The sequence below is a fragment of the Oceanimonas baumannii genome (assembly GCF_002245495.1).
GTDB lineage: Bacteria > Pseudomonadota > Gammaproteobacteria > Enterobacterales > Aeromonadaceae > Oceanimonas > Oceanimonas baumannii.
The window spans coordinates 285488-341296 of sequence record NZ_NQJF01000001.1; the positions used below are offsets into that span (position 1 = coordinate 285488).

56 protein-coding genes and 6 tRNA genes (1 of these 62 running past the window's edge) are annotated in these 55809 nt (G+C 57.2%); 33 read left to right on the top strand and 29 right to left on the bottom strand.

Features of this window, described 5'->3' with window-relative positions; genetic code table 11:
- Together B6S09_RS01365 and B6S09_RS01370 are read left to right on the top strand one after the other, a co-directional pair.
- On the top strand, positions 1–441 hold the 3' portion of the coding sequence (locus tag B6S09_RS01365; protein WP_094276698.1) for a CBS domain-containing protein. The gene continues 72 nt to the left of window position 1, outside the view; only the last 441 of its 513 coding nucleotides appear in the window; its start codon lies beyond the left edge, outside the window; it ends in the stop codon at positions 439–441.
- A complete protein-coding gene (locus B6S09_RS01370) occupies positions 442–1029 on the top strand; it encodes an acyl carrier protein phosphodiesterase (protein WP_094276699.1) in 588 nt (195 codons plus the stop codon).
- Here B6S09_RS01370 and B6S09_RS01375 read toward each other — a convergent pair.
- From B6S09_RS01375 to B6S09_RS01395, 5 genes are all read right to left on the bottom strand, one after another.
- Positions 993–2813 (bottom strand): protein kinase domain-containing protein, encoded by a 1821-nt coding sequence (locus tag B6S09_RS01375; RefSeq protein ID WP_094276700.1) that lies wholly within the window; start codon positions 2811–2813, stop codon positions 993–995. The two genes, B6S09_RS01370 and B6S09_RS01375, sit on opposite strands and share 37 nt — an antisense overlap.
- Before the next feature lie 21 nt (positions 2814–2834).
- Positions 2835–4046 carry a 2-oxo acid dehydrogenase subunit E2 gene (locus B6S09_RS01380; RefSeq protein ID WP_094276701.1) on the bottom strand — a complete coding sequence of 404 codons (1212 nt, stop codon included), beginning with the start codon at positions 4044–4046 and terminating at the stop codon, positions 2835–2837.
- A gap of 9 nt (positions 4047–4055) precedes the next feature.
- Positions 4056–5033 carry an alpha-ketoacid dehydrogenase subunit beta gene (locus B6S09_RS01385; protein WP_094276702.1) on the bottom strand — a complete coding sequence of 326 codons (978 nt, stop codon included), beginning with the start codon at positions 5031–5033 and terminating at the stop codon, positions 4056–4058.
- Positions 5033–6217: a thiamine pyrophosphate-dependent dehydrogenase E1 component subunit alpha gene (locus tag B6S09_RS01390; RefSeq protein WP_094276703.1), complete on the bottom strand. Its 1185-nt coding sequence runs from the start codon at positions 6215–6217 to the stop codon at positions 5033–5035. The genes B6S09_RS01385 and B6S09_RS01390 overlap by 1 nt, the downstream gene beginning before the upstream one ends.
- A gap of 144 nt (positions 6218–6361) precedes the next feature.
- On the bottom strand, positions 6362–7960 hold the full coding sequence (locus B6S09_RS01395; protein WP_094276704.1) for an isocitrate lyase: 1599 nt from the start codon (positions 7958–7960) through the stop codon (positions 6362–6364).
- 851 nt (positions 7961–8811) lie between these two features.
- Between B6S09_RS01395 and ahpC the strand changes: the two genes are divergently transcribed.
- Both ahpC and ahpF read left to right on the top strand, forming a co-directional pair.
- Positions 8812–9378 carry an alkyl hydroperoxide reductase subunit C gene (gene ahpC, locus B6S09_RS01400; protein WP_094276705.1) on the top strand — a complete coding sequence of 189 codons (567 nt, stop codon included), beginning with the start codon at positions 8812–8814 and terminating at the stop codon, positions 9376–9378.
- Between the two features lie 87 nt (positions 9379–9465).
- Positions 9466–11007 carry an alkyl hydroperoxide reductase subunit F gene (gene ahpF / locus B6S09_RS01405; RefSeq protein WP_094276706.1) on the top strand — a complete coding sequence of 514 codons (1542 nt, stop codon included), beginning with the start codon at positions 9466–9468 and terminating at the stop codon, positions 11005–11007.
- A 42-nt stretch (positions 11008–11049) separates the two neighbouring features.
- Here the strand turns inward: ahpF and yejK are convergent, their stop codons facing one another.
- The gene (gene yejK, locus B6S09_RS01410; RefSeq protein ID WP_094276707.1) at positions 11050–12060 is read right to left on the bottom strand and encodes a nucleoid-associated protein YejK; all 1011 of its coding nucleotides are present in this window, start codon (positions 12058–12060) and stop codon (positions 11050–11052) included.
- A gap of 77 nt (positions 12061–12137) precedes the next feature.
- On the opposite strand from yejK, the gene B6S09_RS01415 reads away from it, so the two are divergent.
- Positions 12138–12365 carry a YejL family protein gene (locus B6S09_RS01415; RefSeq protein ID WP_094276708.1) on the top strand — a complete coding sequence of 76 codons (228 nt, stop codon included), beginning with the start codon at positions 12138–12140 and terminating at the stop codon, positions 12363–12365.
- 33 nt (positions 12366–12398) lie between these two features.
- Positions 12399–14249 carry a DUF3413 domain-containing protein gene (locus B6S09_RS01420; protein WP_094276709.1) on the top strand — a complete coding sequence of 617 codons (1851 nt, stop codon included), beginning with the start codon at positions 12399–12401 and terminating at the stop codon, positions 14247–14249.
- A 44-nt stretch (positions 14250–14293) separates the two neighbouring features.
- Here the strand turns inward: B6S09_RS01420 and B6S09_RS01425 are convergent, their stop codons facing one another.
- Positions 14294–14743 (bottom strand): NlpC/P60 family protein, encoded by a 450-nt coding sequence (locus tag B6S09_RS01425; RefSeq protein ID WP_211281083.1) that lies wholly within the window; start codon positions 14741–14743, stop codon positions 14294–14296.
- 153 nt (positions 14744–14896) lie between these two features.
- Here B6S09_RS01425 and B6S09_RS01430 point away from each other — a divergent pair, with 153 nt between their 5' ends.
- A complete protein-coding gene (locus B6S09_RS01430) occupies positions 14897–15607 on the top strand; it encodes a 4'-phosphopantetheinyl transferase family protein (RefSeq protein ID WP_094276711.1) in 711 nt (236 codons plus the stop codon).
- A gap of 12 nt (positions 15608–15619) precedes the next feature.
- Positions 15620–16456 carry a tetratricopeptide repeat protein gene (locus B6S09_RS01435; protein ID WP_094276712.1) on the top strand — a complete coding sequence of 279 codons (837 nt, stop codon included), beginning with the start codon at positions 15620–15622 and terminating at the stop codon, positions 16454–16456.
- A gap of 320 nt (positions 16457–16776) precedes the next feature.
- Here the strand turns inward: B6S09_RS01435 and B6S09_RS01440 are convergent, their stop codons facing one another.
- The 3 genes from B6S09_RS01440 to B6S09_RS01450 are packed head-to-tail and all read right to left on the bottom strand — an operon-like array spanning position 16777 to position 19453.
- Positions 16777–18114, bottom strand: coding sequence for a sodium-dependent transporter (locus B6S09_RS01440; RefSeq protein WP_094276713.1), 1338 nt, complete (start codon positions 18112–18114; stop codon positions 16777–16779).
- A gap of 32 nt (positions 18115–18146) precedes the next feature.
- Positions 18147–19217: an AI-2E family transporter gene (locus tag B6S09_RS01445; protein ID WP_094276714.1), complete on the bottom strand. Its 1071-nt coding sequence runs from the start codon at positions 19215–19217 to the stop codon at positions 18147–18149.
- A gap of 11 nt (positions 19218–19228) precedes the next feature.
- Positions 19229–19453 (bottom strand): sulfurtransferase TusA family protein, encoded by a 225-nt coding sequence (locus B6S09_RS01450; RefSeq protein WP_243832745.1) that lies wholly within the window; start codon positions 19451–19453, stop codon positions 19229–19231.
- A gap of 113 nt (positions 19454–19566) precedes the next feature.
- Between B6S09_RS01450 and bepA the strand changes: the two genes are divergently transcribed.
- On the top strand, positions 19567–21009 hold the full coding sequence (gene bepA / locus B6S09_RS01455; protein ID WP_094276716.1) for a beta-barrel assembly-enhancing protease: 1443 nt from the start codon (positions 19567–19569) through the stop codon (positions 21007–21009).
- 171 nt (positions 21010–21180) lie between these two features.
- Here the strand turns inward: bepA and B6S09_RS01460 are convergent, their stop codons facing one another.
- Positions 21181–21645 (bottom strand): TlpA family protein disulfide reductase, encoded by a 465-nt coding sequence (locus B6S09_RS01460; protein ID WP_094276717.1) that lies wholly within the window; start codon positions 21643–21645, stop codon positions 21181–21183.
- Between the two features lie 50 nt (positions 21646–21695).
- Here B6S09_RS01460 and arsC point away from each other — a divergent pair, with 50 nt between their 5' ends.
- Positions 21696–22046, top strand: coding sequence for an arsenate reductase (glutaredoxin) (arsC, locus tag B6S09_RS01465; RefSeq protein WP_094276718.1), 351 nt, complete (start codon positions 21696–21698; stop codon positions 22044–22046).
- Positions 22043–22420 carry a DUF2069 domain-containing protein gene (locus tag B6S09_RS01470; protein ID WP_094276719.1) on the top strand — a complete coding sequence of 126 codons (378 nt, stop codon included), beginning with the start codon at positions 22043–22045 and terminating at the stop codon, positions 22418–22420. The genes arsC and B6S09_RS01470 overlap by 4 nt, the downstream gene beginning before the upstream one ends.
- Before the next feature lie 188 nt (positions 22421–22608).
- On the opposite strand, the gene B6S09_RS01475 is transcribed toward B6S09_RS01470, so the two are convergent.
- From B6S09_RS01475 to upp, 5 genes are all read right to left on the bottom strand, one after another.
- Positions 22609–23070, bottom strand: coding sequence for an ecotin family protein (locus B6S09_RS01475; protein ID WP_094276720.1), 462 nt, complete (start codon positions 23068–23070; stop codon positions 22609–22611).
- Positions 23071–23594: 524 nt separating this feature from the next.
- The gene (hda, locus tag B6S09_RS01480; protein ID WP_094276721.1) at positions 23595–24317 is read right to left on the bottom strand and encodes a DnaA inactivator Hda; all 723 of its coding nucleotides are present in this window, start codon (positions 24315–24317) and stop codon (positions 23595–23597) included.
- Positions 24314–25270 carry a DUF2066 domain-containing protein gene (locus B6S09_RS01485; RefSeq protein ID WP_134113945.1) on the bottom strand — a complete coding sequence of 319 codons (957 nt, stop codon included), beginning with the start codon at positions 25268–25270 and terminating at the stop codon, positions 24314–24316. Before B6S09_RS01485 ends, hda begins: the two co-directional genes overlap by 4 nt.
- Before the next feature lie 62 nt (positions 25271–25332).
- Entirely contained in the window at positions 25333–26601 is a 1269-nt protein-coding gene (locus tag B6S09_RS01490) for a uracil-xanthine permease family protein (RefSeq protein WP_094276723.1), read from the bottom strand.
- A 60-nt stretch (positions 26602–26661) separates the two neighbouring features.
- A complete protein-coding gene (upp, locus tag B6S09_RS01495; RefSeq protein WP_094276724.1) occupies positions 26662–27288 on the bottom strand; it encodes a uracil phosphoribosyltransferase in 627 nt (208 codons plus the stop codon).
- 262 nt (positions 27289–27550) lie between these two features.
- On the opposite strand from upp, the gene purM reads away from it, so the two are divergent.
- Positions 27551–28588, top strand: coding sequence for a phosphoribosylformylglycinamidine cyclo-ligase (gene purM / locus B6S09_RS01500; protein WP_094276725.1), 1038 nt, complete (start codon positions 27551–27553; stop codon positions 28586–28588).
- Positions 28585–29223, top strand: a complete 639-nt coding sequence (gene purN / locus B6S09_RS01505; RefSeq protein WP_094276726.1) for a phosphoribosylglycinamide formyltransferase — start codon at positions 28585–28587, stop codon at positions 29221–29223. The genes purM and purN overlap by 4 nt, the downstream gene beginning before the upstream one ends.
- A 45-nt stretch (positions 29224–29268) precedes the next feature.
- Here purN and B6S09_RS18405 read toward each other — a convergent pair whose 3' ends face one another.
- Together B6S09_RS18405 and B6S09_RS01515 are read right to left on the bottom strand one after the other, a co-directional pair.
- A complete protein-coding gene (locus tag B6S09_RS18405; RefSeq protein WP_094276727.1) occupies positions 29269–29946 on the bottom strand; it encodes a hypothetical protein in 678 nt (225 codons plus the stop codon).
- Positions 29943–32336, bottom strand: coding sequence for a Lon protease family protein (locus B6S09_RS01515; RefSeq protein ID WP_094276728.1), 2394 nt, complete (start codon positions 32334–32336; stop codon positions 29943–29945). The genes B6S09_RS18405 and B6S09_RS01515 overlap by 4 nt, the downstream gene beginning before the upstream one ends.
- A gap of 53 nt (positions 32337–32389) precedes the next feature.
- On the opposite strand from B6S09_RS01515, the gene B6S09_RS01520 reads away from it, so the two are divergent.
- The 3 genes from B6S09_RS01520 to B6S09_RS18410 are packed head-to-tail and all read left to right on the top strand — an operon-like array spanning position 32390 to position 33071.
- A complete protein-coding gene (locus B6S09_RS01520) occupies positions 32390–32701 on the top strand; it encodes a hypothetical protein (RefSeq protein ID WP_094276729.1) in 312 nt (103 codons plus the stop codon).
- A gap of 6 nt (positions 32702–32707) precedes the next feature.
- Positions 32708–32926, top strand: a complete 219-nt coding sequence (locus tag B6S09_RS01525; protein ID WP_094276730.1) for a hypothetical protein — start codon at positions 32708–32710, stop codon at positions 32924–32926.
- A gap of 1 nt (position 32927) precedes the next feature.
- Positions 32928–33071, top strand: coding sequence for a hypothetical protein (locus B6S09_RS18410; RefSeq protein ID WP_166670247.1), 144 nt, complete (start codon positions 32928–32930; stop codon positions 33069–33071).
- 64 nt (positions 33072–33135) lie between these two features.
- On the opposite strand, the gene B6S09_RS01530 is transcribed toward B6S09_RS18410, so the two are convergent.
- The 3 genes from B6S09_RS01530 to B6S09_RS01540 all read right to left on the bottom strand — a co-directional run bounded on the left by B6S09_RS01530 (position 33136) and on the right by B6S09_RS01540 (position 35529).
- On the bottom strand, positions 33136–33927 hold the full coding sequence (locus B6S09_RS01530; protein WP_094276731.1) for a class II glutamine amidotransferase: 792 nt from the start codon (positions 33925–33927) through the stop codon (positions 33136–33138).
- Between the two features lie 5 nt (positions 33928–33932).
- The gene (gene lpcA, locus B6S09_RS01535) at positions 33933–34514 is read right to left on the bottom strand and encodes a D-sedoheptulose 7-phosphate isomerase (protein ID WP_094276732.1); all 582 of its coding nucleotides are present in this window, start codon (positions 34512–34514) and stop codon (positions 33933–33935) included.
- 103 nt (positions 34515–34617) lie between these two features.
- Positions 34618–35529 carry a LysR substrate-binding domain-containing protein gene (locus tag B6S09_RS01540; protein ID WP_094276837.1) on the bottom strand — a complete coding sequence of 304 codons (912 nt, stop codon included), beginning with the start codon at positions 35527–35529 and terminating at the stop codon, positions 34618–34620.
- A 114-nt stretch (positions 35530–35643) separates the two neighbouring features.
- On the opposite strand from B6S09_RS01540, the gene B6S09_RS01545 reads away from it, so the two are divergent.
- From B6S09_RS01545 to B6S09_RS01555, 3 genes are all read left to right on the top strand, one after another.
- Positions 35644–36261 carry a LysE family translocator gene (locus B6S09_RS01545; protein WP_094276733.1) on the top strand — a complete coding sequence of 206 codons (618 nt, stop codon included), beginning with the start codon at positions 35644–35646 and terminating at the stop codon, positions 36259–36261.
- A gap of 72 nt (positions 36262–36333) precedes the next feature.
- Positions 36334–37788 carry an AAA family ATPase gene (locus B6S09_RS01550; protein WP_094276734.1) on the top strand — a complete coding sequence of 485 codons (1455 nt, stop codon included), beginning with the start codon at positions 36334–36336 and terminating at the stop codon, positions 37786–37788.
- A 1-nt stretch (position 37789) separates the two neighbouring features.
- Complete coding sequence (locus B6S09_RS01555; RefSeq protein ID WP_094276735.1) at positions 37790–39214, top strand: vWA domain-containing protein; 1425 nt, start codon at positions 37790–37792, stop codon at positions 39212–39214.
- 11 nt (positions 39215–39225) lie between these two features.
- Here B6S09_RS01555 and B6S09_RS01560 read toward each other — a convergent pair whose 3' ends face one another.
- Positions 39226–39660, bottom strand: a complete 435-nt coding sequence (locus B6S09_RS01560; protein ID WP_094276736.1) for a GNAT family N-acetyltransferase — start codon at positions 39658–39660, stop codon at positions 39226–39228.
- A gap of 77 nt (positions 39661–39737) precedes the next feature.
- Here B6S09_RS01560 and B6S09_RS01565 point away from each other — a divergent pair, with 77 nt between their 5' ends.
- From B6S09_RS01565 to B6S09_RS01575, 3 genes are all read left to right on the top strand, one after another.
- Complete coding sequence (locus B6S09_RS01565) at positions 39738–40442, top strand: (2Fe-2S)-binding protein (protein WP_094276737.1); 705 nt, start codon at positions 39738–39740, stop codon at positions 40440–40442.
- Between the two features lie 61 nt (positions 40443–40503).
- The gene (locus B6S09_RS01570) at positions 40504–41844 is read left to right on the top strand and encodes an NfeD family protein (protein ID WP_094276738.1); all 1341 of its coding nucleotides are present in this window, start codon (positions 40504–40506) and stop codon (positions 41842–41844) included.
- The gene (locus B6S09_RS01575) at positions 41841–42641 is read left to right on the top strand and encodes a slipin family protein (RefSeq protein ID WP_094276739.1); all 801 of its coding nucleotides are present in this window, start codon (positions 41841–41843) and stop codon (positions 42639–42641) included. Before B6S09_RS01570 ends, B6S09_RS01575 begins: the two co-directional genes overlap by 4 nt.
- Positions 42642–42901: 260 nt before the next feature.
- Here the strand turns inward: B6S09_RS01575 and kdsA are convergent, their stop codons facing one another.
- Genes kdsA through hemA form a run of 5 tightly spaced genes read right to left on the bottom strand, consistent with a single transcriptional unit; the run spans position 42902 to position 47766 of the window.
- Positions 42902–43747: a 3-deoxy-8-phosphooctulonate synthase gene (gene kdsA / locus B6S09_RS01580; protein WP_094276740.1), complete on the bottom strand. Its 846-nt coding sequence runs from the start codon at positions 43745–43747 to the stop codon at positions 42902–42904.
- 9 nt (positions 43748–43756) lie between these two features.
- Complete coding sequence (locus tag B6S09_RS01585) at positions 43757–44563, bottom strand: SirB1 family protein (protein ID WP_094276741.1); 807 nt, start codon at positions 44561–44563, stop codon at positions 43757–43759.
- Complete coding sequence (gene prmC / locus B6S09_RS01590; RefSeq protein WP_094276742.1) at positions 44556–45398, bottom strand: peptide chain release factor N(5)-glutamine methyltransferase; 843 nt, start codon at positions 45396–45398, stop codon at positions 44556–44558. Before prmC ends, B6S09_RS01585 begins: the two co-directional genes overlap by 8 nt.
- Complete coding sequence (gene prfA, locus B6S09_RS01595) at positions 45398–46483, bottom strand: peptide chain release factor 1 (protein ID WP_094276743.1); 1086 nt, start codon at positions 46481–46483, stop codon at positions 45398–45400. Before prfA ends, prmC begins: the two co-directional genes overlap by 1 nt.
- A gap of 23 nt (positions 46484–46506) precedes the next feature.
- Positions 46507–47766 (bottom strand): glutamyl-tRNA reductase, encoded by a 1260-nt coding sequence (hemA, locus tag B6S09_RS01600; RefSeq protein ID WP_094276744.1) that lies wholly within the window; start codon positions 47764–47766, stop codon positions 46507–46509.
- 125 nt (positions 47767–47891) lie between these two features.
- Here hemA and lolB point away from each other — a divergent pair, with 125 nt between their 5' ends.
- From lolB to B6S09_RS01615, 3 genes are all read left to right on the top strand, one after another.
- The gene (gene lolB / locus B6S09_RS01605) at positions 47892–48470 is read left to right on the top strand and encodes a lipoprotein insertase outer membrane protein LolB (protein ID WP_166670246.1); all 579 of its coding nucleotides are present in this window, start codon (positions 47892–47894) and stop codon (positions 48468–48470) included.
- Complete coding sequence (ispE, locus tag B6S09_RS01610) at positions 48467–49297, top strand: 4-(cytidine 5'-diphospho)-2-C-methyl-D-erythritol kinase (protein WP_094276746.1); 831 nt, start codon at positions 48467–48469, stop codon at positions 49295–49297. The genes lolB and ispE overlap by 4 nt, the downstream gene beginning before the upstream one ends.
- A gap of 281 nt (positions 49298–49578) precedes the next feature.
- Positions 49579–50526, top strand: coding sequence for a ribose-phosphate pyrophosphokinase (locus B6S09_RS01615; protein ID WP_094276747.1), 948 nt, complete (start codon positions 49579–49581; stop codon positions 50524–50526).
- 133 nt (positions 50527–50659) lie between these two features.
- Here the strand turns inward: B6S09_RS01615 and B6S09_RS01620 are convergent, their stop codons facing one another.
- A complete protein-coding gene (locus tag B6S09_RS01620) occupies positions 50660–51403 on the bottom strand; it encodes a TSUP family transporter (RefSeq protein WP_094276748.1) in 744 nt (247 codons plus the stop codon).
- 199 nt (positions 51404–51602) lie between these two features.
- Here B6S09_RS01620 and pth point away from each other — a divergent pair, with 199 nt between their 5' ends.
- The 8 genes from pth (at position 51603) to B6S09_RS01660 (ending at position 54117) form a co-directional block, all read left to right on the top strand.
- Positions 51603–52199, top strand: a complete 597-nt coding sequence (gene pth, locus B6S09_RS01625) for an aminoacyl-tRNA hydrolase (RefSeq protein ID WP_094276749.1) — start codon at positions 51603–51605, stop codon at positions 52197–52199.
- A 15-nt stretch (positions 52200–52214) separates the two neighbouring features.
- On the top strand, positions 52215–53306 hold the full coding sequence (gene ychF, locus B6S09_RS01630; protein ID WP_094276750.1) for a redox-regulated ATPase YchF: 1092 nt from the start codon (positions 52215–52217) through the stop codon (positions 53304–53306).
- 224 nt (positions 53307–53530) lie between these two features.
- Positions 53531–53607: transfer RNA gene (locus B6S09_RS01635), tRNA-Met, on the top strand.
- A 4-nt stretch (positions 53608–53611) separates the two neighbouring features.
- A tRNA-Gln gene (locus tag B6S09_RS01640) sits at positions 53612–53686 on the top strand.
- A gap of 48 nt (positions 53687–53734) precedes the next feature.
- Positions 53735–53809 (top strand) — tRNA-Gln (locus B6S09_RS01645).
- A 55-nt stretch (positions 53810–53864) separates the two neighbouring features.
- A tRNA-Met gene (locus tag B6S09_RS01650) sits at positions 53865–53941 on the top strand.
- 6 nt (positions 53942–53947) lie between these two features.
- Positions 53948–54032: transfer RNA gene (locus B6S09_RS01655), tRNA-Leu, on the top strand.
- Positions 54033–54042: 10 nt separating this feature from the next.
- A tRNA-Gln gene (locus B6S09_RS01660) sits at positions 54043–54117 on the top strand.
- 448 nt (positions 54118–54565) lie between these two features.
- On the opposite strand, the gene B6S09_RS01665 is transcribed toward B6S09_RS01660, so the two are convergent.
- Positions 54566–55735: an FAD-dependent monooxygenase gene (locus tag B6S09_RS01665; protein ID WP_094276751.1), complete on the bottom strand. Its 1170-nt coding sequence runs from the start codon at positions 55733–55735 to the stop codon at positions 54566–54568.
- Positions 55736–55809 lie beyond the last annotated feature (74 nt).

Below are 55809 nucleotides of genomic sequence, written 5' to 3' on the forward strand. Positions count from 1 at the left end.
GCCCGCACCCTGATGCAACGCCACCATATTCGTCATCTTCCGGTAATAGAAAACGAGGCGCTGATTGGTCTGGTCAGCCAGCGGGATATTCTGGCGGCACAGGAGTCCAGCCTGGAGCAGGGGCGCAATGGTCAGTTTCTGGAACAGCACAGGCTGTCGGAAATCATGATCACCGGCGTGACCACCGTCAGCCCCCATGCCGGCATTCGTGAAGCTGCGCTGTATCTGCAAAAACATAAATACGGCTGTCTGCCGGTGGTGAACAAGGGAAAACTGGTGGGTATTGTGACCGACAGCGACTTTATTGCCGTTGCAATTCATCTGCTGGAAGTGCTCGACAACCAGCTGGATGAACGGGACGAGGCTCCCGATCTCAGCGAACTCGATGAGCTTCAGGCTGCAACCGGTGCCCCGGCATATCGTGACGATTCACCGAGCTGAATGAACTATCTGGCTCACCTGCACCTGGCCGATATCAGCAATACCAGCCCGGCCGGTGCCTTGCTGGGGGAGTATGCCCGGGGTACCGTCGACGCCTCCCTGCCGGCGGCGCTTCAGACCGGCATTATTCTGCACCGGCGCATAGACAGTTTTACCGATGCGCACCCCCTGCACGCCAGCCGGGTACAGGCCCTGCCACCGCCCTTTCGCCGCTTTGGTGGTATTATCACCGACATGATGTTTGATCATTTTCTGGCCCGGCACTGGTGCCGCTACCATACTCTGCCGCTCGATACCTTTGTACAGCAGATCCATGCCGGGTTGCAGCCTGATCGGTACTGGCCCGAGGCCATGGTCCGGCTGGTATCACGCATGAAACAAAACGGGCTGCTGCTGTATTACCGGGAGTTTGACGGCATCATCACCGCCTTGTCCCGCATCGACCGCCGTTTTAAACGGCCCACCCCCCTGCCCCATTGCCGCCCGGTGCTGGAACAGCATTACGCCGACTTTGAACAGGCCTTTCTCGGCTTTTACCCGCAACTCCAGCATTACGTATTACGCCAGGCTCTGGGATTGGCAGGATAAAAGCAGTCGGGCTGCACCGGCTGGTGACTGAAGTGACGGGTATTTTTAAAGGGCAACTTCATAAAACCACCCACCCCCTGATCTTTAATCAACGGAATATGCTCAACAATTTGCGCCAGCAGCGCCGCGAATTCGGCCTCGGCTGCGGTATCCAGCAACCGGTAGTAACTGTGCAGCTTGAGGTGATCCCCGGTCACTTCAAAAATAATGCAGCCACTGTGGTGAATATGGTTCAGCCGAGCGATCACCGCCATGATTTCGCCGGGCAACACCAGCTGCTCATCCGGATCCCGGCCATCCTCAAAATAGGAGTGCGGCTGGCGGTCTGCACCGGTATCGGGCCGATCAGCCAGACGATAGGGAATGCGCGTATTTTCCTGCGGCAAAAAAGGCGTATCCGGCCCGCTGCGACTTAAATGCAGGGTATTACGGGCATTAAACAGGCAGGCTTTGAAAATACCGGTTTTGGTAATGGCCCGGGCCAGGGCAACGACATTGTTGACCGCAAGCGCAAAGGCCGGCAACAGTGTGCTGTCGTACAGATTCAGGCTGGAGTCAATATCCAGGCCCTGCTCATGCCAGTGAATGGCCAGCCCGCCCATGACCGGATAGTGGCCCAGCCGGCTCACCGCCGCCACAAAGGCCTTTTCCGTTTCCCCCATTCCTTCCAGATATTGTTTGTAATAGCGCTCCAGCTGAGCATCGGCCACCTGCTGAATATCTTCCCGCTCGCTGTGCTCACGCAGAAACGACTTGCGTGAGGAATACACCACGGTTTCGATCCCTCGTCCGCTACCCTGCCACACGGGTAACAGCGGAGTATCATCAAACAGCGGCAACTCGGGCAAGACCAGCCGCTTCAGCCGGGGCATGGCCGTCAGCCAGTAATCACCGGCCCGACGACGGCCCCCGGCATCATCACCGAGCATGGCATCAAGCAGCAGGGCAAACTCTTTTGGCAGCCCCAGACTGGTCGCCGGCATGGCCTTGCGGCCGAAACGGCAGGCCTGACCCGAAGCCAGAGCGTAAAGGGTACCCGCTACTCCCTGCTCATCAAAACGGGGGCTGGACAGAGCACCGGCCAGTTGTTCGGGGCCGATAAAATACACATCTCCCATACGGGCATTGGATTGCTGCAGATCGCCCGACAGCAGCGCCAGACCCTGAGCACCGACCCAGTTACCCTCGGCATCCAGTTGGGCAAACACCGATGAGCCCCAGTCCACCAGGCTGATATTGCCGCTGGCTGCATCATAGACAATGTTGGACGGCTTGATATCACCGTGCACCACGGGGGCCGGCTCTCCGCTTTTCCGGTGGTGGCGCAGAGCGCGCAAAATGTCCGCCAGCTGGGCGGCAATGTCGATCACTTCCCGGGCCGACAGCCGTCCCCGGTGCAGGCTGTAATGATCCAGATCCTCTCCCTCGGCCCGGCTCATCAGCAAAATGCCCTGACGGCCACGTAACGCATAAGCGATATAGTCCGGGATCAACGGGTGTCGGACACAGGAGAGCATATAAGCTTCTTCCTCCAACCGCTCACGCACCGCGGCTGGCAAATCAATACGGGAAAATTTAAACGCGATCTGCTGCCCCTGCTCCCCGGTACCGGCAAAGGTAAAACCATAGACACCTTTGCCCGCCAGGCTGATATCGCGATAGCCGAGCTTTTCCAGTTCGGTAATGCACAGGGCAATCCAGTCTTTCAGCTTTTGCGCATCATTGGCACTCAGCAGATACACCGACTGTTCTTCGGGAATATAAAAATTGCCCAGCACATCCATGGCCGACAGACACCGCTTCCGCTAGTGCAACCGGGCCAGCATACGCCCGGGTTGCTCCAGATAGTCCTGCCAGCAACGGTTGAAACGGGCCAGGGTGGCACCGTCTATCACCCGGTGATCCGCCGACCAGCACACGGTCATCAGCTGTCTGGCCACCACCTGATCCTGTTCATCAAAACGGGGCAGCCGCTGCAGCCGGCCCATGGCAGCAATGGCCAGCTGAGGCGGAGTCACCACCGGCGTGGACACGGTCCCGCCCAGCATACCGATATTGGACAGACTGATGGTGGCGCCTTGCAGCTCCCCCTGTGTCAGCCGGCCAGCCCGGGCAGCCGCAGACAGACGCTGAAGCTCTCGTGACAGGGTCAGCAACGATTTGTCTTCGCAATGGTGCAGCACCGGCACCAGCAGGCCGGACGGTGTATCCACCGCCACCCCCACATGATGACCGTCTTCATATACCAGGGTCTGGCCGTTTTCCTCCAGCCTGGCCCCCAGCAGCGGATGGTCCGACAACGCCAGTGACAGCGCCTTGATAAAAAACGGAAGCAGGGTCAGCTTGACCCCTTGCTGCTCAAACTCACCGGCAAGCTGTTGCTTGAGCGCCATCAGTTCATCCAGGTAAAACTCTTCGCAAAAGGTAAAACGGGGAATGCCGAGGCTGGCGCTCATATGTCGTGCCATGGCAGCGCGCACCCCGGTGACGGGTTCACGCCAGGATGACGACCGGCGGGACGGTGAGCTCTGCGCCTGCAGCCAGGCCTGTACGTCTTCCTTGTATACCCTCCCCTTGTCACCGGAGCCGGGAACATCGGTTAAATCCACATTGTGCTCCCGGGCCAGCCGACGCACCGCAGGGCTGGCCACGGCCCGGTTCTCGCTGGAGGGAGCGCAGGCGGGTTCACTGATGACCGCTCCGACACCGATGTCTGATGCCGGCTCAGCATGCTCTTGGTCGGCATTCGTACAGTCGCCGGCATCGTCCTTCTCTGCTTCTGCCAATGCCATTTCAAACAGCGGCGCATGCACTTTAGCCATCTCCCCCTTTTTGACATATAGCCGGCTGATGGTGCCGGCGTGTACTGCCGGGATCTGCACCAGCGCCTTGTCGGTCATCACATCGCAGATGGCCTGATCTTCCTCCACCCGCTCACCTTCGGTCACCAGCCATTCCACCAGCTCGCATTCCACTATGCCTTCGCCGATATCCGGCAGAAAAAAGTCCTTCTTCATACCGCACTCCTAAAAGTTGATGGTGGCGTTAATGGCATTAAAAATCTTATGTTGATCCGGCATATAGTGCTTTTCCAGCGCCAGCGGAAAGGGCGTGTCCGGGCCGCATACCCGGGCGATGGGGCTTTCCAGGTATAAAAAACAACGTTCCTGCACGGTGGCGGTAATCTCCGCCCCCACGCCGCCGGTAAGCGGGGCCTCGTGGCTTATCAGCAGCCGGCCGGTTTTCAGCACCGAGGCCACCACCGTGTCTTCATCCCAGGGTAACAGGGTCTGCAAATCGATCACTTCACAGGAAATGCCTGCTTGCTCAGCCAGATCTGCCGCCATGCTCAGATAGTCCATCTGGGCTCCCCAGGCCAGCAAGGTAATATCCGAGCCTTCCCGGACCACCTCCGCCTTGTCCAGAGGCAGCTGATAAAGCCCTTCGTCTACCTCAGCCACCGCTGCCCGGTACAGCCGCTTGGGTTCAAAAAAGATCACCGGATCCGGACAGTCTATAGCCGCCAGCAGCAGCCCCTTGGCCTGTACCGGCCCCCGTGGCACTACCACCCGCAGACCGGGGGTATGAACAAAATAGGCTTCCGGAGACTGACTATGATAATGACCGCCGGCAATGCCGCCGCCATAAGGAGCCCGCACCACCAGACCTCCCACATTGAATTCATTGCCGGAGCGATAACGGAACTTGGCGGTTTCATTCACCAGTTGATCAAAGGCGGGAAAGATATAATCGGCAAACTGAATTTCAGCCACCGGCTTCAGCCCCTTGGCGGCCAGACCGTTAGCAAAGCCCACTATGCCTTGCTCGGTGAGAGGGGTGTTAAAACAGCGCTCGCCACCAAACCGATCCTGCAGGCCACTGGTAGCCCGGAACACGCCACCAAAATGACCGACATCCTCACCAAAACACAATACGCTGCTGTCCCGCTCCATGGCCAGCAACAGTGCATTATTCACCGCCTGCAACAGGTTCATCTGCTTCATCACCGCGCACCTCCCTGCTTGTCTGCTTCAGGCCCGGCGTGCGTACCCGGCTGCTGTTTCAGTTGTTCAAGCTGACGCTTCAACCGGGCCGGCGGACGGTAATAAACGTCTTCAATCAGGCTCTCCAGCGGCGGTTTTGGTTTTTTTTCAGCCTGCTTCATGGTCTCCAGTATGTCACGGCGCAATGCATCTGAACGGCGGCGATCCTCATTTTCACTCAGCCAGCCCTGATGCTGCAGCCATAACCGGTAACGGCCAACAGGATCCCGTTTGCGCCAGCGTTCCTCTTCTGCCTTCGAGCGGTAGCCGCTGGGGTCGTCCGACGAAGAATGAGCTCCCAGCCGGTAAGACATGGCTTCAATCAACACCGGCTGGGATTCTTCCAGCATCAGTTGCCGGGCCTGACGCGTGGCCTCATAAACCGCCAGCGCATCGGCACCGTCTACCCTCAAGGTGCGAATACCGTACCCTACGGCGCGGCTGGCAATACCATCCCCCACAAACTGCTCACTGGCCGGGGTGGAAATGGCATAGCCATTATTACGGCAAAAAAAGATCACCGGCGTTTTCAGCACCGCCGCCATATTGAGGCCGGCGTGAAAATCGCCTTCCGAAGCCGCCCCTTCCCCGAAATAGCACAAGGTAATGGCCTGCTCACCTGCCAGTCGCTGAGCATAGGCCACCCCCGTGGCCTGGGGGATTTGCGTGGCCAACGGTGAAGAGATGGTCATGAAGTTCAGCGCACGGCTACCGTAGTGCACCGGCATCTGCCGCCCTCTGCCCAGATCGTCTTCAGTGGCAAACAACTGATCCATTACCTGATCGAGGGGAAAACCCCGGTGCAGTAAGGCCCCTTGCTCACGATACTGCGCCAGGATCATATCCTGCGGATCCAGCGCGGCGGCACTGGCCACGGCCTGGGCTTCTTCGCCCAGACTTTGCAGGTAAAAGCTGATACGCCCCTGACGCTGGGCCGCCAGCATGCGCTCATCCAGCAGCCGGGTAGCAAGCATACTGTGATACATGGCCAGGGCCTGTTCTTTATCAATGTCAGGGGCACTGGCGTCCGCATAAAGGTGGCCATCGTCTTTCAGCAAGCGGAAAGTAGGAATGGTCAGTCCGTGGCCGTCCACGAACCGTACCCGGTGCACCAGAGTAATGGTGGCGTTATTAGGATTGGTCATGCCGTCCTCTCAGTCCAGACTGGAGCCTCGAGGCTAATTCTAGTAGAGCGGGCCGAATTGAGCCCTAACGAAAAAAGGCAGCCCGCAAGGGCTGCCAAAAACGAGATGGACTTTGAACTCTTGTTGTTATTCGGTTCACCCGGCTCAGATATTTTCGAACTGACCCATGGTGTTGTCCTTACCACCCGCCTTGAGGGCGGCGTCACCGGCGAAGAACTCTTTATGGTCATCACCGATGTTGGAGCCGGCCATGTCCTGGTGCTTAACGGTGGCGATGCCCTGGCGGATTTCCTGACGCTGAACCCCGGCCACGTAAGCCAGCATGCCTTCGTCACCGAAGTAGCCTTTGGCCAGGTTGTCGGTAGACAGCGCCGCAGTGTGATAGGTCGGCAGCGTGATCAGGTGGTGGAAGATACCGGCTTCCCGGGCAGCGTCGGCCTGGAAGGTACGCACCTTCTCGTCGGCCAGCTGAGCCAGCTCGGTGCTGTCGTAGTCGGCGCTCATCAGACGGTCGCGGTCGTAACCAGATACATCCTTGCCTTCGGCAGCCATAGCATCAAACACCTGCTGACGGAAGTTCAGGGTCCAGTTAAAGGACGGGCTGTTGTTGTACACCAGTTTGGCATCGGGCACTACGGCACGGATGCGGTCAACCATGCCCTTGATCTGGCCGATATGAGGCTTCTCGGTTTCAATCCACAGCAGGTCGGCACCGTTTTGCAGGCTGGCGATACAGTCCATTACAACACGGTCTTCACCGGAGCCGTCCTTGAACTGGAACAGGCCGGAAGCCAGACGCTTGGGACGAACCAGTTTGCCGTTCTGCTTAATCACCACGTCGCCGTTGGCAATATCATCAGCACTTTCGATAACGTCGCCATCGATGAAGCTGTTGTACTGGTCACCCAGATCGCCCGGCTCGTTGGTCACGGCAATCTGCTTGGTCAGACCGGCACCCAGAGAGTCGGTACGGGCCACGATAACACCGTCGTCCACACCCAGTTCGAGGAAGGCCAGGCGTACGGCGTTGATTTTGGCCAGGAAGTCAGCGTGCGGCACGGTAACCTTGCCGTCCTGGTGACCACACTGTTTCTCGTCAGATACCTGGTTTTCCAGCTGAATACAGCAGGCACCGGCTTCAATCATTTTCTTGGCCAGCAGATAGGTCGCCTCGGCATTACCGAAACCGGCGTCGATGTCGGCAACAATCGGCACAATGTGAGTTTCGTGGCTGTCGATCTGGGCTTCAATTTCTTTCACCTTGGCAGTGTCACCGGCAGTCTGGGCATCTTCCAGAGCACGGAACAGGTGGTTCAGCTCCCAGGAATCGGCCTGGCGCAGGAAGGTGTACAGCTCTTCGATCAGGGCCGGCACTGAGGTTTTCTCGTGCATGGACTGATCCGGCAGCGGGCCGAATTCGGAGCGCAGTGCGGCGACCATCCAGCCGGACAGGTACAGGTAGCGACGTTTGGTGCTGCCAAAGTGCTTCTTGATGGAAATCAGTTTCTGCTGACCGATAAAGCCGTGCCAGCAACCCAGAGACTGGGTGTATTGCGCAGGATCTGCGTCATAGGCAGCCATGTCTTCACGCATGATTTTGGCGGTGTACTTGGCGATATCAAGGCCGGTCTTGAATTGGTTCTGTACACGCATGCGGGCGGCATGTTCGGGTTTAATGGCACCCCAGGTCGGGTTCTGCTTGATCAGCGTGGCCAGGGTATCAATCTCGTTAGCGTATGGCATGGTTTCAGTCCTGTCTTGTTGTTGTTGAGTCATCGGGTCTCAAACAGTTACACATCCCTGTCAAACCAGCGGTTAACACCGCCATTGGCTGGCTTGGCAGTACTTCGATTTTGTTGTTTTTATGCTGGAGCGTTACCGCTCGTCTCCGTTTGTCTGGCTTGTTACAGCAAAATGCTTTACCGAACGTTGCCGCTTTCTCTTCTGCGTTGCGGTGTGGCTATTACGTTGCGCAAAAAAATGCCTTCGATCAAGATCCGATTTAACTAAAACACAACATACATCACATAACCTGCCTGGCCTAAGACTAAAGCATAACTGGCTCTAAAACGTTGAAATTAGCCACATCAGGCGTAGTTACGTCATGTTTAACCGAAACAAAAAAGAAATAAAATTACGTAAAATACAAACATAAAAACCAAAAACATTTGATATTACACAAAGGTTTGTTGTGTTGGGTTACGAACCTTAAAAGCCCGCACAGCCGCTGCCAATGCCGGACAGGAAGGACCACAGAGAAACATCGTCATGTTTTTTTGCGATCGCAAAAAATGGATTTATGGAAAAAAACGGACCGGCAAAAAGGCCCTTGTTGTTGTTTTGTCATATTCAACGGGATCTCCCCCTGTCATGCTCCGGCTTGCTTCCCGACGCGTTTACAGGCAGTAAAACCACTGTCATTTCTCTGACCAAAAAAATTCTTTTTTTCGATCACCCGGCTGCTAACCCAAGCGCATCAATAGTTAAAAGCAATTAATTCAATAGAAACGAACAGTTTCAACAAACAAACACTTCCCTCTACCATGCAGTTGTTCGCAATAACCCAAGCCAATCGCTAATAACAGGAGCAAATCATGGCCGTATCCATTAATACCGAAATCAAACCGTTTGTTGCCCAGGCCTTTCACCAGGGACAGTTCGTGGAAGTAAGTGACGCTTCAATGAAGGGAAAATGGTCCGTGGTGTTCTTCTACCCCGCCGACTTCACCTTTGTCTGCCCCACCGAGCTGGGTGATCTGGCCGACCACTATGCAGAACTGCAGCAGATGGGCGTGGAAGTATATTCCGTCTCCACCGACACCCACTTCACTCACAAAGCCTGGCACGACAGCTCTGAGACCATCGGCAAGATCAACTACTACATGGTGGGTGATCAGTCCGGCACCATCACCAATAACTTTGGGGTTATGCGTGAAGGTCAGGGCTTGGCCGACCGCGCCACCTTTATCATCGACCCCGAAGGCATCATCCAGGCGATTGAAGTGACTGCCGAAGGCATTGGCCGCAACGCCTCCGATCTGGTGCGCAAGATTAAAGCTGCCCAGTATGTGGCCGCCCATCCGGGTGAAGTCTGCCCCGCCAAATGGCAGGAAGGTGAAGCTACTCTGGCTCCGTCACTGGATCTGGTCGGCAAAATCTAACCCCTGCTTTGCCCCGTGCCCGCCGCCAATCTGGCCGGCGGGCCCTTCACACCACGTTTACTTGTTTCCTCTGCACAGGACATCACCATGCTGAATGATCATCTGAAACAACAACTTAATACCTATCTGCAAAATATTGTCTCGCCGGTAGCTCTCAGCGTATCCGGTGATGGCTCTGCAAAATCCAACGAATTAAGAGAGCTGGCTGCCGAAATCAGCGGGCTCTCAGACAAATTGACCCTTGAAGAAGTGACTGCTGCACGCACGCCCAGCATGAGCATTGCCGCCGCCGGCGAGGCACCGCGTATCAGCTTTGCCGGCATTCCGCTGGGCCATGAATTCACCTCGCTGGTGCTGGCCCTGCTGCAAACCGGTGGGCATCCGTCAAAAGCGGACCCGGCGCTGCAAGAACAAATCCGTAACCTTAAGGGTGAGTTTCACTTTGAAACCTATGTGTCACTGTCGTGCCAGAACTGCCCGGACGTAGTACAGGCCCTGAACCTGATGGCCACCCTGAATTCCAATATCACCCATGTGATGATTGACGGTGCCCTGTTTCAGGATGAAGTCAATGAACGTCAGATCATGGCCGTGCCCGCTGTCTACCTGAACGGAGAACACTTTGGTCAGGGCCGCATGACCCTGGAAGAAATTGTCGGCAAGGTCGACACCAATGCCGCCGCACGTCAGGCAGAAGCCCTTAATGAACAGGCTCCCTTTGATGTACTGGTCGTCGGCGGAGGCCCGGCCGGTGCCGCGGCTGCCATTTATGCCGCCCGTAAAGGCGTGCGTACCGGACTGGTAGCAGAGCGTTTTGGTGGTCAGGTAATGGATACGGTCGGCATTGAAAACTTTATTTCCGTGCCCTATACCGAAGGCCCGAAACTGGCCGCCAGTCTGGAGCAGCACCTCAAGGAATATGACGTTGAGCTGGTCACCAACCAGCGCGCAGCTGGCATTCAGCACAAAGATCTGATTGAAATCCCGCTAGCAAGCGGAGCTGTGCTCAAGAGTAAATCAGTCATCCTGGCCACTGGTGCCCGCTGGCGCGAGCTGAACGTGCCCGGTGAAGACCAATACCGTACCAAAGGCGTGGCCTATTGCCCCCATTGTGACGGTCCCTTTTTCAAGGGCAAGCGGGTGGCGGTAGTCGGTGGCGGCAACTCAGGCATAGAAGCTGCTATCGATCTGGCAGGTATTGTGGAGCATGTCACCGTGCTGGAGTTTGCCGACAGCCTGCGTGCCGATGAGGTATTGCAACGCAAGGCCCGCTCCATGAGCAATATCGACATCATCATGAATGCGCAGACCACCGAAGTAGTGGGTGACGGAAACAAGGTAACCGGCATGCGCTATACCGACCGTCTCAGCGGTGAAAGCAAACAGCTGGATGTTGCTGGTATCTTCGTGCAGATTGGCCTGGTGCCCAACACCGAATTCCTGCAGGGATCACCAGTAGAGCTGACCCGTTCAGGCGAGGTGATCATTGATGCTCGTGGGGCCACCTCCATGCCTGGCGTGTTTGCCGCCGGGGATGCCACAACCGTCCCCTACAAGCAGATCATCATCTCGATGGGGGCCGGTGCTACCGCCGCACTGGGTGCCTTTGACCACTTGATCCGGAGTTAACCGGCAACAGATTGCCGCGGGTCACCCCGCGGCTTACATAGCTCAGGCGTCCGGCTTTGCGTTCCCCTGCAGCTGGGCCTTGAGATTGGGCGGTGTCCCCCTGATGGTCAGGGTGTCGGTGGCAGGATCATAGTCAATACGCTCTCCCAGCAGCTTTTGATCAAAGCTGATGGTCAGGCCGCCGCCTGAGCCCACGTATTTGGTCAGTCCCTTCAACGATGAGCGATCCACCGGGAACCGTTCCTCCAGCGCATACTCCTCACTGACAAACTGATAAAAGTCGAGATCGTCATCGGAGCCCAGCTCTGCCGACAGCTCCCTCAGCTCTAGCTCCTCCCCTTCCTTTAATTGCTCCCGGCAATATTTGCTGATGGTGGCCTTGCTTTCTTCCCGCTCTTCCTTGCTCAGCTGGCGGGCATCGCAATAGTCATCCACCGCCTTCATCAGGCCCTGACTCTGCACCTTGGGATCCATGCCTTCAACACAAGACAGAAAGTTAAGAAAGAAGTCCGACACCTTGCGCCCAGCCCGGCCCTTGATAAAGGAGAAATAACGTTTCGATTCGGAGCGGGTCTGCAGTTCAGTCAAATCCAGCCGCGCCGCCAATTGCATACGCCCCAGATCCAGATAGCTGGCCCGGCTCACATCCAGTTTTTCGGTAACGGTCACACTGTCTTTGTTGTCCAGCAGGGCAATCAGCAGATAACGGGCGCCCAGCCACTGATAATGTACAAACAGCAGCACACCTTCTTCCTGCATATCCAGCCGGTTCAGCTCGCCCAGCAGCCGTTCGGCAGCCTGATGAGAAAACGCCGCAAAACCCAGGCTTTGATCTTCCATGCGCCGTACCAAATCGCAAAAACCGGTGTCTTCGTCACTGAAATAACCAAATACCTTGCCGGCCTTGGTATTGTAAATATGGTGCAACTCGCTCATCAGCTGAGTGACGGCCGGACCAGTGGCCAGCTCATCATCACGCTTGGCAAGCGCGGTCTGCCCCTGCTCATTTAAAAACAGGGAATGTACTATGATGTGTTCGATGTCCAGGCTCATATCAGATTGCCATAGAGTTGCCGAATGGGGTGGGGTATTATAGACCCCCTGTTACCAAGTTAAATGATTGAACGCCCATGCCTGTTATTTCCAAATACGACAAACAATTCGACCAGCTGCTGAGTGAACTGGAAGCGGTAATGGACAAACACCGGGCACCGGCAGATTTACGGCTGATGGTTCTGGGCAACCTTGCCACGCATATCATCAATCATCAAATTGCCCCCGGTCAGCGCAAAGCCATCGCCGACAAGTTCGCCAGCGTGCTTACCTCATCCGTCGACACACAAAAAGGGGCGCACTAAGCGCCCTTTGCTTCACCGAGATCCACCACACTCATGGTTGAAACCGGCCCCCAGTATCGCGACCACGTTTCCCGCCTGATCGGCTGGGGACACTGGTTTGTTTTCTTCAACATTCTGCTGGCCATGGCGGTTTCTGTCCGCTATCTGTTTGCCGCCGGTCTGCCCGACACCGTGCTGGGTCTGGGCTATATGCTGGTCAGCTGGGTGGGGCACTTTGCCTTTCTGACCTTCTGCACCTATCTGCTGACCTTGTTCCCGCTGACATTTTTATTTCCGCGGCTAAGAGCAGTACAGTTTCTGGGGGCCGGCCTTGCCACCGGGGCACTGACCCTGCTATTGGTGGACACTCAGGTGTTCAGCCTGTTCGGTTTTCATCTTAACCCTTCGGTATGGCGGCTGCTGCTGGACCAGGCACAGGCCGAAGGGGCACCCGGCTGGGGTTGGCTGTTTGTTCTGGTACCGCTGTTGTTTGTACTGGAACTGTGGCTGGGTGCCTGGTTGTGGCGCTGGAGCCCGCGCCGCTCCCGCAGCCTGTCACGACCGCTGACCCTGCCTCTGCTGGTATGCTTTTTCCTCACCCACAGTGTGCACATCTGGGCCGATGCCACTCTCTATACCCCCATCACGCTGCAAAAAGCCAACTTCCCGTTGTCTTATCCGATGACCGCCAAAAGCTTTTTAATCAAACAGGGCTGGCTGGATGAGGATGAATACCGGGAACGCTCGGAGCAAGTTGCGGACGAACCGCAGCAACAGCTGAATTATCCGCTACGCCCACTGTCGGTACAGCCCCCCGAGCAGGCCCCCAATATTTTACTGGTGGTGGCAGACGGCCTGCGAGCCGATCAGCTGGATCATATCACCATGCCCAACCTGAGCCGGTATGCCGCCCGTCACCTGCGGTTCGACAACCACCTCAGCGCCGGTAACCGGCCCACCCCTGCCCTGTTCAGCCTGTTCTACAGCCTGCCAGCCCACTATCAGCGCGAGGCGGAACAGGCACGCACCGCGCCGGTGCTGACAGACGAACTGCAGCGTCAGGATTATCGCTTTGGCCTGTTTGTCAGTGGTGGCACCGACAGCAGACTCTATAAAGACGCGATTTTCACTACCCTGCGACACCCGGGTATGCGGCCGGCAGCCGGTGGTGCCGAAGGTGACCGTCAGGCACTGAGCGACTTTGCCGGCTGGCTGAGCGGACAAACCGGCAGCCGGCCCTGGTTCTCTTATGTATACCTCGATGCCCTGAATTCTCTTTCCATTCCGCCCGGCATGGAAGGACCGTTTCAGCCCTCGCTGGACAAGCTGAACCCAGCAGCTCCCTTTCAGAGTGAGCAGCACGATGCCTTGATGAACCGTTACCGCAACGCCGTGTTTTACACCGATCAGCTGCTGGCTGCACTGCTCAGCCTGGTCCAGGGTGACGGACGCGATACCATAGTGGTGATCACATCAGGGCATGGTATGGAATTTAATGATAACAAGAACAATACCTGGGGCTATGGCAATGCCTACTCCCCCGCGCAGTTGCGGGTACCGCTGGTCGTGGCCTGGCCCGGCAAGGCAGCAGACCGCATCGGTTATCCTACCAGTCACCTGGACCTGGCTCCTACTCTGTTGCAGCAGGCACTGGGCGTGACTACCCCGGCGCGCAGCTACTCCAGTGGACAGTCACTGTTTCGCGAACGCCCCAACCGCTGGCGGCTGGCCTCAGATGAAGAAGAGTATGCTATTTACCAGCGTGACGACATCACACTGTTTAACCGTCGTGGCGACCTGCAGCTGCTGAATAGCAGCGACTATCGTGAGCGGGAGGGAAGTCATCCTGAACTCACCCTGCTGATGCAGGTGATGAATGAGCTGAACCGGTTTCAGGGGAAGTGATTAAAAAGCGGGACTGAGGGTGCTCCCAGTCCCGCATCATGTGTTTACATCTCGTCGAATACCCGACGGGCCTGCCAGTAACGGCTGCGCCAATAAACATTATCCAGGCTGGAAATGGTAACGCCTACACTGGATGAAGCATGAGCAAACTTGCCATTGCCTACATATACACCATTATGGCGTGTACTACGGCCGGTACGGAAAAAAACCAGATCTCCCGGGCGCAACTCACTACGGTCAATTTCACGTCCCAGCAATACCTGCTCATAGGTGCTGCGCGGCAGCTCCATGCCAAAGGCTTCCTGATACATGGTCTGCGTAAAGGCAGAGCAATCTATGCCCTGATCACTTTCACCGCCAAACTGGTAAGGTACGCCACGCCAGCGCTGATATACCTGCTGCAGATCGGCCAGCATAGAAGGCTGACGTTTTGGCTTCATGGGCGAGGTGCTGATGCTGTAAGTCAGGGAAGAGGACGGCTTTTTACCAGTCATCCTTTTGCCTGACTCGGGTGCGGGTGACGTGCTGCACCCGGAGATCACCAGCAGACTGCCGATAACAATGATATGTTTAAGCATGGTGAACAATGGCAATCGAACAATGGGCCTCAGCATAGTCCAGTTACTGAGTATTTTGCAAAGCGAAAAATGAGTAAAAACAAGGATATTTTTACAGAGCTGCTGATTTGTGATGCAATGACGATAAATTCGCCAGAAGATGCATATAATCAGCTTTCAAAAGCAGAAAAACAGCGCCTGGGTGCCATAACAAATATATTGCAGGCCCGGTTGTTTTTACTGAGCCGTTATCTGCTGCGTCAGCGTCTGGGCTCCCTGCTGAACCAGGCTCCTGCCACGCTCAGCTTTTACCACACCCCCAAGGGCAAGCCGGAACTGGCCAGCGCTGCCCTCCGCTTTAATCTGAGTCATAGCGGCTCATTACTGGCCCTGGCTATTTCTTCTGACGCTGTGGGCGTGGACGTGGAAAGCCGGGTGCTGGCACCCGAACGTATTGCCCGGCTGGCGCAACGCTACCTGACATCCGAAGAGCAACAGTGGCTGGCACAAAGCCGGCAGCCAGGCCATGATTTTCAACAGCTCTGGACCATCAAGGAAGCCGTGCTGAAAGCCGACGGCGGCGGCATTGCCAACAATCTGCACCAAGTAACCTGGCAACCCGGAAGCACCAGCGCCTGTTTTAATCACCATGATTACCGGCTGCACCGCTGGCAGACCGCCGGCGCTACCCTGACGCTGGCCACCGGACACCATCAGCCAGTGCAGTTGCTGTCTCTTGCCGATTGCGCTCCAGCGCTTGAAATTAACAGCCCGCAACCCAATTTAGCTATAAACCCTTAGAGAGACGTTTACATGATCGTTGATATCACGGTAGAAAATTTCCAGCAGGCGCTGATCCAGGCGTCCATGGACAAAACGGTAGTGATTTTCTTCCACGCCGCTCAGGTGCCTGAATGCCAGCCCATGAGCGCACAGCTTGAACAGCTGATTGGAGCCGATAACAGCCATGTGGATCTGGCCCGGGTAGACGTTGCCGATCCTCAGTTGCAGAGCCTGGCCGTGCAACTGGGCCTGCAGGCACTGCCAGCCCTGGTGGCCTTCAAGGAAGGGCAACCGGTGGATATTCTGGAAGGGCCACAGGATGAAAGTGCTCTCAAAACATTCCTCAAAGCCTATTTGCCCAACGAAGCCGAACTGCTGCTGGATCAGGCCAAACAAATGCTGGGGATGGATCCCCAGGCTGCTTATGGCCTGCTGCAGCAGGCAAGAGCGTTGGACGATACTCCAGCCATTCGCCTGACTCTGGCAGAAACGGCCCTGGCCCTGAACAAACTGGAAGAAACCCGGCAACTGCTCGACACCATTGGCATGGCGGATCAGGATGGCCAGTATCAGCATGTATTGGCTCGCCTGGAGCTGGCTCAGGAAGCCGCCGACAGCCCCGAGCTGCGCGAGCTGGAGCAGAAACTGGCATCCTCACCGGAAGATCTGGGGCTGAAAGAAGAGCTTGCGGTGCAGTATTTTCAGGCCGGCCGCCAGGAAGAAGGCCTGCAGTTGCTGATTGAAATCCTGCAAAAAGATCTCGCCTTTGGCGAAGCCAGGAAACTCCTGCTGGACATGCTGACCAGCATGGGTGCCGATCCGGTGGCCTCCCGCTACCGTCGCAAGCTGTACAGCATGCTGTACTGATGCATATTTCACGGATACACACCTGTAGGCCGGGGTTTATCCCCGGCAAATATCATCGCATGATACATCGCTGCCGCGTATAAAACGCGGCCTACAAAACATCGTCACTCCGGCGCAGGCCGGAATCCAGTACATGGTATGCCGCATCGTAAACTGAATACGAGTCTGCAGAATGGAAGCTCCAGCCCCAAACTCCGCTTTTAATTCCTCAAACCCTGGAGCGGACCGGGCAGGCTATGACAGTGTTGGGATTCGCGCTGCTCATCCCAATCTGCTCTTCTTACCGCTGACAGCTTATGGCTTACCGCTCCCCGGCGTAGTTACCAGCTGGAGCCGATCACCAGCACCACCAGCAACGGACAGATCAACCGCACGTACCAGGGCCAGATACGCCAGAACAGGCTGTCGGCCAGTGCCGGCGTGCCTTTAACCAGCTCCTCAAACAGCTTGGCCCGCCCCCACATCCAGCCGCCCAGCACACAGAAGCCCAGCCCCACCAAGGGCTGAATATTCTGGGTGGACAAGCGGATAACAAAGCCGAACAAAGTGCCGAAATTCAGGCAGATCACCACGCTGAACAACGCCAGCGCACTGCCCAGCAGCCAGGTCATCAACGGCCGCGGTGCCTTGAAACGCTCGGTGGCATAAGACACCGGCACTTCCAGCATGGAAATGGATGAGGTCAGGGCGGCGATACCCATCAGCACGAAAAACACCAGCGCCATCCCCAGGCCCACCGGCCCCATGGTGTCGAACAGCGCCGGCAGTACCTGAAATACCAGGGTATCGCTGCTCAGCAGGCTGCCGTCTTCCCCGTAAATGGTGACACCATTATGCATCGCCACGAACATGGCCGGCAAAATGACCAGGCCCGCCAGAAAAGCCACACCGGTATCGATAAGGGTCACCTGAAAGGCGGTGGTGGGAATGCTTTCCTGCCGGCTCAGATAAGAGCCATACATCAGCATGGAGCAACCACCAATGGTCAGCGAAAAGAATGCTTGCCCCATGGCGCTGATCAGCAGCTGGCTGTCCATGATCCTGCTGAAGTCGGGCACCAGATAATGGCGCAGCCCTTCCATCGCCCCTTGCTGCGTGAGAATGTAGCAAAACAGCAGGATAAACAGCATAAACAATGCCGGCATCAACCGGGCCGACCAGCGTTCTATCCCCTTACGCACCCCGGCCTGCACCACCAGTATGGTGAGCAGGTAAAACACCAGGGTCCACACAATATTGCGCCCCAGGCCAAAGGCCTCAAGCCAGTCGGTCACGACCTGCCAGCCCAGCATCCGGGTGATACTGGCCGCCAGAAAAGCCAGCAACCAGCCGGCCACGATGGCATAAAATGACAGTACCAGGCTCGGAACCATCATGCCGGCATATCCGACCAGCGCCGCCAGCCGCTTTTGCAGCGCGGTTTTACCCAGTTTGCGCACAGAGTCAACCGGGTTGGCCTGGCCATAACGGCCAATCGCCACCTCCATGACCAGCATGGGAAAGGCCAGGATCAATACCAGTACCAGATAGGCCACCAGAAAGGCTCCGCCCCCATTGCTGGCCGCTTGGGTAGGAAACCCCCAGATATTTCCCAGCCCCACCGCTGCTCCCGCGGCCGCCATAATAAACCCGAAGCGGGAAGCAAAATGTTCTCTCACTCTGTATTCCTTGAATTATCTTAGGTTTGAAATCAGCCCGTTTTTTCAGGAAGGGTTTTCTGATCAGGCCAGGCATTGATCACCGCCTTGACCAGGGTAGCCAGAGGAATGGCGAAAAACACCCCCCAGAAGCCCCAGAAACCGCCGAACACCAGCACCGCGACAATAATGGCAATAGGGTGCAGATTAACCGCCTCGGAAAACAGCACGGGGACCAGCACGTTACCGTCCAGTGCCTGAATAATACCGTAGGCCACGATCAGATAGAAAAATGGCGGCGTGAAGCCCCACTGAAACAGCCCCACCATAGCCACGGGTACGGTCGCGGCGGCCGCACCGATATACGGGATCAAAACCGAGAACCCCACCAGTACCGCCAGCAACAGCGCATAGTTCAGCCCCAGCAACGCAAAGGTGAGGTAACTGACTCCGCCCACAATCAGGATTTCAATCACCTTGCCGCGCACGTAGTTGGCGATCTGTACGTTCATCTCGTGCCACACCCGGGATATAAGCTCACGGTTTTCCGGCAGAAAGCGACTCATGCTGTGCAGCAGCACCGGTTTGTCTTTCAGCATAAAGAACACCAGCACTGATACCAGGATCAGATACACCAGCATCACCGCCACATTGGTCAGCGAGCTGATGGAAACGCTCAAAATAGCATCAGCCGAACCCAGTACACGACTGCGCAGCTCGGTCAGCAGATTTTGCATCAGGGTCACGTCCACCAGCTCGGGATAATCGTCCGGCAGGGTCAGCAATACTTCCTGGGCTCGGTTTATCATGGTGGGTATTTCCCGTGCCAGATTGGTGCTCTGATTCAGGATAGAAGGCACCAGGCTGACCAGTGACAGCACCAGTAATATCGCAAACACCAGCAGCACAACCCCGGCGGCCGGCCCCCGGCCCAGCCCCAGCCGCCGCAGCCTGCCCACCGGCCACTCCAGCAGATAGGCAATCACCACAGCCGCAAAAAACGGAGCCAGAATATGCCCCATGAAATACATGACCACGAAGCCGAATAACAGCAGCAAAAACAGCACCACGGCACCCGGATCGGAAAAGCGCTGCCGATACCAGTGCTTGATTACATCCAACATGTGACCTGTCCTTATGAGTGTTTGGTAATGATAAGCTCGAGCCGGTGAGACGTTTGTGTAACCACTGTAACACCGTGTCCGATGCGCTTCAGATAGGCGGGAATATCCCGTTGTGAACCCGGATCGGCCAGCACCAGACAAAGCTGTTGCCCGCATGTTGCCGATTTAAGCCACAACTTGACCTCCAGCAAAGGCTGAGGGCAGCGCAGGTGGCTGGCATCCAGCTGTTCCATCATCCTGAGCCCCAGAAAAAGAAGGCATTATCCCCTGCCTGTGGCTCGCAAACAATGCTTGTTCCCCGTGATATGGCCGGTTATTCTGCCTGCCTCCATCGGCAAAAGGTTAAACTATGAGGCTTTGCTCCACGCCCCTGATACTGGCCCTTGCATTGGGTCTCCCCGTTTCTGCTCAGGCCGCAGACAGTCTGCCCGATATCGGCACTGCCGGCGTCAGCGCCATGTCGGTTGAGCGGGAAGCGCGTTTTGGCGATGCCTTCAGCCGGTTTGCCCGGGCCAATCAGCCGGTAGTGAATGATCCCGTTCTCAACGAATACATCACCGACCTCGGCCACCGACTGTTGTCTCAGGCAGACTCGGTACGGTTTCCGTTTCGCTTTTTATTAATCCGCGACGACAGCATCAATGCCAGTGCTTTTCTTGGTGGCGTGGTACAACTGCATACCGGCCTGTTTCTGTATGCCGACAACGAAAGTGAGCTGGCCTCTGTTATGGCCCACGAAATTACTCACGTTACTCAGCGCCATATCGCTCGCTACCTTGAGTCCCGTTCACGCAGTACGCCACTGACCATTGCCGGCCTGGTAGGCTCGGTCGCGCTGGCGGTGGTCAATCCTCAGGCCGGCATGGCTGCCCTGCAGACCACTCTGGGGCTGAAAATGCAGTCAGCCATTAACTACACCCGCGACAACGAGTTTGAAGCCGACCGTCTGGGCCTGCGCCTGCTGCATAATGCCGGCTTTGATCCCAATGCCATGGCCAGCTTTTTTCAGAAACTGGCAGATAAATACCAGTTTGCCAGCACCCCGCCTCAGATGCTGCTGACCCACCCTCTGCCCGCCAGCCGTATCGCCGAAGCCCGTTCCCGGGCCGCCGACTATTCTGCCCGCAAGGTTGCGCCTGCACTTGACTTTCAGTTTGCCAAAGCGCGCATTATGGTGCGTTTGCAGCAATCGGGCACCCGTGAACTGCATAAGTACTTTGCCGGGCAGGCAGCCGGCAACGGCACCTGGCTGCCCGAAGCGGCCCGTTATGGTCAGGCCCTGAGTCTGCTGGCCATAAACAAATCCGACGACGCCCGCCCGTTACTGGAGCAACTTGCTCAAACACATGGCGATAACCTGTTTATTATTGATGCGCTGACCGATCTGGATAATGCCGACAGCCGCCATGACGCCGCCATTAAACGACTGCAGCGGGCCCGCCAGCGGTTGCCCGAAAACAAGGTCGTGATGATCAACCTGGCCGATACCTTGCTGCAAGCCGGACGCCATCAGGATGCCGCCACGCTGCTCGATGACTACTCCCGCCGCTACAGTGACAATCCGCTGGTGTGGGACCTTCAGGCCCAGGCCCTGCGTCCGCTGAGTGATGAATCGGCCTTCCGCCGGGCCCGGGCCGAGCTGGCCGCACTGCAAGGCCGTTATGACATTGCGGTACAGCAAATGGAACTGGCCGCCACCTTGTCTCAGGATGCCATGCAGCGAGCCCGCCTGGGGGCTCGCCTGGAACAACTGCGCCGGCAACAGCAGGATTGGGATGCGCTCAGGAACTGAGGCCCGGAACAACGGGGAACGAAAGACTTTGTCACTCCGGCGCAGGCCGGAGTCCAGTGCATAACGCACCTGACTGTGCAGCATCAGGAGCGGCTGCAGCATAGACTCCTGTCCCCGCCTTCACGAGGATGGCGCTCCTTCACGGGAGAGACGCCGTCAGGCCATGGGCGATTAACTTCTGTTAATATCCGCCCCCCAATAAACTTTCTGCCAGCGCACAATATCTTCGGCTGTCAGCTCCCCCTGGTGACGCTCGGCCAGCTTGCCGTCAGGGTCAATCACAAAGGTAGTGGGCAGCACCCTGGGAAGCTCAAAGGGCCAGGGGCCATCCAGACTTGCCACCACCGGCATGCTCATGTCATGCCGCTCACTCAATGCCTGCAGCGCCTCGGGCGCTAATGCATCAAAGCTCACCGCCAAAACAGCGGGGCCCTCTGTTCGAGTAAGATCATTCAGCAGCGGCAGCTCACGCAGGCAGGGTGCACACCATTCGGCAAAGTAATTCACCACCAGCCAGTTATCTTCAAAGTCCGACAGGCGCTGCTGCTGACCATTGGCCAGAGTCAGCGTAGCCGCATCGCCACATCCCGTAAGGGCCAGTACCACCGCCAAAAACAGCATGCGAAGTTTGCTCATGTCGACTTCCCTTCTATACAATGCCCGCAGCCACGCTACAGGAGTGAATAATGAATCTGTTTATCTATCATAATCCCCGTTGCTCCAAAAGCCGGGAAACACTTGCTCTGCTGGAACAGCAAGGCCTTGAGCCCGAGATTATCAAATACCTGGATACGCCCCCTGATGCAGAACAAATAAAAGTCCTGTTAAGTCAGCTGGGCATGAGCTCCGCCCGGGAGCTGATGCGCACCAAGGAAGAACTCTACAAAACCCTGGAGCTGGCCGGAGTGACCGACGAAGACGCCCTGATTGCCGCCATGACCGCCAACCCCAAACTGATTGAGCGTCCTATTGTGGTATGCAACGGTAAGGCAGCCCTCGGCCGTCCGCCAGAGCAGGTGCTGGATATTCTGAAATGACCACCGCACTTGCGCGCAAGCTGGCGCTGACCGGTTATCTCGGACTGATTGCCTGGGTGGCACTGTGGCATGGGGTGATCTCACCTCATCCCCAGCTGGGTGCCGGCTTTATGCTGGCCATGTGGCTGCCCTGGCTGTTTATTCCTATGCCGGGCATGCTGAAAGGTAACCCCTACACCCATGCCTGGGCAGTGTTTCTGATCATGCCCTATTTTTTGCACTCTCTTACCCTGCTGTGGGTAGACGAAGGAGAGCGCTGGCTGGCGCTGGTGGAGTTACTGCTGGCCACGACCATGTTTGTGGGCAGCACCTATTACGCCAAACTGCGCGGCCGGGAGCTGGGCTTAAGCATTCGCAAGAAGAAAAAGGATTAACTCGGGGTAGCCCTAAAAGTTGCTGAACACTACGGCATTTACGCCCGGTTCAACCGGCAGTTTCCTCGGCGAAATGCAGCCGTTGTGATGAATCACCCTCGCTCTAAAACCAATCCGGTTTAAGCAGATGTAAACAGGGCTTCCGACAGGAAGCCCTTAAATTTGGCGCTAAACCACTCAAATGGATCTTACGATTCTGGTGCCCAGATTCGGATGCTCACATCCAGCTCTGCCGGAGCATACACAACGACAGGCAATTTGCTGTTGTAGCGGTACAGATCTTTATTGTACAACTTCACAAACTTTTTGACTTTGGGCTGATTAGCCGGACATGCCATCAGGGTAGAAGCACCGCTTCCTGTATAGCCTTCAATCTGATAGTAGGTGTAGCCCCAACCTTTCAAATCGTGCTCGACAATTTGGCCACTCAGTAACAAACCGTTGCAGTCCAGCATCATATCCTTGCCCGCAATGATCTCAATGCGCTTATCATGCTCATTATTTGTCGGATCAACATAAAACACATGACGGGTTAATCCATCGATTTGCGGATACATCTCCGCAGAAGGTTTTGTATAGTCTGCTGCACCCATCGCAGTACATCCCGTCAGCATCAGTACGCCAGCACTCAACCAAAGGCTATTTTTCATTGTTTAACCCTTATTAGCATTATTAAGGTATTATCCGCGTTAAGTTACGATACGAAACACACCAAAGCATAACACAACTTATCAATTGAGATTTGAAGGGTTAATAGCTAAAAAATCATAAGAATTCAGCGCATTACTTCAAATGCGTCCGGTGATTTACAGCAGGTCTGGCTTTCCCCCCATTCATATACATGCTTTTTCAAGCCTCCACTTTTGAGATGAGCGGGTAATGCTCGGCATCAAGTGAGTATGTCTGCGTATTTTTTAACAAGCCCGCGCAGCATTGAATTTGTCATTCCTGCAGGCATGTATCTTGGGAGCATAGGTCGCAATGCAGCGGGCATTGAAGAAGTCATTCGTTAAGGATACGAACCGGTCTGGACTAGCCAACTTTGCGTGCCGAATGGCGTGAGCACTATGATGCCGTCATAAAACATCAAACCATTCCCGTCAAAAAGCGTGCTTGAACGCTGGTCAGGATAAAAACACACCAAATCGGCGACCGGCTCCCCCATCCCCGCTTGTTAAAGTCCCAGTATTTCCCGGGTGAACGGCAGGCTGAGCTTGCGCCTGGCCTGAAATGACGCGTTATCCAGCAGGTCCAGTGCCGCCAGCAAGGTACTCATATCCCGGGACAAACGGCTCAGCAACAACCGGCCCACATCGGTAGGCAACTTGAAACCACGCAACTCGGCACGCAGTTGCAAGGCACTGAGCTTGCCTTCGTCATCCAGGGTTTTCAGCTGATAAGCCACTCCCCAGTCCAGCCGCGATGCCAGATCCGGCAGACTCAGCCCCAGATTGCGGGATGGTGCCGACGCACTGATCACCAGACTGCCTCCCGCCCGCTCACGCCGGCGGTTGAAGAAATTAAATACCGCCCGTTCCCATTCATCCACACCGGCAATGGCATCCAGATTGTCGAGGCATACCAGCGGCAGCAGTTCCATCCCTTCCAGCAGACTGGGGGACATGCGCTTATAGGCATGCAAAGGCAGGCAGGTAGCAGCCTCGCCGGCAGCGTTGACGTCGGCACAGGCAGCATGCAGCAAATGAGAACGGCCGGAGCCGGCCTGTCCCCAGAGATAAATAACTTCATCACCCTGCCCCACCGCCGCATTTTTAAGAGCGGTGATCAGCTGAACATTATCTCCGGGATAAAAGCTGGCAAAGGTTTCATCGTCGGGCAATTGCACCGCCAGCGCTAGCTGAGCCGGTTGTTGCTCATCACCGACATCCTGGCTCACTGCATTTGCTCCAGCCGGTAACGGCGATCACCCAGAGCAGACAAACCAGCACGGGTCAGTGCCGGGCTGGCCGACGGGGACGACAGCACAAGGCGGAACCGTGCCTGATCGCCGGCACTGTCCAGCACATTGATTTGGGTAATCCCTTCAAGACGGGAAAGCCGCTGTTCAAGGCGTACCACATCCGAAAACTGCTTCAGACCCGTTACCACTATGGTCAGCTCGCCGGGGGCATCATTGCCAGCCTGCAACGCCTCGGCTGGGGCATGGTTCTCAGGCTGCTGCACAGGCTCTGCAGCCTGATGCGATATCCAGTAATCATTCACCGCTGCGAGCAGCCCGGTGGCCGAGCGAGCCTGCCCGCGGGTCAGCGGCTGGACGCTGTTTTTGTCATACAAACGCCAGTTCAGCCCGGCTCCCTGTTGCTGTACCGCCAGCCACATACCGGCGCCATAGCGCTGGCTGGCTTCGGCCAGGCTGTTACCGGACAAGACGCTTTTATCAACCTGCATATGTTCCTGCAAATCCCACAGCGGCCAGAGCAACGGAATGGCATATTGACGAGAGGCCTCGCGCCAGCCGGTGTCGGGCATGTCTTTGACCCGCCCGTCCTGTACCTGCCAAATCAACAGGGTCGGACGCTTTCCGGTCCAGACCTTGAGGCCGGCACTGTGCAGCAGCGGGCTCAGCTCGGCCCCGGAAAACTGTACCCGGTAACCACCGGCAGCCGGGGTACTTTCACTGTAGCGAGACCAATTATTCAGAATTTCATCGCGCACCCAGGAGGCTGGACCCTGCTCACCGGCCAGGCGAGACAGCAGCACGTCCACTGCCTGCTCCCGGGCCTGTTCACGGCTGTAGGGGGCAGTGTCGAGTTGCACATCAAAGACCGATGCCGCCGCGGTGCCAGCCACACACAACAACATCAGTGACAGCAGCAATTGTTTCAGCATAATCAGGCCATTGTAGAAAACACGAGGCTTATGATAACCACTGACCGGTGCGCATGCCAGAATCAATGGGGCCGCTCTTTGGGCAACACCAAGTTCAGCACAATGCCGACAATGCCGCACAAGCTGATGCCTTGCAGGCTGAAATCACCAATACCAAAGGCCATGCCGCCAATGCCGAACACCAGGATCACCGCCACAATGCACAGGTTGCGAGCCTGAGACAAATCCACCTGGTGCTTGATCAGGCTGTTCAGGCCCACGGTCGCAATGGAGCCGAACAGCAAAATCATGATGCCCCCCATGACCGGCACCGGAATGCTCAGCATCAGAGCACCAAACTTGCCCACAAAGGCCAGGGCAATGGCAAAGCCCGCCGCCCAGGTCATGATCACCGGGTTGAAGTTTTTGGTCAGCATCACGGCACCGGTCACTTCAGAATAGGTGGTGTTGGGCGGACCGCCGAACATAGAAGCCGCGCCGGTCGCCAGACCGTCCCCCAGCAGAGTACGGTGCAAACCGGGCTTTTTCAGGTAATCCTTGCCGGTCACTGAGCCGATGGCCAGCACATCGCCGATGTGTTCAATGGCCGGCGCAATGGCCACCGGAATCATGAACAATACCGCCTGCCAGTGCCACTCGGGAGCGACAAAGTTAGGCATAGAGAACCAGGCCGCGTCCCGCACCGGTGTAAAATCCACCACGCCCATGGCCAGGGCCATGCCATAGCCCACCGCAATACCGGCAGTAATAGGTACCAGCCGGAATACCCCTTTGGCCAGCGTAGATACCAGCAAGGTAGTGAGCAGCGATGCCAAAGACAGCCACAGGGCAGTGCCGTGCTCGACCAGTACCGCGCTGCCATCCCCACTTTTACCTATGGCCATGTTCACTGCCATGGGAGCCAGCCCCAGGCCAATCACCATGATCACCGGTCCTACCACTACCGGGGGCAACAACCGGGTCAGCAAGGCGGTACCCCGCCAGCGCACCAGCTGACTGAGCAGCACATACATGATACCGGCTGCCATCAGGCCACTCATGGTGGCGGGAATACCCCAGGTTTGCACGCCATAAAGAATCGGCGCAATAAAGGCAAAGGATGAAGCCAGAAAAATGGGGATCTGACGTTTGGTGCACAACTGGAACACCAGAGTACCAATGCCGGCAGTAAACAGGGCCACGTTAGGATCCAGGCCGGTGATCAGCGGCATCAGCACCAGAGCGCCAAAGGCCACAAATAACATCTGGGAGCCCGCCAGCGCCTGGCGCAGGGGTGTGTTCACCACCGGCTGGCCGGAAACCAGCTCCTGGGTGCGTTCAGCGGAATTCATTAACTGATAACCTCAAAAAAATACAGAAAAAAACCGGCCTCTGCCGGTTTTCACATGCTGTTATTTGGTACCGAAAATTTTGTCGCCGGCATCGCCCAGGCCAGGAATGATATAGCCATGCTCATCCAGCCGCTCATCCACAGAAGCGCAATACAGCTCCACATCCGGATGTGCTTCGGCCAGCGCCTGCACCCCTTCCGGCGCAGCAACCAGCACAATCACCTTGAAATGGTTACAGCCATGCTGCTTAAGCAAATCAATGGTGGCAATCATGGAGCCGCCGGTAGCCAGCATGGGGTCCACAATCAGTGCCAGGCGTTCATCAATATGACTGACCAGCTTGTTGAAATAGGAGACCGGTTGCAGGGTTTCTTCATCCCGGTATACCCCCACCACACTTACCCGGGCACTGGGCATATGCTCGAGCACGCCGTCCATCATGCCCAGACCGGCGCGCAGAATGGGCACCACGGTGACTTTTTTGCCCTTCAGCTTGTCGACCTCGGTAGGGCCGGTCCAGCCATCGATGGTGGTTTTTTCGGTTTCAAAATCGGCAGTGGCTTCGTAGGTCAGCAGGCTGCCGACTTCCTTTGCCAGTTCACGAAAGCGTTTGGTGCTGATATCGGCTTCCCGCATCAGACCCAGCTTGTGTTTCACCAAAGGGTGTTTAACCTCAACGACTTTCATCAACAATTCTCCCGGCGCACTGAACAACGACATAAAAAACCGCGGAACTCTAGCATAAAATAGTGAGCCACGGCAGACTTTCAGCCTCAATTTTAGCAAAAGCACACCGATACGGTTAACGCGGTTCGGCACCGGGTTGGCGCTGCCAGTGGCACTGCTCTTCGCATTAAATTAGAATAGCCGGCGAACCCCTTAGCCTCAGGCCGGCAACGGTGCCAAAGAGCCCCGGGCGGGCCAAACACCAATGACAAGGTAATAACACGTGACGCAGAACAAACCCCTGAGCTATAAAGACGCCGGTGTCGACATTGATGCCGGCAACGCCCTGGTTGAACGCATTAAAGGCGTCAGCCGCCGTACTCAGCGCCCGGAAGTGATGGGCGGTCTCGGGGGCTTTGGTGCCCTTTGCCAACTGCCCACCGGTTACAAGGAACCTGTACTGGTTGCCGGTACCGACGGCGTAGGCACCAAGTTGCGCCTGGCCATTGACCTTAAACGCCACCAGGGCGTGGGTATCGATCTGGTCGCCATGTGCGTCAACGATCTGATTGTCCAGGGTGCCGAACCGCTGTTTTTCCTCGACTATTACGCCACCGGCAAACTGGATGTCGACACCGCCGCCGACGTGGTGACCGGCATTGGTGAAGGCTGTGAGCTGAGCGGCTGCGCTCTGATTGGTGGTGAAACCGCAGAGATGCCCGGCATGTATGAAGCCGGTGACTATGACCTGGCAGGTTTTTGTGTTGGTGTAGTTGAAAAAAGTGGCATTATCGACGGCACCAAAGTCGCCGCCGGCGATGCCCTGATCGCTCTGGGCTCCAGCGGTCCTCATTCCAATGGTTATTCGCTTATCCGCAAGATTCTGGAAGTCAGCAACGCCGACCTGAACCAGCCCCTCGGCGAAGCAACACTGGCCGATGCCCTGATGGCCCCTACCCGCATTTATGTGAAACCCGCGCTGGAGCTGATCAAGCAATTCGACATCCATGCTCTCAGCCACATCACCGGTGGCGGTTTCTGGGAAAACATTCCCCGCGTACTTCCCGTGGGTGCCAAGGCCGTTATCGACGGTGCCAGCTGGCAGTGGCCGGAAGTATTCACCTGGCTGCAGCAGGCCGGTAACGTGGAAACCCACGAAATGTACCGCACTTTTAACTGTGGTGTGGGCATGGTCATCGCGCTGCCCGCCGAGCAGGCCGACACTGCGGTCAGATTTATGCAGGATGCCGGCGAAAATGCCTGGGTGATCGGTCATATCGAGCAGGCCGCCGAGGGCGAAGAGCAGGTCGACATAAAATGAAGCGCATCGTGGTGCTGATCTCCGGCAACGGCAGCAACCTGCAGGCATTACTGGATCAGGCGGCCGCCGGCCGCCTGGGTGGCAATGTCGTTGCGGTGATCAGCAACAAGGCAGATGTTTACGGTCTGGAGCGGGCACGCGAAGCCGGTGTGGATACCGCCGTACTGCCGGGCAAAGACTACAGCGAGCGGGAACGCTTTGATGCCGACCTGATGCAGCTGATAGACGGCTACCAGCCGGATCTGCTGGTATTGGCAGGCTTTATGCGCATTCTCACTCCCGGTTTCGTACGCCACTATGCAGGACGGATGCTCAATATTCATCCTTCCCTGCTGCCCAAATATCAGGGCCTGAACACGCATCAGCGGGCCATTGACGCCGGTGACGACGAACATGGCTGCAGCGTCCATTTTGTGACCGAAGAGCTGGATGGCGGCCCGGTGATTCTGCAGGCCCGGGTGCCGGTGTTTGCAGAAGATGACGCCAGCGCCGTGGCTGAGCGGGTACAGGTGCAGGAACATGCCATCTATCCGCTGGCAGCGCGCTGGTTCTGCGACGGCCGGCTGGCTATGAAAGACGGCAAGGCCTGGCTTGATGGCGAGCCCCTGCCGCCTCAAGGCCACGCCGGCGACTAAGCCCCCCACATGTAAATATAAAAAGAATGCTTCGGCATTCTTTTTTTATGTGCCGTCAGCGCAGGATTGTGCCGGCAATAACAGCACCGCATTAATAGCCGTACTGCCAGCCTTTGTCAGCACCGGGTTATCGGCCCGTGCCAGCACCAGATCGGATCTGAGCGGCACATGACGTTGCACCTGAAACGGCAGCTTACTGCGCTCTGCCAGCGCTTGCCCCAGCGCCAGCAGCTCGGTGTCGTTACCATCATCCAGCAACACCACAATACGGCTGAAGGGGCGAAAACGTGATCCCAGCAGCAGCAGCAATGACCGCTGCAATCCAGCCAGCCATGCCGGCAATGGTTCCCCCGCGCTCAGCATCAGCACCGCCACCTCATCAGAACCAGCCGTGCCCAGCATCCGTTCCCGCCGGCCCCGGGCCAATTTCCAGCTCCAGTTCAGGGTGTGCCGCGCCGCCAGCATGGCCAGCCGCTGCTCAAGCTGCTCTCTGCGCTGGTGCAATTGCCGGGCCAGCTGCTCACTTCGCAGCGGCCGGGCTCGACCAGTCAGCTGGCTGATCTCTCGGCTGCAGGGCAGTTCACCACAGCGCAGCAACACATCGTTTTCGATAAATACGGTGTGCAGACTGGCTCCCTGACTGGCAGCAAAACTTACCATCGTCTCCAGTTGCTCCGGCTCACCGGAAGTCAGCTCCAGATACCAGACCAGGCGCTGTATCATGGTGCTTTCTCCTCAGTACCAGGGTCTTCCTGCTGTTTTTTCTGCACCTCCGCCAGCCTGGCCAGCCGCAGCTTGACCCGGCCGTTTACAGAATGAGCAGGGTAATTGCCATTGTTATCAGCTTCTCCTGCAGAAAGGCCGGTCAGCAAAGCAAGGGCTTCATCCATCTCAGTCACCGCGTAAACACAAAATTGTCCCTCAGCCACAGCCTGGCGAACCTCCCGGTTCAGCATCAGGTTATCCAGATTGGCCGCCGGGATAATCACCCCCTGCCCCGGTGCCAGCCCTCTGGCCCTGCACACATCAAAAAAGCCTTCTATTTTTTCATTAACGCCGCCAATAGGCTGAACCCGGCCAAACTGGTTGATAGAGCCGGTCACCGCCAGCGCCTGATTAACCGGCACCTCTCCCATGGCGGAGATCAGCGCGCAGCACTCAGCAATGGAGGCGCTGTCGCCTTCGATCATGCCGTATGACTGTTCAAATGCGAGGCTGGCAGATACCGGCATGGGGCCTTCCGCTGCATAACGCTGACTCAGAAAGCGCGACAAAATCAGCATGGCTTTGGCATGAATGGCCCCGCTGAGTTTTACTTCCCGCTCAATATCCAGTACCGATCCGGTCCCCAGACGGGCAGTCGCGGTGATACGGGCCGGCTGGCCGAAACGGTAGTTACCCAGATCCAGCACCGTCAGGCCATTTACCTGCCCCACCACACAACCTTCAGTGTCGATCAGCTTGCTGCCTCGCAGAATCGACTCTTCCATACGCCTGTGTATTCGCGCCGCTCGTTTTCGGGCTGTCGTCAGTGCCCGTTCCACTGCCTCACCATCAATATGGGCCTGGCTGTTGTTCTCGGTAAGATAGTTCGCCTCCTGCAGCAGATCGGTCAGGTGCTCCGTTAATGCCGACAGCCGCTGCTGATCACTGGCCAGCCGGCCGGCATACTCAATTACACGGGCCACCCCGCAACGGGTTAGCGGGCGTAAATCCTGCTGACGCGCCAGCCAGCCGATAAAACGGGCATAGCGCTGCAGGCTTTCATTGCTCACTTCTATGTCATCGTTGTAATCCGCCTGTACCTTGAACAGCTTTCCAAAGTCGGGATCATGAGCGGCCAGCAGATAATAAAACCGGCGATCCCCTATCAGGATCACTTTCAGATCCAGCGGCACCGGCTCAGGCTCCAGACTGACGGTGCTGGCCAGACTGTATACATTCTCCGGTGATTCAATGCGGATCTCTCTGGCATACAACGCCCGTTTCAGGATCTCCCACACCATGGGCTGTTGCAGCAGGCGCTGCACATCCAGGATCAGGTAGCCACCGTTAGCCCGGTGCAACGCACCGGCACGGATCAGGGTGAAATCGGTCAACAGTGCTCCCTGCTCTACATGATGTTCAACCCGGCCCATCAACCGGGCCAGGTTGGGCCAGTCTTCATACACAACCGGAGCTCCCTGCATATCGGCATTATCCACCAGCAAATTAAGCCGGTAGCGGGTAAGCAGAGAAGCAGGCAACTCCCCTTCGCGCATATGGGCCAGCAACACATTCACATTGCCGGACAAATCCTGTTGTATGGCTTCCAGGTGCTGAATGGCCGGTTCACAACCGGCATACTCCCGGCGCAGCTCATCAATCAGGTTACCGCCGGCAAACATTATCATTTCTTCATTCAGCCACTGGATGTGCTGCTGGGTTTCCCGCTTCCATAAGGGAAACTGCTGCAGCACATCCTGCAGCCTGGCTTCTACCCGTTCAATCGCCTGCTCCATGGCTGCCCGCTCGCCTTCGGGCAGCTGATGAAACTGCTGGGCATCCAACACATCCTTTTTTTTCTGCGGGGCAAGCGTAAATCCGGTGGGTGTCTTGAGCAGGGCGACCTTTTCAGCTCCGGCCAGTGCCTTGATTTCATTCATGGCTGTGGCCTGACGCTCCACCAGTTGCTGGTTCAGCTCATCCAGCCGGTGATGATATTCCTCTGTCTGAAAAATGGCGGGAATAACCTGCAGCAACTCCTCTACCAGTCGTTCCAGACTGGCACGAAAACGCCGTCCGCCCCCCGCCGGCAACCGTAGTAACTCGGGCTTTATTGCCTCTTCAAAACCGTGTACATAGCACCAGTCCGCAGGCACGGCTTCACTTTCGGCCCGACCGCTGAGAAAGCGGTGGATCAGGGTATGCCGGTTACAACTCTCCGGTGCCATCATGTAGATGTTAAAGCCCTGGCGGCGAATACCGGTGCCAAACGACAGAGCCTCCAGCAGTTGCTCCTGCCCCACCAGAGCACCGCTGTCACTGAGCTCATCTGTTGTGCTAAAGCTGAACAGGGCCTCATCGCAGGCACGATAAAGCCGGTGGGGGTCAAGCGGGGATATAGCGGTCATGGCAAGCCTCACGCAAATTCTTTGCACAAAGCTTAGCCAATAAGAAGCGAGCAATGTTCTGCTCACAAGCTGCAAATGCACGCCACCTTCTGACGTACTGCGTTCAAACCGGCCTGGAAAAATGGCTGCGTCAGTCAAGCTGGGGCATGCAATGCAAAAACTGGAGCGAGCAAGAAGAGCTGTTTAAACTGGAGCAGCAAATCTATCAGCCCGGCGGACAAGTGACTGAAAACAATGGTTATCAGCTGGAGCTGGCCTTTCCCAAATATTTGCACCAGCAGTCTGTTGGTCTTGAAGTGGTTTTAACGCCCGAGCAGCCGATTGGTCCCGGGCCGCAGCGCACCATTAACTGCAATATTCAGTAGGGCGACGTGTTTGATGAAGGTAACTATCTGCGCTACCAGCTGGCCCTGCCGGCCATGAGCAGTAAATGGTTCAGCACCCTGGTGCGCGTTACCTATGCGGCCAATCTGGGCCAGCAACAACATGCCTTTACTCTGTCGGGCCGAGGGCTGGATGCACTCAGTACCAAGGTAAAAGAAAGTTTGTCTGTGAACACGAATTTAATACTTGAAACGGAAACAGCCTGATATGAATACCTCAGCGGAAGTTGATGAGCAGCAACGTGAAAAGGCAGCGCGGGAACAAGCCATGATACATAAGTTCGATAATGCTTCTGTTATCTATGAATGGTCAGTCAGAATGCCGCCTTTTTCTTTAAATAGCCGAAAATAAACGATGGGCTGCCGTACAAATCGGCAGCCCATCGTTATGGCATGGGTTTCACGGTATTTCCGCTTTAAGAGCCGGGCTCCTGGCGGTTACTGGCTATCCGCTCACCCAGCCAGAACAGGTTATATTCACCGGGCTGCATTTTGTGCCATTGTTCATTGTTGGTCAGCGGCTGAGTAGCAATCACGGTCACAATGTCATTGGGCGTGGTTTCCTTCTGAAAGTCGATTTCAACTTCTTCGTCAATCAGACGGGCCGGACCGAAAGGTGCACGACGGGTGATCCAGTGCAGGTTGTTACTGCAATACGTCATCAGATATTCGCCGTCGGAAAGCAGCATATTAAACACTCCCAGGCCACGCAGCTGATCACACAGCGTGGCCACATAGCGAAACATGGCCGCCATATTGCCGGGCTTACGCGGATATTTCTGTTCCAGCTCATGCAATATCCAGCAAAAGGCCAGCTCACTGTCGGTGTCGCCCACCGGTTTGTGCCGGCCGGTTTTGAGCTGCTTGTAACCACTTAGCTGGCCATTGTGGGCAAAAGTCCAGTAACGCCCCCATTGCTCCCGGGTAAAGGGATGGGTGTTTTCCAGCGCAATCCCGCCACGGTTGGCCTGACGAATGTGGCTGACGACGGCACAGCTTTTAATGGGGTATTCCTGCACCAGCTGCGCAACGCGCGACTGACTGGAAGGCTGGGGATCCTTAAAGGTACGCAGGCCCTTGCCTTCATAAAACACAATGCCCCAGCCATCCTTGTGAGGGCCGGTACGCCCGCCCCGCTGCATCAGGCCGGTAAAGCTAAAACAAATATCGGTGGGAACGTTGGCACTCATCCCTAACAATTCACACATGCGGCTTACTCTTGCTCCATTTCCTTTTCGACCAGTTGGATCAGAATGTGAATAATCTTGATGTGTACTTCCTGAATACGGTCGGCATAGCCAAAGTGCGGCACACGAATCTCTATATCCGCCAGCCCCGCCATTTTTCCGCCGTCTTTGCCGGTAAGGGCAATGGTCTTGATACCCTTGGCCCTGGCGGCCTCAATGGCCTTGAGAATATTTCCGGAATTACCGCTGGTAGACAGGCCCAGCAGCACATCTCCTTCCCGGCCCACCGCTTCCAGATAGCGGGAGAACACAAACTCATAGCCAAAATCATTGGACACGCAGGAAAGATGGCTGGGATCGGAAATGGCGATAGCTGGATATCCCGGACGGTTTTCCCGGTAGCGCCCGGTCAGTTCTTCGGCAAAATGCATGGCGTCGCAATGAGAGCCGCCATTGCCGCAAGACAACACCTTGCCACCGGCTTTGAAACTGTCAGCCAGCAGTTTGGCGGCCTGCTCAATAGCAGCCATGCTGGCGTCATCGGCCAGAAAGCGGTTCAGCACCTCGGCGGCTTCGTTCAGCTCACTGCGGATCAGACTCTGATACATGTAATGGCCTCTTGCTTGCGGTAAAAGCGCATTTTGGCACAAGTGCTGCAAAGCGGAAAGCCGAAGGAGTCCGGCACCTTGATGCATGACGCTCACTCTTTGTCTACACCGTGCGCACCAGCTGAATATGTTCAGGCAACTCAGAAGGCAAGCGGCTGGCAATAAAATGGTACAAGTCATCAATATGTTGCCGGCGCAGAGTGTTGCCGGGCCAGATCAGATAATAACCGTCACCGGTGGATACCGCCGTGCTGAACGGCAGTACCAGCAGACCACTTGCAATGGCCTCCCGACTCAGCAGTAAATCCCCCACCGAGATACCATACCCACTGATGGCCGCCAGATTGCCCTGTTCCAGGGTGTCGAACACTTTACCGCCGAGCAGATCAACCTGCTCTCTGCGCCCGGTTGCCTGCAGCCAGCGTTGCCAGTCCCGCCTGTCGGGCGAAGGATGAATCAGCTCACAAGCGGCTAGGTTTTCCTGCGCCTGACCCGCCAGGGCCGGTGTACATACCGGGATCAACCACTCATCAAACAAGCGGACACTTTGCGTATCTGGCCCGAACTGCCCGTTCCCCAGTAAAATCGCGCAGTCGTAGGGCTCTCGGCTGAAATCCACTTCATCCACATCCATCCACACACTGCTGATCTGTACGCTTGGGGATTGATAACGCTGCTGAAATTCACTCAGTACATTCAGCAGCCAGCGCATGGTTAAGGAGGACGGCGCCTTGAGCCGCAGCTCATGCTGCTGACGACGAAACCCGTGACAGGCTTTTTCCAGCAGTTGAAACCCTTCTCCCAGCTGAGCCGCCAGTACTTTGCCGGCATCGGTAATGTCCACTTTGGGGCCCTTGCGCACAAACAGCGTACAGTCGAACCAGTCTTCCAGGGTGCGAATATGCCGGCTCACTGCCCCCGGGGTCACATGCAGACTGGTAGCAGCCTTGCTGAACGAACCAAGACGGGCGGCAGCTTCAAAGGCACGCAATGCATAGAGCGGCGGAAGAGACACAACATTGGCTCCATATTGAGTTTTACTCACATTAAATGGCAGCTTTATACGTTTTTCAAGCCGGAGCACTTACCGTACAAATACGAGCACCTTTCATTATGCCGGACGCGTTAAATGAACCTGCCCTTGCTGTTTGCCTATATCAGTGCCGTTTTACTGCTGCTGTTAACACCAGGGCCTGTGGTTGCCCTGATCACCGGAACCGCTGCCCGATGCGGTCCCCGCCGGGCGTTTGCCACCGCTTTGGGTGCCAACGCCGCTTCACTGGTACTGATTGCACTGGCATCCCTGATGCTGACAGGACTGCTGTCACTGCCGGAACGGGGACTGTACTGGCTGGCGCTGGCAGGATCTGCCTATATCGGTTTTGCTGCCTGGCAGGATCTGCAGGCCGGGGAGCCATCTTTGCCTGCAGAAATGCCGGCTGGAGGCGGTCTGGCCAGAGGGTTCTGGACCAGCCTTTCCAACCCCAAGGATATGCTGTTTTTTGTGGCGTTTTTTCCGCAGTTCATCAGCATCACGCAGCATACCGGTACCAGCCTGCTTATCCTGTCCGGCCTGTGGATGCTATTTGATCTGCTGGTGTTGTCATTATACATCTGGCTTATTACCCGCTGGATGACAGGCAGACAGGGCCAGCTGATTGGCAGGCTCTCTTCTCTGTTACTGGTGCTGATTGGCCTGGCCGGCGTATTTTATAACGGCGGTCAGCTGTTGAATTTGTTTTCGTGACATTGGTCACATCAGGCTTTTTAAGTACAATATTGACAAGCTTTTAATACAAATTACTTACAGGTCTGGCACATGGACGTAAAAAATCGTATCGCCGCATTAATCGAACACCTGCAGTACGGCTTGCTGGAACGAGAAAAACCGGCCCGGCTGGCGCTGCTGGCGGCCCTTTCCGGCGAGCATCTGCTGTTGCTGGGCCCCCCCGGCACCGCCAAGAGCGAACTGTCACGGCGACTGCATACCCTGATGGCCGACGGCAGCTATTTTGAGCGCCTGCTGACCCGCTTCTCGGTACCGGAAGAGCTGTTCGGCCCGCTGTCCATCAAAGCACTGGAACAAGACCGCTATCTGCGCCAGACCAGGGGCTACCTGCCCGAGGCTTCCATCGCCTTTATCGACGAAATTTTCAAGGCCAACAGCGCCATTCTCAACAGCCTGCTGACCCTGCTGAACGAGCGCCAGTTCGATAACGGCAACGAGCGCCTGCCGGTGCCGCTGGTGTCGGTGATCGCCGCCAGTAACGAACTGCCGGAAGGGGCCGAGCTCAATGCCCTGTATGACCGTTTTCTGCTGCGCTTTCAGGTAGCCCCGGTAGGTGACGACGCCTTTGCCAGCCTGCTGACCCTGAGCCAGAGCTATCAGGAGCCGGCGGCAGAACTAAAGTTAACCGATGCCGAGCTGGCCACTCTGCGCAAGGAAGCCGAGCAACTGACGCTGTCGCCGGCGCTCATCCGCCTGCTGCACAGCCTGCGCCGCTTTCTCGCCGAGCAGGAAATTCCGGTCTCAGACCGGCGCTGGCGCAAAGTGGTCAAGCTGCTCAAAGTGTCCGCCTGCAGCAACGGCCAGCAGGAAGCGGATCTACTCGACGCTTGGCTGCTGCCCCACTGTCTGTGGCAACAACCGGATCAGCAGAGCCGCCTCACCGACTGGTTGCACGAACACATTGCCGCCGATCCGGGCTTCAGCCCGCAGCTGGTGAGCAACATGGTGGATAGCTGGCAGGAACGGCTGGATCAGGATGCCGATCCGGTACTGCCGTCCCTTAACGAACAGGGCTACCAGCTTTATCTCGATGAACAGGGCCAGCCGGTCACCGAGGCCAGAGGGCAGCGCCACAAGCGCAACGAATCCGGTCAGTTACTGTATCGTCAGCCCCGGCTGCCGGACTCGGTGTTTACAGAGCAGGAAATTCGCAACCTGGGCGGCAATCTCGATCAATATCAGCCATTACTGGAAGAATATGTGCGCCCCAGTGCCCTGCAACCCAGGGCATGGCCCGCCAGTCATGTGGCTGCACGTCTGCGCCAGCTGGACGAACGCATCAGTGAGCTGGCGGATTATCTGGCCTGGCTCAGAGCCCAACAGCAGGGCCTGGACCAGCGTCTGCGCCAGCACCTGTGGCTGAGCCCGGAGTTGGGTGAGCGAGCACGCAGCCAGCTGGAACAACAACAGGCCGGCCTGAGCCGCCAGCACGAGCGGCTGCAGGCGCTGCGCCAGGCCTTTGCCAAACTGCCGGTTGAAGACTAAGATGGCTACCGTCCAAAGTGCAGGCCTGGCCCCCTTAAACGAGCTGCCTGAAAGCCTGTTCAGTCTGGTAGTGACTCACCCGCTGGGCAGCCTGCTGCCCCGTGCCAACCGGGTGCTGGACATACTGACTGAACTCGACAAGGGTCGCCTGCCCGGGCCCGGCGACTGGCTGAGCTCCAGCACCGAGCGGCGACTTCGTCAGCTGCTGGTACGCGCCAGTGCGCTGGGCTACTGCAAGGAAACCCCGGACGTGGCCCGGGCCATCGTGCAGGACATTTTACTGGTGCTGGAACAGGTGGAGCTGGACTGGCCGGCCACCGCCGGGTTACTGCAACAACAGGGGAAGTCTGCTGAGCAAGCTGAGCGCCGTGCCCGCGCCCGCCACACCCGCAACGCCATCGCCAAGCTGGCGGAGCAGTGGCAGCAACGTATCAGCCTGTGGCAGGCACTGGATGACGTGGCCGAGGAATTTGGCATCGCCCCGGCCATCGGCACCGACAAAGACAGCGGCAACCTGCGCGACCGGGCCTGGTTTGACCTGCTGCGGCTGTCCCGCTGGGTGGCAGAGATCCGTCAGCTGCAACAACTGCTCAAACTGATGGGCCAGCAGCGCCCGGATCCGGAGCAAAGTGCCACGTTAAGCCAGCTGCAGCAAATGATGAGCCCCCGGGAAAACGGCCCCCGGGAACGACGACTGCCGGGCATTCCCATGGAAACCCAGGGCATTACCCGCTCCGACAACCTGTCGCGCATGCTGGCACTGGAGGCTGCCCTTCTGGGGCATCCGTCATTGCATATGCTGTGGCACGCCCGCCGGGCCGAGCAGAGCCTGCTCAGCTACGCCGTGGCCGGGGTGATGCCCATCGATGCCGGCAACGACTGGCCCCTGCCCCGCGCCGGCAAGGGCGAAGGCGATGGAAAAGGAACTCAGCTGGGCCCCCTCATTCTGTGCCTGGATACCTCAGCTTCCATGCATGGCCTGGCTGAACAGGTGTCCAAGGCCATGGTGCTGGAGGCCCTGCGCATGGCCAAGCAGCAGCAGCGGGGCTGCCTGGTCTATCTGTTTGGCGGCGCCGGCGAGCTGCTGGTGCTCGACAACCAGACCCTGACCCTGTCTGAGCTGCTCAGCATGCTACGCGGCTCCTTTAGTGGCGGCACCGATGTCAGCACCCCGCTTAATGCCGCCCTGTCCCGCCTGCAGCAGCAGGCATGGCGTCAGGCAGATATTTTACTGGTGAGCGACGGCGAGTTTGACGTGTCCAGTGAGCTAAAAACTCAGGTGGAACACAGCAAAGAGGCCCTGGGCGTGCGGTTGTTTGGCCTGCAACTGGGTTATGCCACCGCCCTGCACGCCATGCGCAAGGTATGCGACCCGGTGCAGCTGTTCAGCGACTGGCGCAGCCTGGAGCAAGCAGCCAAAGCCTGACACAACTTCATTCAGCTTTTAACCATCACCAGACGGGGTTCGCCCGGACCGAAATAGTCCTCTTCCCGGCTAACTTCGGTGAAGCCGAGACTGCGATAAAGGTGCAGTGCCGGATTATCAGGTAATACCGTTAACTTGATATGGCGGCAACCCTGCCTTTCCAGTTCGTTCACCGCTGCCTGCAGCAACTTGCGCCCCAGTCCCTGTCCCCGCGCTGCCGGTGCCACCGCCAGCGACAATATCCAGCTCTCATCGGCCACTTCGCCCCGGCCCGCCAGTACATACCCCCGCAGCCCAGTGTCATCCTCGGCCATCAGCATCGAGCCTGGCCACAGATCCCAGGCCTGACGCAGAAAAAAGTCCGGATAGCCGTGACTGCCAAAGGTGTCACACTCCAGTTGATACACACCGGCCAGATCCGCCTTGCTTGCCGCCCTGATGTTCATAGATTCCCCTATTAACTACATTGTTTATTTTTTAATAAAAAGGATTATCATTAACTTTATTTTTTATTGGTAACGCCATGTCTCCCCAGTCCTTGCATCGTCACTATCGGCTTGCCCTGACAGATCCTGCCGCCAGCGAACTTAGAGCGCAACTGCCGATACTAAAAAGGGGTCAGGGCCATGTTTCACTGCTGCAGTGGCTGCAGGATCCACCCGCTCAGGTCGCCCCCGGTCCAGGCAAGGTACCACTCTCTCTGGCACACAAACGCCTGTGTGGCCTGCTGTTACTGCCTCTGGCCTGCCAGTGGCTGCGCGATGGCCAGCTGCCGTCGCTGCGGCCTGAGCACCTGTCCTTGGAGGGCAAGCAGGGCTTTAGTCTGGATCCGGGGCCGGCCAGCCCTGAAGACCTGATCGAGCTGATGCATTTCATCAACCGGTATTTTCGCGAGCACAAATTGCCCCCCCGTATTATCGCCAGCAACAGCGCCGTTTACCTGGCCGCTCCCTGGACCCGGCTCGGCATGACCCTGCCTGAGCCGGCCCGCTTTGAAGCACCGGCGCGGCAATGGATGGCTCTGTTTGGCGATGACATCGCCAATGCCATTGACTGGGCCTATTTGGAATGGCCCGACCGGCAGCTGCTGTTACCACACCGCAAAGACTGCTGCCTGCGTTACAAGGTATGCAATGGCGAACTGTGTGGTAGCTGTAACCGTTACAGCCGTGAGCAAATGGCCGGCAACCTGAGGACCTGGTTGGATAGCCAATCCCAAACGGCTTAAAAACATCCCTGTATCCGTTGCGCTAAGCTAATAAAGTACGCAGGTAACCGGGGGTCGGATCATGTACTGGCGAATGCTGTTGCTGGCACTGCTGCTGAGCATGCCGGCTCTGGCTCAGGAACGCTACTGGCAGCTTGAGATCAAGGGTGCCATCGGCCCCGGTATTTCCGACTATCTGGTCACCGAAATTAACCAGGCTCAGGTTGAGCGCCCGGCCCTGGTACTGCTGACCATGGACACCCCCGGCGGCCTGTACAGCGCCACCCGCGACATTATCAGCGCCATACTCGAATCCAGTGTCCCTGTGGTGGTCTATGTGTCTCCCGGCGGGGCCAGGGCTGCTTCTGCCGGCACCTATATTCTCTATGCCAGTCACATGGCCGCCATGGCTCCGGGCACTCACCTGGGCGCAGCCACACCAGTGCAGATGATGCCTACGGGCACACCGTCTCCCGGCGAACAAGACAAGAACGACAAGGAGGGCGAAGCGTCTCCTTCACCGGGTGGCAGCGCTATGGAGCGCAAGTCTCTTAACGATGCCATTGCCTATCTGCGCAGTCTGGCCCAGCTGCGCGGCCGTAATGTGGAGTGGGCCGAGCAGGCGGTGCGTGATGCCGCCACACTCACCGCCAGAGAGGCACTGGAGCAGAACGTCATCGAGCTGCTGGCCAGTGATATTTCCGACCTGCTGCAACAACTGGACGGCCGCGACATTTCCCTTAAAAGCGGCAGCGTTATGCTTGCTACAGCGGGGCTTATCGCCGAGCAGCGCCGGCCCGACTGGCGTCAGCAGTTCATTATTACCATCAGTAACCCCAATATCGCCTATCTGCTGATGCTGGTCGGTGTATACGGCCTGCTGCTGGAATTTTACAGCCCGGGTTTTGGTGTCTCCGGAGTGACTGGTGCCATCTGCCTGCTGCTGGCCATGCTGTCGTTGCAGATGCTGCCCTTCAATATGGTGGGATTGGGGCTGCTGGCCCTGGGGCTGGCCCTGATGGTCGCAGAAGGGTTGTCACCCAGTTTTGGCATCTTGGGCGGCGGCGGCCTGGTCGCATTTGTGCTTGGCTCGGTGTTGCTGTTCGACACACCCGACGAGGCATTTCGGGTCGCCTGGCCCTTCATTGCCGCCTTTACGACATGTTCTCTTGGTCTGATCCTGGTGGTGGTGCGCCTGCTCGTAAAACAGCGACGGGCAGCGCCGGTATCAGGAGCCAGCGCCATGGTGGGCGAACATGCCATGACCCTGACCACTCTCGACCCCGATGGCACCGTACTGGTGCTGGGGGAGCGCTGGCAGGCACACAGTTCAACGCCCGTGGCCGCAGAACAGACCGTTATTGTGATGGCGGTGCGGGATCTGGTGCTTGACGTCAAACCGGTTAAGGAGACAAGGGAATGATCATCGACTTTCTTTATTTTCAGCTGCTGATCGTCATTTTACTGATCATGCTGTTCGCCAGCATGTTTCGTATTCTGCGGGAATACGAACGTGGCGTGGTCTTTTTGCTCGGTCGCTTTCACAAGGTAAAAGGACCCGGCTTTATTATTCTGATCCCCTTTGTGCAGCAAATGGTACGGGTGGATCTGCGGATCGTCACCATGGACGTCCCCTCTCAGGATCTGATCTCCAAAGACAACGTGACGGTGCGGGTCAATGCCGTTCTGTATTTCCGCGTGCTGGATCCGCAAAAGGCAATCATCAATGTGGAGAACTACCTGGAAGCAACCAGCCAGCTGGCACAGACCACCATGCGTTCGGTACTTGGCCAGCATGAGCTGGACGAGATCCTCTCGGCTCGGGACACCCTGAATGCAGATCTGCAGCGTATTCTGGATCAGAGCACCGACGGCTGGGGGATCAAGGTATCTGCCGTGGAGATCAAACACGTGGATCTCGACGAGTCAATGATCCGGGCCATTGCCCGTCAGGCAGAAGCAGAGCGCTCACGCCGGGCCAAGGTGATCCACGCCACCGGTGAGCTGGAAGCTTCAAAACAGTTATTGGAGGCAGCGCACGTGCTGGCGCAACAACCGGAGGCAATCCAGTTGCGTTACCTGCAGACCCTGACCGAAATCAGCAGCGACAACAGCAAGATACTGGTATTTCCCGTGCCCATGGAGCTGGGCAAGATATTGCAGAAAATGAGTACGGAAACACAGCCGGACAACGCCGATGGACCGACGCAAATGACTTAACCAAGCCGGACTGCCTCTTAACCACCAGTCGCCCAAAAGAGCGAAACGCGAAGCATCAGTGCGGTTGCACTCCGCCGATGCGCTTCAAATGTCTCCCTGTAACGCTCGCAAATGCCATCCATGGCATTTAATGGTTGGCTCCGGCAATCCCCATTGCTGCTTCTTGCAACATCAGCCTTGCCTGCATACTGCCAGTCAGCGCCGGGCGGCTTACAGCTGACCGCTTAAAGCTTACGGCTCACCTGCAAGGCAGGTGAGTGTTACCGAATATCCAGCGGCTCAAAATTCTTGATCAGATCATCCAGGGCCTTGAGCTGGGCAAGGAAGGGCTCGAGTTTAGCAAGCGGCAGGGCGCTGGGTCCGTCGCAACGAGCCTGTTCCGGGTTCGGGTGCGCTTCCAGAAACAGACCTGCCAAACCGGTAGAGAGTCCGGCCCGGGCCAGATCCAGCACCTGCTCGCGACGGCCGCCTGACGCTTCTCCCAGCGGATCCCGGCACTGCAGGGCGTGGGTCACATCAAACATGATGGGCGTGTCGTCGGTGGCCTTTTTCATCACGCCAAAGCCGAGCATGTCTACTACCAGGTTGTCATAGCCGAAATTGCTGCCCCGCTCGCATAAAATAAGCTGGTCGTTACCGCACTCAATGAACTTGTCGGTGATGTTCTTCATTTGCCCAGGGCTCAGAAACTGGGGCTTCTTGATATTGATCACCCGGCCGGTGTCGGCCATGGCCTGCACCAGATCGGTCTGGCGGGCCAGAAAAGCGGGCAGCTGGATAACGTCCGCCACCTCGGCCACGGTTGCCGCCTGATAAGGTTCGTGCAGATCGGTGATCACCGGTACCTGAAAGGTATCTTTCACTTCCTGCAGCAGCTTCATGCCTTCTTCCAGTCCCGGTCCACGGAAGGAATGAATGGATGAACGGTTAGCCTTATCCCAGCTGGCCTTGAACACGTAGGGAATGCCCAGCTTTTCGGTCACCTTCACATAGTGCTCGCAGGCCTGCATGGCCAGATCCCGGGATTCCAGCACATTAATGCCACCAAACAGCACCATGGGCTTGTCGTTGGCGACGGCAATGTTATTGATGTGTACGGTTTTCATATCGGCTTCCTAGTGAAGGGTTTTGGGGCTCAGATCAAGGCCGGCTATTTGTGCTTTCAACACATCGGCAATGGGATCATCCGGCCGCTGCTCAATAAAGAATTCAAAATCGTCGGCGGCCAGTTGCCCGCAGCCCAGCTGTTCATATAAAAACCCCCGGTCCCGCCGCTCAAAGGGACAGTCGGGCTTGAGCCGAAGCAGCAACTCGCTGCATCCCAAGGCCTTGCCGAACTGCTGTTCATTAATATATGCCGCCTTGGTGACGTTCAGCAGCCGCACCAGTATCTCGGTATCACTGGTCCCCTTAAGGTGCTCCGGTGCCAGCCGGGCCAGATTACCCCGGGCTCCCCGCAGCAACTGCTCGATTTCATGGCGGGAAAGATGACGACCGGTAAAAGGATCGATCACCGTCCCTTCTTCTTCCGACCGGATACGCACCAGAAAATGCCCCGGAAAATTAATGCCTTCGGCATCCACGCCAAAACGCCGGCACAGGTGGATCAGTAAAATCCCCAGGCTCACCGGAATACCTTCGCGCCGGACCAGTACCCGGTTCATCAGGCAGTTATCGATGGAAAAGAAAGTTTCGCTGTCCCCGGCCAGGCCCAGGCCGCTGTACAGACAAGGCAACAGATGCACAGGCACCACCATGTCTTCCAGTTCCTCGGCCAGTGCCCGCTCCAGCGCGAACAGTTCCCGTTCTGCTTCATCACGGGCCGCCAGACCGGCAAGGCTTTCCACCACATCCAGCACCATGGTCATCAGATCCAGGGGCTCTTCGCTTTGCCAGCGCTCACTGATATTGCTTTCAAGCATGTTCTCTCCCGGGCCACTGGCCCAGCGTTACCCTGTCCTGACCGCCGTAATCACGCAGGGTGGTAACCTGTTCAAAACCATTGTCGGTAAAAACGGAGTGCACCGCTTCGCCCTGCTGCCAGCCGTGCTCCACCAGCAGCCAGCCGCCGGCCACCAGATGCGCGGGCGCAGATCCGGCAATATGGAGAATGTCGGCCAGGCCGGCATCATCCGCTACCAGCGCCGACAACGGTTCAAAGCGCACATCCCCTTCCGCCAGGTGCGGGTCGGCAGCATCGATATAGGGCGGGTTGGACACGATCATGTCAAAAGTGAGCCCGGCCAGTGGTGCCAGCCAGCTGCCTTCCCGCACCTCCACCTCAAGCTCCAGACGTGCGGCATTGCGCCGGGCCAGAGCTGCGGCCTGCGGGCTGAATTCCACCGCCAGCACGGTGTCGGCGGGCCGCTCACTTTTAATCGATAAGGCGATGGCACCGGTGCCGGTGCCCAGATCAACAACCCGGGCCGGTCTTCCTGGCAGCCTGGCCAGTGCCGCTTCTACCAGTATTTCGGTATCAGGCCTGGGGATCAGGGTATCCGGGGTGACCTCAAGCATCAGGGTCCAGAATTCCCGCTGACCGGTCAGGTGAGCGACCGGCTCGCCGGCCCGACGGCGGCTGATCAATGCTGCCAGTTCAGCCTGTTGCCGGGCAGAAACGTCAAATTCCGGCCAGGCCAGCAAAAAACTGCGGGGCTTGTTCAGCACATGGCACAGCAGCACGTCCGCATCCAGCGCCGGAGACTCACCCCCGGCCAGCTGCTCACGCAGGTGAGTGCGTAGCTCGCTCAGTTGCATTACTGTCCCGCCAGGGCAGCGAGCTGGTCGGCCTGGTGTTCCTGCAGAATGGGCTGAGTCAGCATTTCGAGCTGGCCTTCCAGCACTTCGCTCAGCCGGTAAAGGGTCAGGTTGATACGATGATCCGAGACCCGGCCCTGAGGGTAGTTATAGGTGCGAATACGATCGGAGCGATCACCGCTGCCCAACAAATTACGGCGGGTGCTCTGCTCTTCGGCATGGCGCTTGTCCTGCTCCGCCTGGACCAGACGTGAGGCCAGCACCGCCATGGCCTTGGCCCGGTTCTTGTGCTGGGAGCGCTCGTCCTGACATTCCACCACCATGCCGGTGGGCAGGTGGGTAATACGAATGGCAGAGTCGGTTTTGTTAACGTGCTGACCACCGGCACCGGAGGCACGAAAGGTATCCACTTTCAGGTCTGCCGGATTGATCTCCGGTGCTTCGGCCTCGGGGATTTCGGGCATCACCGCCACTGTGCAGGCCGAGGTGTGAATACGGCCCTGAGACTCGGTTTCGGGCACCCGCTGTACCCGGTGGCCACCGGACTCAAACTTGAGCTGACCATAAACACCGCTGCCCTCAATGCGGGCAATAATCTCTTTAAAGCCGCCGTGCTCGCCTTCGCTGGCACTGACGATTTCCACCCGCCAGCGCTGAGTCTCGGCATAACGGCTGTACATACGAAACAAATCACCGGCAAAAATGGCGGCTTCATCGCCGCCGGCACCGGCGCGAATTTCCAGAAAGCAGTTATTGTCGTCTCTGGGATCCTTGGGCAGCAGCAAGATCTGCAGCTCCTGACTCAGGGTTTCGATGGCCGCTCCGGCGCTGTCGATCTCCTCCCGGGCCATGGCTTTCAGCTCGGCGTCGTCTTCAGCCAGCATTTCTCTGGCTCCGGCCAGATCCTGCTCGGCCTGACGGTAACGCTGAAAACAGGCCACCACATCTTCCAGCTGGGCATACTCCCGGGTCAGCGCGCGATATTGCTCCTGGTTATTGATTACCGAGGCCTCGCTCAGCAGCGCCTGTACTTCCTGATAGCGCTCTTCCAGGCCTTCCAGTTTTTTCAGTACGGATTCGTTCATCAGTGTCTCGCGGTTATGCCGGCTCAGGGCCGGCTGATGCCCAGGCTGCGGGACAGCACCGCCAGCATATCCTGATCGCCGTCTTTACCGGCCTGGCTCAGGGCCTGGGTGGGAGTATGAATAAGCTTGTTGGTGAGCCGCCGGGTCAGTTGCTGCATCACTGCGGTGGTATCGTCGCCCTGAGCAAGCGCCTGCAGCGCCCGCGCCAGCTCCTGCTCGCGTACCGCTTCTGCCTGAGCCCGGTAATCCCGGATCAGATCCACCGAGCGCAATGAGCGGTACCAGGCCATGAACTGATCCCGCTCTTCCAGAATAATGCGCTCGGCCTGGGCGGCGGCCTGCTTGCGGGCCTCCATGTTCTGCTCGATGATGCCCTGCAGATCGTCCACGGTGTAGAGGTAGGCATCATTCAGCTCATCCACCTCGGGCTCTATGTCCCGGGGAACGGCAATGTCTACCAGCAAAATGGGCTTGTGCCGGCGGGCCTTGAGCGCCCGCTCAACCATGCCCTTACCGATAATCGGCAGCGGACTTGCCGTGGAGCTGATAACAATATCAGCCTGGGGCAGAAACTCGGGGATCTGCTCCAGGGTCATCACCTCGGCCTCAAATTCCTGTGCCAGATTCTGGGCCCGCTCCAGGGTTCGGTTGGCCACCATCATGCGTGTTACCGACTGTTCACGTAAATGGCGCGCCACCAGTTCGACGGTTTCGCCAGCTCCTACCAGCAGCACCTTGGTGCGCCCCAGATCCGAGAAAATACGTTTGGCCAGGCTGACTGCGGCAAAGGCCACCGACACCGCACTGGCACCAATGTCCGTTTCAGTCCGCACCCGCTTGGCAACGGAAAAAGACTTCTGAAACAACCGCTCCAGCAGCCCCCTGAGGCTGCCGGCCTGGTGCGACTGACTGTAGGCCTGCTTGATTTGCCCCAGGATCTGCGGCTCGCCCAGTACCAACGAATCAAGGCCGCAGGCCACCCGCATCAGGTGACGAATGGCCTCTTCTCCCTGATGCTGATACAGGCAGGCAGTAAGTTCGTCTTCGTCCAGGTTATGAAACTGCTGCAACCAGTGGCGCACGACCTCGCTGTCGCCGCCCTCTTTCAGGCTGCAATACAGTTCGGTGCGGTTGCAGGTGGACAGGATCACGCTTTCCGCCACGCCGTGAGTGTTCATCAGTTCCTGCAATGCCCGGGGGGCAAGGTCAGGACCAAACGCCACCCGCTCGCGCAGGGCGACGGATGCTGTCTTATGATTGATTCCCAGTACCAGCAGGCTCATGAGGATTTGGTGCGGCTCACATCGTTTTTCGTTTAGCCGACTATTGTACGAGAAAGGCCAAATCTTTAAAAGTCACCGGCCTTGGCCTTATACTGACTTTCTCTTTTTAAAGCGGGGTGCAACACGTGCGTACGATATTGATTTTTATTAGCTTGTTGCTGATTTCAGGTTGTGCCTACCGGGCCGAACAAGCGCCCGCCGGCTCCTGGCAGGCTCAGAAACAACAACTGACCAAGCTGGAACACTGGCAGCTGGCCGCCAAACTCGGCATTATCACCCCCGACGAACGTGGCAGCCTGAGCCTGTTCTGGCGCAATAACAGCGATGACTACCGCCTGAACCTCACCAATGTAGTGGGCAAACGAGTGTTTGATCTCAGCCGCCTCAGCGGCCGCATTGAACTGATTGACAGCGAAGGCCAGCGTCATACTGCCGACAATGCGCGGGATCTGGTCTATCGCCTCACCGGCTGGGATTTACCGGTAGAACAGCTGGCAGACTGGATCAAAGGCCTGCCCGGCAATGCCGATACCGTGAGCTTTGATCAAGACGGCCGTCCTGCCTTGGTACAGTCTCACGGATGGCAGCTGCGCTATCTCGGTTACACCCAGATCGACCAGCTCTGGCTGCCCAGCCGGCTGGAGCTGAGCCATGCCGGCACTACCCTGAAACTGGCTGTAAGCCGGTGGGAGCTTAATCCGTGATACGCCTGCCAGCCCCCGCCAAGCTCAATCTGTTTCTTTACATTACCGGCCGCCGGGAAGATGGCTACCACAACCTGCAGACCCTGTTTCAGTTTGTGGACTTCGGGGATGAACTGAGCTTTACCCCGGCGAGCGGGCTGACCTTGTCTCCTTCCCTGCCCGGCGTCGCACCGGAAGACAACCTGATCATCCGCGCAGCGCGTCTGCTGCAAACACACACCGGCTGCAACAAGGGAGCTCATATCCGGCTCACCAAGCGGCTGCCCATGGGCGGCGGTCTGGGGGGAGGCTCCAGTGATGCGGCTACCACTCTGGTGGGGTTGAACAGACTGTGGCAACTCGGCCTGAGCGACCATGAGCTGGCCACACTGGGTCTGCAGCTGGGTGCCGATGTGCCGGTTTTTGTGCATGGTCGCGCCGCCTTTGCCGAAGGTGTAGGGGATATTTTCACCGACGCGGCTCCGCCTGAACCCTGGTATCTGGTGCTGAATCCGGGAGTAAACGTATCGACGCCGGCCATTTTTACCGATCCCGACCTGCCCCGTAACAGCCCGGTAATGAGTCTCGAACAGCGCCTTAACTCACCCTGGCAAAACGACTGCGAAGCACTGGTTAAAAAGCGACACCCCGAGGTTGCCAAACTTCTGAGCTGGTTGCTAGAATATGCGCCGTCACGAATGACGGGCACCGGCGCTTGTGTTTTCGGCACCTTTAACAGCCGGGACGCGGCAGAGAGAACGCTTAACCATGCGCCGGACGGCACGGTCGGATTTGTCGCCAGAGGCTGCAACCGATCGCCGTTACTGACGGCACTTAGTGCGCAGTAAACTCCCGTTTGTGAACAAGACAGACCAAGCAGCGATGGCATGAAAGCGGGGTGGGCTCGTTTTCTCCCTTATCCCAAGGGTCAGTTCGCTGCCAGTGGTCGCCAACAGGACGACACGGCTCAGGCCGGCTCTCCGTTGAGTACTCTTATTCAACAGCCTGTTCGGCGCCCCGAACCAGAATAATTCCGAAAAAGGGCTGGATAGCGAAACGTGTTTCGTAATACGGGTTCACGGCCCCGTCCAGTCTCACCACCCACGAAGCAACTCCGAGGTTTTAAACCGTGCCCGACATGAAGCTGTTTGCTGGTAATGCAACGCCGGAACTCGCCCAACGTATCGCTGATCGTCTTTTCATCAAACTGAGTGCTGCCGATGTCGGCCGTTTCAGCGACGGTGAAATCAGCGTACAAATCAACGAAAATGTACGCGGCGGCGATGTCTTCATCATCCAGTCCACCTGTGCGCCCACCAACGACAACCTGATGGAGCTGATCGTTATGGTCGACGCTCTGCGTCGCGCCTCTGCCGGCCGTATTACCGCCGTTATTCCCTACTTCGGTTATGCTCGTCAGGACCGCCGCGTGCGCTCTGCCCGTGTGCCGATCACCGCAAAAGTAGTGGCAGACTTCCTGTCCAGCGTGGGTGTGGACCGGGTACTGACGGTAGATCTGCACGCCGAGCAGATCCAGGGCTTCTTCGATGTACCGGTAGATAACGTATTCGGTACTCCGGTGCTGCTGGAAGACATGAAAGCCAAAGGCCTGCAAGACGCCGTGGTGGTATCACCCGACATTGGTGGTGTGGTGCGTGCCCGTGCCGTGGCCAAGTTGCTGGACGAAACCGACATTGCCATTATCGACAAGCGTCGCCCCCGCGCCAACGTCTCTCAGGTGATGCACCTGATTGGTGACGTGGAAGGCCGTGACTGCGTGATTGTGGACGACATGATCGATACCGGCGGCACCCTGTGCAAAGCCGCCGAAGCCCTGAAGGCTCGTGGTGCCAAACGTGTGTTTGCTTACGCGACTCACGCCGTGTTTTCCGGCAGCGCCGCTCAGAACATTAAAGACTCGGTTATCGATGAAGTGATCATCACCGACTCCGTCCCCCTGAGCCCGGAAATTCAGGCGCTGGACAAGGTCAAGCAACTGACCCTGTCCCCGATGATGGCCGAAGCCATTCGCCGCATCAGCAACGAAGAGTCCATCTCTGCCATGTTTGAACACTAAGTTCAAACATGTGCAAAAGCCCGCGATGTCGCGGGCTTTTTTGTGGCCGGAATTTGATACTAAGGGCTGCAGGCGGAAACGTTGGGATTCGTAAAACTCATCCCGACCTACAGCTCCACTTACAGCTTACGGCTTACAGCTCCCCGAAGGGGGTGTAAAATCGTATAAAGTAATATCCGCTCAGTGCCACACCAAAGACAACAATCCCCCAGGCCAGCAGCCGGGGGTTAATCCACTCCAGCGCCCGGGCACCCAGCTTGCCACCCAAAAGGTAACCCAACGCCAGCAGCAGGGCTTCATGCCAGTACACCAGCCCCGAAAGGGAGTAGACCACGATGGTGGCGCCGCTGGCCAACATCGACAAATATAGTTTGATGGCGTGTTGCTGCAGACTTGAGCCCAGCCGCAGCTGCCCCATCAGCGCCATTAGCAGCACGCCCAGGCCACCGCCAAAAAAGCCGCCGTAAAAACTGCCGCCCAGCAGCGCCGGCCAGGCTCCGGATTGCATCACCAACGGTCCCTCAAATCCCTTGCTGCTGAGCAGCTGGCGACCATAGAGCACGCTGACTCCCAACAGCAGCCAGGGCACCAGATAATTAAAGTTACCGGCATGAAACCGGGTCAGTGCAAAGGCCCCCAGACCGCCGCCAGCCAGGCCAATCACGGTCAGCCCTATCAAGGGCCCGCCCCGCAAACGGCGGCGCATTCCCCAGAAAGCACTGACATAACCGGGCCACGATGCCACGCTGGCAGTGGCCACCGCACCGGTACTGGGAATGCCCGCTGCCAGCAACGCCGGCAGCGTAAAAAACAGACCGCCACCAGCCAGCGCGTTAACAACACCGGCCAGCAAAGACCAACCCAGAAGCTCAAACATGGTGGTTTCCGTAAAAATCCTGTGCAGAAAAGCAGGAGAAAGCAAAGGGATTGCATTTGAATCACAATAATAACACAGATTGTGAACAATCAATCCAAGTTTGGCACCCTCCATGTGCAGTGGTAAATCCGCCGTGCAAGGTGGCCATTATCGCTGCACTTCATTAGAATATGACGTCATTTTAACGGCCGATTCTGCTATGCAACCTATCGAACTTATTGTCGGACTGGCTAACCCTGGTCCGGAATATGCCCAGACCCGGCACAATGCCGGTGCCTGGTATGTGGCGGAGCTGGCCCGCCTGCACGGTACTCAGCTCAAGGAAGAAGGCAAATTCTTCGGCTGGACCGGACGTGTACGCATTGCCGGCAAAGACGTACGTCTGCTGGTGCCTGCCACCTTTATGAACCGCTCAGGCAAGTCAGTCGCTGCGCTGGCCAACTTTTACCAGATCCCGCCCGAGTCGATTCTGGTCGCGCACGACGAGCTGGACTTGTCTCCGGGCACGGCCCGCTTCAAACAGGGCGGCGGTCATGGCGGCCACAATGGCCTGCGTGACATCATCAGCAGTCTGGGCAACAGCAAGGATTTCTTCCGGCTGCGGCTGGGCATCGGTCACCCGGGCGATAAATCCCGGGTCGCCGGCTTTGTGCTGACCAAAGCTCCGGCCACCGAGCAAACCCTGCTCGACGCCGCCGTGGACGAAGCCGTCCGTGCTACCGATATTTTATTCAGTGATGGCATGCCCAAAGCGATGAACCGCCTGCATGCCTTCAATGCCGATTCCACCAAGTAATTTCAGGACACCATCATGGGTTTTAAATGCGGTATCGTGGGTCTGCCCAACGTGGGCAAATCCACTCTGTTCAACGCACTGACCAAGGCCGGCATCGAAGCCGCCAACTTCCCCTTCTGTACCATAGAGCCGAATACTGGTGTGGTGCCGGTGCCGGACAAGCGCCTGGATGCCCTGGCCGAAATTGTTAACCCCCAGCGAGTATTGCCCACCACCATGGAGTTTGTGGACATTGCCGGCCTGGTGGCAGGTGCTTCCAAAGGCGAAGGTCTGGGCAATAAATTCCTGGCCAATATTCGCGAAACCGATGCCATCGGGCATGTGGTGCGCTGCTTCGAAAACGACAATATCGTGCACGTGGCCGGTCAGGTTTCCCCCAAAGATGACATTGAGGTGATCAACACCGAGCTGGCGCTGGCAGATCTGGACACCTGTGAGCGCGCCATTACCCGTAACGCCAAAAAGGCCAAGGGTGGCGATAAAGATGCCAAGTTCGAGATCACCGTCCTGGAAAAGCTGCTGCCGGTACTGGAAGAAGCCAAGGTACTGCGCAGTGTGGAGCTGACCAAGGAAGAAAAGGCCGCCATCGACTACCTGAACTTCCTCACCATCAAGCCCACCATGTACATTGCCAACGTCAATGAAGACGGTTTTGAAGGCAACCCCTACCTGGCCCAGGTGGAAGCCATTGCCGCTGCCGAAAATGCCATCGTGGTACCGGTATGTGCCGCCATGGAATCGGAAATTGCCGAACTGGATGCAGAAGAAGCCGCCGAATTTATGGACGACATGGGACTGGAAGAGCCGGGCCTGAACCGGGTTATCCGCGCCGGCTATGAGCTGCTCAGCCTGCAGACCTACTTCACCGCCGGGGTTAAGGAAGTCAGGGCCTGGACCATCCCCGTAGGCGCCACCGCACCGCAAGCCGCCGGCAAAATTCACACCGATTTTGAAAAGGGCTTTATCCGCGCCCAGACCATCGGCTATGAAGACTACATCACCTATCGTGGCGAGCAGGGTGCCAAAGAAGCCGGCAAGATGCGCTCCGAGGGCAAGGACTACATCGTAAAAGACGGCGATGTGATGAATTTCCTGTTCAACGTGTAAGCATTCACACCCTCCTTTCAAAGCCGGGCTGGTCCCGGCTTTTTTATGCTCCCCCTGAATGTTGCACAAAAAAACAGCCCTGCTGACTACCCCTTCATCACCATGACGATTTTGTGGTCAAATGAACGACTCACGCTAACTTTTTACGGAAAAGTGGTTGACGCTTTCGGCCCGGATACGCATAATGCGCCCCGTTCGGTGACGTAAGGTCATCAACAAGCAATGGCTATGTAGCTCAGTTGGTTAGAGCACATCACTCATAATGATGGGGTCGCAGGTTCGAATCCCGCCATAGCCACCATTGCTGGGGTATCGCCAAGCGGTAAGGCAGCGGGTTTTGATCTCGCCATTCCCAGGTTCGAATCCTGGTACCCCAGCCATTTTTAAAAGTGGCTGATATAAATTTTTTTGTTATCATCCATTTCTGTTGGGGTATCGCCAAGCGGTAAGGCAGCGGGTTTTGATCTCGCCATTCCCAGGTTCGAATCCTGGTACCCCAGCCATTTTACAAAGACACATATTTGTGTCAGAACATTGAGGCGACTCAATGCTTTATGTGGCTATGTAGCTCAGTTGGTTAGAGCACATCACTCATAATGATGGGGTCGCAGGTTCGAATCCCGCCATAGCCACCACTCTTAGCGGGAGTGGCGAAATTGGTAGACGCACCAGATTTAGGTTCTGGCGCCGCAAGGTGTGCGAGTTCAAGTCTCGCCTCCCGCACCATTTAAAAAATTGGGGTATCGCCAAGCGGTAAGGCAGCGGGTTTTGATCTCGCCATTCCCAGGTTCGAATCCTGGTACCCCAGCCATCTATCTAAAAGCCGGCCTTTGTGCCGGTTTTTTTGATCTCGGCATCATGCCCAGGTTCGAATCCTGGCACTCACAACCATCTATCTAAAAGCCGGCCTTTGTGCCGGTTTTTTTGATCTCGGCCTCATGCCCAGGTTCGAATCCTGGTACCCCAGCCATCTATCTAAAAGCCGGCCTTTGTGCCGGTTTTTTTGATCTCGGCCTCATGCCCAGGTTCGAACCCTGGCACTCACAACCATCTATCGAAAGCCGGCCTTTGTGCCGGTTTTTTGCTTTCAGAGTCTCGGAAAATGCAAAGATACGGTAAGTTTGCGATGAACTCAGCGAATCCCAACAATCAAGCTCAAAAGAGGGCATCACTCCCGCAGAGGCAGGAGTCCAGTGCAGGTCGCCATGGTTCTCCGGCTTCGCGGAGATGACCACATATAAACAAGGCCACTATCTGGCCTACAGCCCCATGGCGTATTTCATTACCTGTTTTTTCAGCGGGCCACTGTGCTCAGCAGCCTTAAGGCCAAGATTACGCAGCAGCCTGAGCGGCGGCAATTCATTGCTGAAGGCCTGATAAAATACATCCATGGCTCCCTGCATCAGCAGGTTGTCAGGCCTACGCTGGCGTTCAAAGCGCCTGAGCATATCGGGAGCGGCGATGTCTTCACCCTGCTCCACCGCCTGATGAACAAGCTCACTGATGGCTGCAACATCCTTGAATCCGAGGTTAACCCCCTGCCCTGCCAGCGGGTTAATGGTGTGCGCGGCATCCCCCAGCAACACCACACAGCCTTTTACATACTGATTGGCATGACGCCGGCGCAGGGGAAAGTGGCCCTTGCCAAGCACGGTCACCGGCCCAAGGCGCGGCGGAAAATGCGCCGCCACTGCGGCATTCAGCTCCTGGTTGCTCATGGCCGCCAGCTGCGCAATACGCGCCTGGCTGTCGTACCAGACCAGCGATGCCCTGCCATTACCCAGCGGCAGCAGAGCTCGGGGGCCTGATGAGCAAAATTGCTGCCAGGTAATGTCCTGCTCCAGCTGCTCTCCCTGTACGCTAATCAGCATACATTGCTGATCATAGTCCCATGCGGTGACGCCAATCCCGGCCATCTGCCGTACCCGGGATTCTGCACCGTCGCAGGCCAGCACTAACCTTGCCTGCAACTGAGAACCATCTCCCAGCGTAAGCAGTGCGCCTTTCGCGTTTTGTTCAAGCCTGTCCAGCATCTGCGGACAGTCGATGGTCACGTTATGCCACAACGCCAGCACCTGCCACAGACCAAGCTGAATAATGCGGTTTTCCACCATGTAGCCCAGATACTCACAGTCCAGTTCGTCGGCACTGAAGCGGGTGGCAAAGCCCTGCCACTCGCTGGCTTCCAGCCGCTGATAGGACCAGGCACGCATCTGCATGATGGCGTCCCAGGCTCCGGCCTGCTGCAGAAGTCGCACCGACGCGGCACTGATGGAGGAAATACGCAGGTCATGGAGTTGCTCGGGTGAAAACTCAGCAGGCTGCCGGCTTTCCAGCACTCGGATAGTCAACCCGGCAGGGGCCAGCATGGCTGCCGCCAATGCTCCCACCATACCACCACCCACGATAGCAATATCACACTCTTGCATTATCCAACCTCCGGATTTTTCGGCCATTCTACCCCAATTCCCCTTCTTTCGCCGGGGACAATTCGCATATTCCT

What these genes read in the sequence shown, in the direction of transcription:
- arsC (WP_094276718.1), top strand. Translation starts at nt 21,696, where the DNA reads ATGAATCTGTTTATCTATCATAATCCCCGTTGCTCCAAAAGCCGGGAA.
- B6S09_RS01620 (WP_094276748.1), bottom strand. Translation starts at nt 51,403, where the DNA reads ATGTTTGAGCTTCTGGGTTGGTCTTTGCTGGCCGGTGTTGTTAACGCG.
- B6S09_RS01485 (WP_134113945.1), bottom strand. Translation starts at nt 25,270, where the DNA reads ATGCTGAAACAATTGCTGCTGTCACTGATGTTGTTGTGTGTGGCTGGC.
- B6S09_RS01370 (WP_094276699.1), top strand. Translation starts at nt 442, where the DNA reads ATGAACTATCTGGCTCACCTGCACCTGGCCGATATCAGCAATACCAGC.
- kdsA (WP_094276740.1), bottom strand. Translation starts at nt 43,747, where the DNA reads ATGAAAACCGTACACATCAATAACATTGCCGTCGCCAACGACAAGCCC.
- ychF (WP_094276750.1), top strand. Translation starts at nt 52,215, where the DNA reads ATGGGTTTTAAATGCGGTATCGTGGGTCTGCCCAACGTGGGCAAATCC.
- pth (WP_094276749.1), top strand. Translation starts at nt 51,603, where the DNA reads ATGCAACCTATCGAACTTATTGTCGGACTGGCTAACCCTGGTCCGGAA.
- B6S09_RS01530 (WP_094276731.1), bottom strand. Translation starts at nt 33,927, where the DNA reads ATGTGTGAATTGTTAGGGATGAGTGCCAACGTTCCCACCGATATTTGT.
- B6S09_RS01575 (WP_094276739.1), top strand. Translation starts at nt 41,841, where the DNA reads ATGATCATCGACTTTCTTTATTTTCAGCTGCTGATCGTCATTTTACTG.
- B6S09_RS01390 (WP_094276703.1), bottom strand. Translation starts at nt 6,217, where the DNA reads ATGACCAATCCTAATAACGCCACCATTACTCTGGTGCACCGGGTACGG.
- prfA (WP_094276743.1), bottom strand. Translation starts at nt 46,483, where the DNA reads ATGAACGAATCCGTACTGAAAAAACTGGAAGGCCTGGAAGAGCGCTAT.
- B6S09_RS01470 (WP_094276719.1), top strand. Translation starts at nt 22,043, where the DNA reads ATGACCACCGCACTTGCGCGCAAGCTGGCGCTGACCGGTTATCTCGGA.
- B6S09_RS01565 (WP_094276737.1), top strand. Translation starts at nt 39,738, where the DNA reads ATGTCTCCCCAGTCCTTGCATCGTCACTATCGGCTTGCCCTGACAGAT.
- B6S09_RS01555 (WP_094276735.1), top strand. Translation starts at nt 37,790, where the DNA reads ATGGCTACCGTCCAAAGTGCAGGCCTGGCCCCCTTAAACGAGCTGCCT.
- B6S09_RS01665 (WP_094276751.1), bottom strand. Translation starts at nt 55,735, where the DNA reads ATGCAAGAGTGTGATATTGCTATCGTGGGTGGTGGTATGGTGGGAGCA.
- B6S09_RS01560 (WP_094276736.1), bottom strand. Translation starts at nt 39,660, where the DNA reads ATGAACATCAGGGCGGCAAGCAAGGCGGATCTGGCCGGTGTGTATCAA.
- prmC (WP_094276742.1), bottom strand. Translation starts at nt 45,398, where the DNA reads ATGCAACTGAGCGAGCTACGCACTCACCTGCGTGAGCAGCTGGCCGGG.
- hemA (WP_094276744.1), bottom strand. Translation starts at nt 47,766, where the DNA reads ATGAGCCTGCTGGTACTGGGAATCAATCATAAGACAGCATCCGTCGCC.
- ahpF (WP_094276706.1), top strand. Translation starts at nt 9,466, where the DNA reads ATGCTGAATGATCATCTGAAACAACAACTTAATACCTATCTGCAAAAT.
- purN (WP_094276726.1), top strand. Translation starts at nt 28,585, where the DNA reads ATGAAGCGCATCGTGGTGCTGATCTCCGGCAACGGCAGCAACCTGCAG.
- B6S09_RS01425 (WP_211281083.1), bottom strand. Translation starts at nt 14,743, where the DNA reads ATGACTGGTAAAAAGCCGTCCTCTTCCCTGACTTACAGCATCAGCACC.
- B6S09_RS01585 (WP_094276741.1), bottom strand. Translation starts at nt 44,563, where the DNA reads ATGCTTGAAAGCAATATCAGTGAGCGCTGGCAAAGCGAAGAGCCCCTG.
- B6S09_RS01445 (WP_094276714.1), bottom strand. Translation starts at nt 19,217, where the DNA reads ATGTTGGATGTAATCAAGCACTGGTATCGGCAGCGCTTTTCCGATCCG.
- B6S09_RS01380 (WP_094276701.1), bottom strand. Translation starts at nt 4,046, where the DNA reads ATGAAGAAGGACTTTTTTCTGCCGGATATCGGCGAAGGCATAGTGGAA.
- B6S09_RS01520 (WP_094276729.1), top strand. Translation starts at nt 32,390, where the DNA reads ATGTTCTGCTCACAAGCTGCAAATGCACGCCACCTTCTGACGTACTGC.
- B6S09_RS01415 (WP_094276708.1), top strand. Translation starts at nt 12,138, where the DNA reads ATGCCTGTTATTTCCAAATACGACAAACAATTCGACCAGCTGCTGAGT.
- B6S09_RS01490 (WP_094276723.1), bottom strand. Translation starts at nt 26,601, where the DNA reads ATGAATTCCGCTGAACGCACCCAGGAGCTGGTTTCCGGCCAGCCGGTG.
- B6S09_RS01375 (WP_094276700.1), bottom strand. Translation starts at nt 2,813, where the DNA reads ATGGATGTGCTGGGCAATTTTTATATTCCCGAAGAACAGTCGGTGTAT.
- ahpC (WP_094276705.1), top strand. Translation starts at nt 8,812, where the DNA reads ATGGCCGTATCCATTAATACCGAAATCAAACCGTTTGTTGCCCAGGCC.
- B6S09_RS01435 (WP_094276712.1), top strand. Translation starts at nt 15,620, where the DNA reads ATGATCGTTGATATCACGGTAGAAAATTTCCAGCAGGCGCTGATCCAG.
- B6S09_RS01420 (WP_094276709.1), top strand. Translation starts at nt 12,399, where the DNA reads ATGGTTGAAACCGGCCCCCAGTATCGCGACCACGTTTCCCGCCTGATC.
- B6S09_RS01450 (WP_243832745.1), bottom strand. Translation starts at nt 19,453, where the DNA reads ATGATGGAACAGCTGGATGCCAGCCACCTGCGCTGCCCTCAGCCTTTG.
- lpcA (WP_094276732.1), bottom strand. Translation starts at nt 34,514, where the DNA reads ATGTATCAGAGTCTGATCCGCAGTGAGCTGAACGAAGCCGCCGAGGTG.
- B6S09_RS01515 (WP_094276728.1), bottom strand. Translation starts at nt 32,336, where the DNA reads ATGACCGCTATATCCCCGCTTGACCCCCACCGGCTTTATCGTGCCTGC.
- B6S09_RS01460 (WP_094276717.1), bottom strand. Translation starts at nt 21,645, where the DNA reads ATGAGCAAACTTCGCATGCTGTTTTTGGCGGTGGTACTGGCCCTTACG.
- B6S09_RS01570 (WP_094276738.1), top strand. Translation starts at nt 40,504, where the DNA reads ATGTACTGGCGAATGCTGTTGCTGGCACTGCTGCTGAGCATGCCGGCT.
- B6S09_RS01475 (WP_094276720.1), bottom strand. Translation starts at nt 23,070, where the DNA reads ATGAAAAATAGCCTTTGGTTGAGTGCTGGCGTACTGATGCTGACGGGA.
- bepA (WP_094276716.1), top strand. Translation starts at nt 19,567, where the DNA reads ATGAGGCTTTGCTCCACGCCCCTGATACTGGCCCTTGCATTGGGTCTC.
- B6S09_RS01385 (WP_094276702.1), bottom strand. Translation starts at nt 5,033, where the DNA reads ATGAAGCAGATGAACCTGTTGCAGGCGGTGAATAATGCACTGTTGCTG.
- B6S09_RS18410 (WP_166670247.1), top strand. Translation starts at nt 32,928, where the DNA reads ATGAATACCTCAGCGGAAGTTGATGAGCAGCAACGTGAAAAGGCAGCG.
- B6S09_RS01545 (WP_094276733.1), top strand. Translation starts at nt 35,644, where the DNA reads ATGAACCTGCCCTTGCTGTTTGCCTATATCAGTGCCGTTTTACTGCTG.
- yejK (WP_094276707.1), bottom strand. Translation starts at nt 12,060, where the DNA reads ATGAGCCTGGACATCGAACACATCATAGTACATTCCCTGTTTTTAAAT.
- upp (WP_094276724.1), bottom strand. Translation starts at nt 27,288, where the DNA reads ATGAAAGTCGTTGAGGTTAAACACCCTTTGGTGAAACACAAGCTGGGT.
- B6S09_RS01395 (WP_094276704.1), bottom strand. Translation starts at nt 7,960, where the DNA reads ATGCCATACGCTAACGAGATTGATACCCTGGCCACGCTGATCAAGCAG.
- B6S09_RS18405 (WP_094276727.1), bottom strand. Translation starts at nt 29,946, where the DNA reads ATGATACAGCGCCTGGTCTGGTATCTGGAGCTGACTTCCGGTGAGCCG.
- B6S09_RS01550 (WP_094276734.1), top strand. Translation starts at nt 36,334, where the DNA reads ATGGACGTAAAAAATCGTATCGCCGCATTAATCGAACACCTGCAGTAC.
- B6S09_RS01430 (WP_094276711.1), top strand. Translation starts at nt 14,897, where the DNA reads ATGAGTAAAAACAAGGATATTTTTACAGAGCTGCTGATTTGTGATGCA.